The organism is Amycolatopsis sp. A133, assembly GCF_031082405.1.
Taxonomy (GTDB): Bacteria; Actinomycetota; Actinomycetes; order Mycobacteriales; family Pseudonocardiaceae; genus Amycolatopsis.
In genome coordinates, this window is sequence record NZ_JAVHJU010000075.1 from 54829 (window position 1) to 102357 (window position 47529).

The window sequence follows — 47529 nt, forward strand, 5'->3', positions numbered from 1 at the left end:
CCTGCCGGGCGTAGTGGTCGACGGGCCCCCGCCGGATGATCTTCGGCCAGACCCGGTACAGCTTGACCAGTGCGTTCTGGACGAGGTCCTCGGCCAGGTGCCAGTCGCCGCACAGCAGGTACGCCGTCCGTCGCAGCACCAGTGCCCGCGCCCGGGCGAACTCCCGGAAGTCCGCGTCTTCCGCCGTCCGCATCGCGCCTCCTCGTCCGTCTTCCGGTGTACCTCACGGACGAAGGGGCGCGGCGCGTTGCACGGGATCAGGAATTCAGGTCGATCCGCTTGAAGGTGGCGTAGCGGTCGGGGGTGTAGGCCAGCTCGCCCGCCTTGCCGGAGATCACGCGGTCGTTCGTCCCGGCGGCGAAGAGCTTGTAGTAGCCGGACGCGCAGGCCGGGAGCACGCCTTCGCGGTTTTCGTAGGTGGTGCCGGTGGCCGCGCCGCTGCGGACGTTGTCCACGACGGTCTTCGCGGCCGCCGACAGCTGCGAGTAGCCGATCTTCGCCAGGCCCGACAGGTCGCCGCACGCGTGCGTCGTGCCGCCGCCGACGTCGATGACCTTGAAGGTGGCGTAGTGGTCGCCGGTGTAGAAGTACTCGCCGGCGCTGCCGGTCACGATGCGGCGCGTGCCGCGGGTGCTCGAGCCGGGCGTCGGCACCGTGTACTCGTGGTAGTAGCCCGACGCGCAGGCCGGGAGGATGCCTTCCCGGTTGTCGAAGACGACGCCGTCGTTCTTCGGGTAGGGGAACGGCCCGTTCGTCCGGATCAGGTTGTACGTCGTCGTCGCTTCGGCCGGCAGCGCCGGGAGCGTCGTGTGCGAAAAGCCCGACAGGTTCCCGCAGGCGTTCTGCGCGACGACGGCCGGGGAAGCCGCGGAAGCGGTGGTGACCCCGGCGGTCAACGTGGCCAGGAGCGCGAAGAGGACCGCGACCAGGCGTGATCGGTAGTTGGTCATTTTCGGACCGTAACCCGATCGGATGATCCTCAGGAGACGGCGACGTGAACTTCCGCACCACGGCGCCGAAGTCCCGACGAACGGACGGGGCCGGACGGCGGGAAGCGGACACCCCGGCTCCCTTGTGGAGGGTCAGCCCCCGAGCTTGGGGAACTTCTCCGAGAGCCGCTCGTAGACGATCGGCGGGACGAGGTGCTCGATGTCGCCCCCGAGCGCCGCGACCTCCTTGACCAGTGAGCTGGACACGAAGCCGTACGCGGGGTTGTTCGCCATCAGCAGCGTCTCGACGCCGGTGAGCTCGCGGTTCATCTGCGCCATCTGCAGCTCGTAGTCGAAGTCGCTGACCGAGCGCAGGCCCTTGGCGACCGCCGCGATGTCGTGCTCGCGGCAGTAGTCGACCAGCAGGCCCTCCCACGAATCGACCCGGATGTTCGGCAGCTTCGCGGTGATCTCGCGCAGCATGTCGAGCCGTTCGGAGACCTCGAAGAGGCCCTTCTTCGACCGGTTCACCCCCACCGCGACGACGACCTCGTCGAACAGCCGGCTCGCCCGTTCGATGATGTCGAGGTGCCCGTTGGTGGCCGGATCGTAGGAACCGGGACAGACCGCTCGCCGCATGTCGCGGACGCTACCGTGCCGGACCCGGTCTCCGCCGCGTGGTTCACGCCACAGCTGTGTACTCCGCCCAGAAGACGGCCGTGTCGCCGTACTTCTTGGCGCGCGTCGCCTCGAAGCCCGGCGGCCAGCCCGGCTCGCCGTCGCGGGCGGCGCGCTCGAGCACCACCAGGGCCGAGGTCCCCAGCCAGCCGCCGGCCGCCAGCGCCGCCAGCACGGACCCGAGCGCCGCCGCGTCCACGGCGTACGGCGGGTCGGCGAGCACGAGGTCGAACGCGGCGGGTGCGGGCGCCGCGACGACCGCCTCGACCTGCCCGGCCCGGACCGTGCCGCCCAGGCCCAGCGCCGCGACATTGCCCCGCAGGACCTCCACGGCCCGCCGGTCGGACTCGACGAACAGCGCGTCCGCCGCGCCGCGGGAGAGGGCTTCGAGGCCGAGCGCGCCGGACCCGGCGTAGAGGTCCAGGACGTGGGCGCCGTCCAGCTCGCCTGCCGTCTCGAGGGCGTTGAACAGGGCTTCCCGCACGCGTTCCGACGTCGGCCGGGTGCCCTTCGGCGGCACCTTCAGCCGCCGCCCGCCCGCCGTCCCGGCCACGATCCTGGTCACCCCCCGATTGTGGGGGGACGGCGCGCGGCGCGGATGACCGGGACACGGGTGTCCCCGCCCGGGCCACCGCGTAGAGTCGTTCTTCGCCCTCGGAGGCGATCCCAAAGCTGTCAAGGAGCCATGCGTGTCCGAACCTCGGGTCAGACGGGCCGAGATCGCCATCGAACAAGCCCACGTCGATCGCGTGTACACCCGTCTGGACGAACTGAAGGCCCAGGCCGAGGCGATGCGCACGAAGGGCTACGAGATCGGCCGGGGAGCGCAGCGCGAGGCGATCTTCGAGCAGGCGTCGATGCTGTTCGAGCGCGACATGATGGTCCACCACGCCAATCAGACGCTGCAGACGCTCGACGCCGAGTACGAGGGCCTCGTCTTCGGCCGGCTCGACCACCTCGACACCGAGCGCGTGTACGTCGGCAGGCTCGGCATCCGCGACGCCGAGTTCGACAACCTCGTCACCGACTGGCGCGCGCCGGCCGCGGCGGCCTTCTACCAGGCCACGGCCGAGGAACCGATGGACGTCGTGCGGCGGCGCGTGATCCGCTGCTCGGGCCAGAACGTCCTCGACGTCGACGACGACGTCCTGATGGCCGACGCCGTGCCCGAGGACATGCAGATCGTCGGCGAAGGCGCGCTGATGGCCGCGCTGGGCCGCTCGCGCGGCGAGAAGATGCGCGACATCGTCGCGACCATCCAGAAGGAGCAGGACGAGGTCATCCGGGCGCCGTGGCGCGGCGTCACCGAGATCACCGGCGGGCCGGGCACCGGCAAGACCGCGGTCGCCCTGCACCGCGCCGCCTACCTGCTGTACCGCTACCGGCGTCAGCTCGGCGGGGCCGGCGTGCTGGTGATCGGGCCGTCGGGCGTGTTCACCAGCTACATCTCGCGGGTCCTCCCCTCCATGGGTGAAACGAACGTCGAACTGCGCGCGCTCGGCGAGGTCCTCGACGGCCTGGAGGCGACGCGGCAGGACGCGGCGCCGCTGGCGGCGGTCAAGGGTTCGCTGCGGATGCGGAAGGTGCTGCTGCGGGCGCTGCGCGACACGCCGCCCGAGGCGCCGGAGGAGATGCGGATCGTCTACCGCGGCGAAGTCCTCAAGCTGAACGCGCGCGAACTCGAGAAGGTCCGCCGCAAGGCCCACACGCAGGGCGCGCCGCCGAACCGGTCGCGGATCCGGGCGGCGGAGATGCTGCTGGACGCGCTGGCGGCGAAGGCTGAGGAGCACGCGAAGGACGACGGCAGGCAGCTCGACCGGGCCGAGCTGATCACCGACCTGGGCGAGCGGATCGACTTCCACCGCTTCCTCGTCGTCTGGTGGCCGGTGCTGTACCCCGCGCAGATCCTCAAGTGGCTCGGCGAGGAGAAGCGGCTGGCTTCGGCGGCCAAGGGCGTCCTGAACCGGCACGAGATCTCGATGCTGGCCGCGGACTTCGCCGACCGGTCGCGGGGCTGGTCGATCGCGGACATGGCGCTGCTGGACGAGCTGCGCGTCCTGGTCGGGCCGGAGCCGAAGCGCAAGCGGCGCCAGGTGATCGAGGTCGAGCCGCAGCGCTCGGGCGGGGCGCCGACGCGCCCGGAGCACTACGACGAGTACTCGCACGTGGTCGTCGACGAGTCGCAGGACCTTTCGCCGATGCAGTGGCGGATGGTGGGGCGGCGCGGGAAGTACGCGAGCTGGACGGTGGTCGGCGACCCGGTGCAGAGCTCGTGGCCGGACCCGGCGGAGGCGGCTTCGGCGCGGGACCAGGCGTTCGGCGTCAAGACGGCCCGGCGCCGGTTCACGCTGCGCACCAACTACCGGAACTCGGCGGAGATCTTCGACCTGGCGGCGAAGGTCGTGGCCGGGCACGCGGAGTCCGGCGAGCTGCCGGTGGCGGTCCGCCGCACCGGGGTGGAGCCGGAGGTCCGCCCGGTCGAGGCGGCCGGCCTGGCTCCGGCGACGCAGGCAGCGGTGAAGGAACTGCTCGGCGCGGTCGAGGGCACGGTCGGCGTCATCACGGCGATGGACCGGGTGCCGGAGGTCGCGGGCTGGCTGGCGGCCCAGGCGGACGAGCGGCTGAAGGTCGTCGGCAGCCTGGATTCGAAGGGCCTGGAGTACGACGCGGTGGTGCTGGTGGAGCCGATCGAGCTGATCACCGAGTCGACGACGGGCCGCCGGGTGCTGTACGTGGCGCTGACGCGGGCGACGCAGCAGCTGATCGTGCTGGCCTCGAACCCGGACTGGATCCCGGCCGCCTGACCCGACGTCCCATGCGCCCCGATCGGGGCGCTTGAGGCCGTGCCCGGGAAACGCTGAAGGGCCCCTTCGAGGGGCGGGAGGCGGGGTTCCCGTGCCCTTGAAGGAGCCCTTCAGACCCCCGGTGAAATAAACGTCGTGGGACGAGTTCGTCCGAGGGCATGTCTAGCCGATCCGGGTTGTTCGGTGTCCGCGCGCGGCCACCGAACAACAACGCCGAACAACAACGCCGAACAACCCGTCAGGGGCAGGGCGGGCGGTAGTCCAGGTCGGGGAGGCTGTCCGCCCACTCCGCCTCGGTGATCCGGGGCGAGACCGCCGCGCAGATCCGTTCGGCCGCCCGGTCGGGGTCGGCCTCCCAGAACCGGACCGTGCCGTCCGCGCCCGCGCCCGCCAGCGTGTGGCCGTCCGGGGCGAACTGGGCGGCGTAGACGCGGTCGCGCTGCTCGGGCAGCACCGCCCACGGCGCCGCCGTCCTCACGTCCCACAGCCGGATCGTGCGGTCGTAGCTGCCGGACGCCAGCCTCCGGCCGTCGCCGCTGAACGACACCGACATGACGACGTCCGTGTGGCCGTCCAGGACCGCCGGGGGCGGCACGTGCGCCGGGTCCGCCACGTCCCAGAGGCGCACCGTGCGGTCCGCGCTCCCCGTGGCGATGTGCTTGCCGTCGGCGCTGTAGGCGATCGAAAACACCGTGTCGGTGTGTCCCGCCAGTGTTGCCAGCGGCCGCGGGGCCCGGGGCGCCGAGACGTCCCAGAGCCGCGCGGTGTGGTCCCAGCCGGCGGTCGCGAGCGTCCGGCCGTCGGGGCTGAAGGCGATGGTGTGGACGTCGTCGGCGTGGCCCTCCAGCTTCGCGATCTCGACCGGCCGGGTGCGGTCGGCGAGGTCCCAGAGCCGGGCCGTGTGGCCGTCGCCCGCCGTGGCCAGCAGCCGGCCGTCCGGGCTGAACCGGACCGCGTCGACGTCGTCGTGGAGCCGGTTGAACACCATGGGCGGGCCGGGCCGGGCCGGGTCGGTGATGTCCCGCAGCGTCATCGTGTGGTCCCAGCTGCCGGTGGCCAGTGTCCGGCCGTCCGGGCTGACGGCGACACCGCAGACCGCGTCGCCGAATCCGCCGATCGTGGCGAGCGGCCGGGGCGCGCGCGGGTCGGTGCGGTCGTGCAGCCGCACGGCCTCGTCGTAGCCGCCGGTGGCCAGCAGCCTGCCCTCCCGGCCGAAGGTGACGTCGCACGCCTGGGCGGTGTGCGCGGGGATCGCGGGGCCGGGCAGGTCCCAGAGCCGGACGGACTGGTCGTCGCTGGCCGTGGCCAGGGTGCGGCCGTCGCGGGTGAAGACCGCGGAGACGACCGCGCCGATGTGCCCGGGCAGCGACGGCAGCTCGCGCGGCTGCCGCGGATCGGCGACGTCCCACAGCCGGGCCGTGCGGTCGAAGCCGGTGGTGGCGAGCGTGTGCCCGTCGGCGGTGAACGCCACCGAGCGCACGGTCGCCTTGTGCGTGGTGAGCGAAGCCAGCGGCGCCGGGTGGGCCGGGTCGGTGACGTCCCACAGCCGCGCGGTCTGGTCCTGGCTCGCCGTGGCGAGGGTGCGCCCGCCGGGGCCGAACGCGACCGCGTGCACGACGTCGGTGTGCCCGGTCACGACGCCGAGCTCCCGCCGCGAAGCGACGTCCCAGACGCGCGCGGTCGTGTCGGCCGACGCGGAGGCGAGCAGCCGGCCGTCGCCGTCGAAGGCGAGGTTGTTGATGTAGGAGGTGTGCCCGGTCAGCTCCCCCGCCGGCCGCGGGCGGGCGGGGTCGGTCGTGTCGTACAGCCGGATCGTGCCCCGGGCGTCGGCGGTCGCCAGCAGCGGCCCGGCCGGGCTGAACGCGACGGCGTAGGACTTGCCCGCGTGCTGCTCGATCGTCGCGCCGGGACCCGGGCGGGCCGGGTCGGCGACGTCCCAGACGCGGACGGTGCCGTCGAAACCCGCGGTGGCGACGGTCCGGCCGTCGGCCGCGAAGGCGATGTTGTTGACGTTGCCGGTGTGCCCGGTGAGCACGCCCAGCGGCACCGGGTGGTGCGGGTCGTGGATGTCCCACAGCCGCGCGGTGCCGTCCCAGCTGGCCGTGGCGATGACCCGCCCGTCGGGGCGGAGGGCGACGGTGTTGACCCGGCCGGTGTGCCCGGTGAGCCGCGTCGAATACGGCGTCCCGAACATGCCGAGCAGGCCGCTGCGCTCTTCGACGCCGGGATCGAGGCGGTACGCGGCCAGCGCGAGCTGCGCGGCCAGCGCCGGGTTGGTGGCGCGCATGGCCAGCGCCTGGCCGGCGACCTTCTGGGCGAGCGCGTTGTTGCGCTGCTCGGTGGCCGTGCTCTCGGCGCGCACGGCGTAGGCGGTGGCGGCCACCGCGACGACCAGCAGCACCGCGAGCAGGGCCACCAGCTGCCGCAGGCGCCGGGTGCGACGGCGGTCGCGTTCCTCTTCGGCGTGCTCGACGGCGAGGCTCGCGTCGAGGAACCGCCGTTCCCGCCGGGACAACGCCGAGTCCTGGCGCGCGGCCCACTCCCGGGCGATGGCCAGCCGGGTGCCGCGGTAGAGCCAGCCGGGGTCCTCGTCGACGGACTCCCAGGCGTCGGTCGCTTCGGTGAGCTGCCGGTGGACGCGCAGGCCTTCGCGGTCTTCGGTGAGCCACTCGCGCAGCCGGGGCCAGCCGCGGATGAGGGCTTCGTGGGCGATTTCGATGCCGGTGTCGTCGAGGGTGACCAGCCGGGCCGCGGCCAGCTCGGCGAGAACTACGGCGGCGTCGGTGTCGTCCTCGTCGTCGGTGTCGAGTTCGGCGCGGCCGATGCGGCGCTTGGTGTCTTCGGTGCCTTCGCCGAGCGCGGTCATGCGGAGGAAGATCTGCCGCGCCAGCCGCTGCTGACGCGGGGACAGCTTCGCGAAGGTGCCTTCGGACGTCTGCGCGATGGCCCGTTCGATGCCGCCGGTCGACTCGTAGGCGGCGAGGGTCAGCGTGGTGCCGCGGCGCCGCCGCCACGTCTCCAGCAGCGCGTGCGACAGCAGCGGCAGCACGCCGGGCTGGCCGGTTGCGTCCGCGACGAGCCGGGACACCAGCGCGTTCTCGACGCGGTACCCGGTGTCGACGGCGGGCCGCGAGATCGCCTGCCGGAGCTCCTCGGTCGTCATCGGGCCGACCAGGACCTGGGCGTCCTGCATGGCCTCGGCGAGCTCCGCGTGCCGTGCGCAGTGGGTGTAGAAGTCGGTGCGGATGCCGAGGACCACCCGGGTGCGGCTGCCCGGTTCGGTGGTCGCGGTGACGAGCGCGTCGAGGAACCGCGCCTGTTCCTGGTCGTCCTGGCAGAGGGTGAAGACCTCCTCGAACTGGTCGACGACCAGCACGAGGTCCTCGTCCCCGCCGTCGGCCAGCTGGCGGGCGGCGAGCCCGAGGTTGCGGGGGTTCGCGGCGAAGTCGTCGAGCAGGGCACCGGGCGCGACGCCGAGTGCGGCGGCGAACTTGACCGCGCACTCCTGCAGCGGGCGGGCGCCGGGGGTGAGCAGCACGACCGGGCCCTTCACCGAGGGCAGCAGGCCCGCCCGCAGCAGCGACGACTTCCCCGATCCGGACGCGCCGAGGACCGCGAGAAATCGTTGTCTTCCCAGCCGTTCGACGAGCTTTTCGACAAGCCGTTCGCGCCCGAAGAATCGTCCCGCGTCGGCGGGGGTGAAAGCGGCCAGCCCGACGTACGGCGGAATTTCCCCTGGTTCCGGCTCAGGCGGTGAATCGGCACCGCCCGAGCGGGACTCTTCGGCGACGGCGTGCCAGCGTTCCGCCCATTCCCCCGGCACCCCGCCGCAGGCGCGGACGTAGGCCAGAGTGACCGCCAAGCTGGGGAGTTTCCGCCCGCCGGCGGCTTCCGAGAGCGTCCCGGCCGAGTAGTGCGCGCGCCGGCCGAGCTCGCGGTAGGTGGGATTCCCGGCACTCTCGCGCAATCGCCGGAGATCGGCGGCGAATTCGGTCAGCAGATCGTCCCCGGGATCCAAGGGTCGTTCCGGACGCGGCACCCGTCCTCCTGTTTCTCTTTTTTCCGGTAAGCCCACCGTAGCCGGAGCGAGGGCCACTCAGGGGCGGTTCCGCACACGCGGCGTGAAGATCGTCACCGCCGGACGGGAAGCAATGGCGGCACCGGGGCGTTGACCCCGGTTGTGAGCTCACTGCCTGACGTGCCGCTGTCCGTGCTCGACCTGTCCCCCGTCTCGGAGGGGAACACCGTCGGCGAGACGCTGCGCAACACACTGGACCTCGCCCGCGCCGCGGAACGGCTGGGCTACCACCGCTACTGGCTCGCCGAGCACCACAACATGCCCGGCATCGCCAGCTCGGCGACCGTCGTGCTGATCGGGCACGTCGCCGACGCGACCGAGCGGATCCGCGTCGGCTCGGGCGGGATCATGCTGCCCAACCACGCGCCGCTGGTCGTCGCCGAGCAGTTCGGCACCCTGGAGGCGTTCCACCCGGGCCGGATCGACCTCGGCATCGGCCGCGCGCCCGGCACCGACCAGCGGACGGCGCTGGCGCTGCGCGGCCCCGGCGGGCTGTCCGCGGAGAACTTCCCGGAGCACCTGCAGGAACTGATCGGCTACTTCACCCACTCGGAGGCCCGCGGGGTCAACGCCGTGGTGGCCGAGGGCAACCAGCCGCCGGTGTGGCTGCTCGGGTCGAGCGGCTTCAGCGCCCAGCTCGCCGGGCGGCTCGGGCTGCCGTTCTCCTTCGCGCACCACTTCGCCGCCGAGAACACCATCCCGGCCGTGCAGCTGTACCGGGAGAACTTCCGGCCGGGGGTCCTCGACTCCCCGTACGTGATGCTCGGCGTGTCCGTGGTCGCCGCCGAAACCGACGAGCGCGCCCGGTTCCTGGCCGGCCCCAGCGGGCTGACGTTCCTCAGCCTCCGCCGCGGCCGCCCGATCGCCCTGCCGACGCCGGAAGAGGCCGCGGAGTACCCGTACACCGAGATGGACCGGGCGTTCCTGGCCGAGCGCTTCGGCTCCAGCATCGTCGGCTCGCCCGAGACCGTCCAAAAGGGACTGGAACAGCTCCTGGCCGACACCGGCGCCGACGAGCTGATGATCACCACGATGGTCCACGGCCACGCCGACCGCGTCCGCTCCTACGAGCTGCTCGCCGGCCTCAAGTCCTGACGCCGGCCGGAACGGACGGGGCACCCCGTCCGTTCCGGGTGGGGGCCGAATGCGCACCGGCGTGCAGCCGGAGCCCGGTGACGCCGCCCGGGACGGCGATTTCTTTTCCTCTGCTGACAACAAGATCGGGGCCATTTGTCAGCACTGGACAAGAAATGCGCGGTTACCAGCCCGTGACCCCGTGATCCTGCTCAAGTTCTTGTCTCCCAGCAAGGCCGTCGTTAGCGTACCGACCAGTAGGAAACGGCACGGTGCCCCCGAGACCGTGAATGGCCGATAATTGTTAACCCGTTCGGACCATTTCCCTTTAGTCATCTCGGGTGTACTCGGCGTGCCGCCGAAACCGCTGGAGGCACACGAATGGCCGAACGGACGACGACGGCGTCGTTCCCCGGAGCCGGCGCGCTGCGGCAGACCGGACGGCTCTACGGGCTCGGCCTCGACGTCGTCCGGCTGACGTTCCGCCGCCCGTTCCAGGTGCGCGAGCTGATCCAGCAGTTCTGGTTCATCGCGAGCGTGTCGATCCTGCCCACGGCACTGGTGTCGATCCCGTTCGGCGCAGTGATCGCGCTGCACATCGGCTCCCTGACCACGCAGATCGGCGCGCAGTCCTTCACCGGCGCGGCCAGCGTGCTCGCGATCATCCAGCAGGCCAGCCCGATCGTCACGGCGCTGCTCATCGCCGGTGCCGGCGGCAGCGCGATGTGCGCCGACCTCGGTTCCCGCACCATCCGCGAAGAGATCGACGCGATGGAGGTGCTCGGCGTCTCGCCGGTCCAGCGGCTCATCGTGCCGCGGGTGCTCGCCGCGATGGGCGTCGCGGTCTTCCTCAACGGCATGGTCAGCGTCGTCGGCGTGCTCGGCGGCTACTTCTTCAACGTGATCATGCAGCACGGCACCCCGGGTGCCTACCTGGCCAGCTTCTCGGCTCTGGCCCAGCTGCCGGACCTGTGGATCAGCGAGATCAAGGCCCTCATCTTCGGCTTCGTCGCCGGGGTCGTCGCCTCCTACCGCGGGCTCAACCCCAAGGGCGGCCCGAAGGGCGTCGGCGACGCGGTCAACCAGTCCGTGGTCATCACGTTCCTGCTGCTGTTCGTGCTGAACCTGATCCTCACCACCGTCTACCTGCAACTCGTGCCGCCGAAGGGGAGCTGAAGTGACGACCACGGACCTCCCGAGAACCGCGCGGGTACGCGAGGCCGTCGACCGCCGGTTCGGCTTCCTCGACACCCTCGGCGACCAGATCCTCTTCTTCATCCGCGCGATCGCCTGGACCCCGCGCGCGCTGCACCGCTACCTGCGCGAGGTCGTCCGCCTGCTGGCCGAGGTCAGCTTCGGCAGCGGCGCGCTGGCCGTCATCGGCGGCACGATCGGCGTGATGGTCGGGATGACCGTCGCCACCGGCACGGTCGTCGGCCTCCAGGGTTACTCGGCGCTGAACCAGGTCGGGACGTCGGCGTTCGCCGGGTTCGTCTCCGCCTACTTCAACACCCGCGAGATCGCGCCGCTGGTGAGCGGGCTCGCCCTGTCCGCCACGGTCGGCTGCGGCTTCACCGCGCAGCTCGGCGCGATGCGGATCTCCGAGGAAATCGACGCCCTCGAGGTCATGGGCATCCCCAGCGTCCCGTACCTGGTGACGACCCGGGTGATCGCCGGCTTCCTCGCCGTCATCCCGCTCTACGCGATCGGGCTGCTGTCGAGCTACCTCGCCTCGCGGCAGGTCACCGTGTGGTTCTTCGGCCAGTCCGCGGGCACCTACGACCACTACTTCCTGCTGTTCCTCCCACCCGGCGACGTCCTGTGGTCGTTCGGGAAGGTCCTGGTGTTCAGCATCGTGGTGGTCCTCGCCCACTGCTACTACGGCTTCCGCGCGAGCGGCGGCCCGGCCGGCGTCGGCGTCGCGGTGGGCCGCGCGGTGCGCACCGCGATCGTCGCGATCAGCGTGCTCGACTTCTTCCTGTCCCTGGCGATCTGGGGCGCGACGACGACCGTGCAGGTGGCCGGATGAGAAGGGAAACCCGCCGGAAGGCCGGGGTCCGGACCGCGGGGGTGCTGTTCCTCGTGGTGATGGGCGTGCTGGTGACGCTTTCGATCAAGGTGTACGACAAGGACTTCGTCAGCACGGTGCCGGTGACGCTCAAGGCGAGCCGGATCGGCAACCAGCTCCAAGCCGGCGGCCAGGTCAAGGCCCGTGGCGTGCTCGTCGGGGAGATCCGGGGCGTCCGGGGGACGCCACAGGGCGCCGAGATAGCGCTTGCTCTGGAACCGGACAAGGTGGACATGCTGCCGCGCAACGTTTCCGCGCTGCTCGTCCCGAAGACGCTCTTCGGCGAGCGTTACGTCCAGCTGTCCATCCCGGACGGTGCACGGGCCCCGCACCTGGCCGCGGGCGACGTCATCGAGCAGGACCGCTCGGCGAACGCGGTTGAGCTGGAACGGGTTTTCGGCAACCTCCTGCCGGTGCTGCAGGCGGTCCAGCCGCAGAAGCTGGCGACGACGCTGACCGCGGTCTCGACGGCACTGCAGGGCCGCGGCGAGCAGATCGGCCGGACCCTCGCCACCGCAGCGGACTACCTGACCGGCTTCAACCCGCAGCTGCCGCAGTTCACCAAGGACGTCCAGGACCTCGCGTCGGTCTCCCGGCTGTACGGTGACATCGCCCCCGACCTGCTGGACGCGCTCACCGACTCGGCCGTCACGCTGAACACCGTGCACGACAAGGCACCCGAACTCGCCACGGTCTACCAGCAGGTGCGCAGCTCGGCGGGCGAGGTCCAGCAGTTCCTGAACCGCAACAAGAACAACCTCATCGCCCTGGCGGCCGACAGCCGTTCGGCGCTGGAGGTCGCCGCGGAGTACTCCCCCAGCTTCCCCTGCACCCTCAAGGCGATGGACGCGCTGCGCAAGCCGGTCGACGAGGCACTCGGCAAGGGCACGAACTCCCCCGGCATGCACGCCGCCGTCACCGTCACCCAGTCACGCGGCAAGTACGTGCCCGGCAAGGACGATCCGAAGTACACGGCGACCGGCGGCCCGCGCTGCTACCCCAGCGGCGTCGCCCCGACGACCGGCACCGCCGCGGTCCCGCCCGGCGCACCCCAGCACCCGCTGCTGACCGGCACGCAGGACGACCTCGGCGTCGCTAACTCCCCGCAGGAACGGGAACTCCTGGCCACGGTGCTCGCGCCGCAGCTGGGCGTGCCGACCGGGGAGGTCGCGGACTGGAGCAGCGTGCTCGTCGGCCCGCTCTACCGCGGCACGGAGGTGACGCTGAAGTGAGGAAAATCGCCGCCCCGCTGTTCAAGAGCCTGATCTTCGTCCTGGTCACCACGGCCGCAACCGTGCTGCTGGCGGTCTCCATCGACAACACCGGCGTCGGCCGCACCGACCTCTACGGCGCCACCTTCACCGACGCGACATCGCTGAACGTCGGCGACGACGTGCGGATCTCCGGGGTCCGCGTCGGACAGGTCGAGGAACTCGAGATCGCCGACCACAGCCTGGCCCACGTCCGGTTCTCCCTCGACGCCGGACGGCAGCTGCCCGCCGACGTCGGCGCGGTCATCAAGTACCGCAACATGGTCGGGCAACGCTACATCGCGCTGGAACGCGGCGCCGGCGGCAGTGGCACGCTGCCGGTGGGAGGCGAGATCCCGCTGAACCGCACCACGCCGGCCCTGGACCTGACCGACCTGTTCAACGGCTTCAAGCCGCTGTTCCAGGCGCTCTCGCCCACCGACGTCAACCAGCTCTCCGGCGAGATCGTGCAGGTGCTGCAGGGCGAGGGCGGCACCGTCGAGGAGCTGCTCGCGCACACCGGCTCGCTGACCTCCACGCTCGCGAGCCGCGACCAGCTGATCGGCGAGGTGATCACCAACCTCAACCACGTGCTCGGCACGGTGAACAGCAAGGGAACCGCACTGACGACGTTGATTTCGACGCTGCGAGAGCTCGTTTCCGGCCTGGCCGCAGACCGCGTCGTGATCGGCGACGCCATCGGCGGCATCGGCGACCTCTCCACGGCCACCGCGGGTCTGCTCGGCGACGCGCGGACCCCACTGAAGGACACCATCACCGGCCTCGACGGCGTCACGAAGAACCTCGCGGACGAGAACACCCTCCCCGGCCTGGAGCAGACGCTGAGCACGTTGCCGGAGAAGCTGAACAGCCTCGGCCGGATCAGCTCCTACGGCTCGTGGATGAACTTCTACGTCTGCAGTTCCGTTCTCCAGACCCTGCCGCCGCGCGGAACACCCGCGACCGCGAAGAGGTGCGGCTCGTGAAGTCCTTCAAGGAACGCAATCCTCTCGCGCTCGGCGCCGCCGGGAGCGTCGTCCTCGCCGCGCTGCTGACCGTGACGTTCAACTACGACAACCTGCCGGTCGTCGGCGGCGGCTCCACCTACCGCGCCGAGTTCTCGGAAGCGGCCGGGCTGCAGCCCGACGACGAGGTCCGCGTCGCCGGCATCAAGGTCGGCGAGGTCCGCGACGTCGAACTGGCCGACGACCACGTGCTCGTCACCTTCCGCGTGAAGAACGCCTGGGTCGGCGACCGGACGTCGGTGGAGATCCGGCTCAAGACGCTGCTGGGCCGCAAGTTCCTCGCGCTCAAGCCGACCGGCGACGGCGTGCAGGACCCCGGTCAGGCGATCCCGCGCACCCGGACGGTCACCCCGTACGACGTCACCGAGGCGTTCAACGGCCTCGCGACCACCGCGGGTTCGATCGACACCCAGCAGCTCGCCGACAGCTTCACCGCGATCAGCGACACGTTCCGCAACGCCCCGGCCCACGTGCGCACCACGCTCGACGGACTGTCCGCGTTGTCGAAGACCGTCTCCTCCCGCGACGACCAGCTCGCCGGCCTGCTGGCCAACGCCAAAAAGCTCACGACGACGCTGGCGGACTCGAACCAGGACTTCGAGCAGCTGCTCTCCGACGGCAACCTGCTGCTGGGCGAGCTCGACCGGCGCCGTCAGGCCATCCACGACCTGCTGACCGGCGCGCAGGCGCTGGCCGCCCAGCTCTCCGGCCTGGTGGCGGACAACGCCGGGGCGCTCAAGCCGGCGCTGAGCCAGCTGAACACCGTGACCGACCTGCTGACCCGGCAGAACGACAACCTGGCGGAGAGCCTGGCCGCCGCCGGGCCGTACTTCCGGCTCGCCAACAACGCGCTGGGCAACGGCCGGTGGCTCGACTCCTACCTCTGCGGCCTCCTGCCCGAAAACCGTGATCCGTGTGTGCCGCCGAAGCGGACGGGAGCTCCGAAGTGAACGCCACCCGCACCTACCGGTTCCTCGCCGCCGCGGTCGTCACGGCGCTCGTCGTCGTGACCGCGCTGTGGTGGATCTTCTCCGGCACCGGCCTCGACCGCGCCACCGTGCTCTTCTCCCGCGCGGTCGGCGTCTACAGCGGCTCCGACGTCCGGTTGCTCGGCGTCCGGATCGGCCAGGTCGAATCGGTGACCCCGCGCGGCGAGCAGGTCGAGGTGACGCTGACCTACGACGGATCCGCGCCGATCGCGGCCGACACCGACGTGGTCGTCATCGCCCCCAGCGTCGTCGCCGACCGGTACGTCCAGTTCTCCAAGCCGGCGCGCGGCGGACCGCGGCTGGTGAACCACGCGACCATCGGCGTGGACCGCACTGCGACCCCGGTCGAGCTGGACGAGCTGTACGCCAGCCTCGACTCGCTCACCAAGGCGCTGGGCCCCGACGGGGCGAACAAGAACGGCGCCCTGTCGGACCTGCTCACCACCGGCGCGAAGAACCTGCGGGGCAACGGAACCGCGTTCAACGACTCCGTCAAGCAGCTCGCGGAGCTGGCCAGGACGCTGTCCGGGAACTCCGGCGACCTGTTCGCCACCGTCCGGGAGCTGCAGCAGTTCACCAGCATGCTGGCCACCAACGACGACCAGGTGCGGCAGGTCAACCAGCAGCTGGCGACGGTGTCCGGCACGCTGTCGGCCAACCGCGACGAGCTGGCCTCGGCCCTGCGCTCGCTGGGGAGCGCGCTCGGCGACATCCAGGCGTTCATCAAGGACAACCGGGCGCTCATCAAGTCCAATGTGGACAAGCTGGCGGTGACCACGCAGACGCTCGTCGACCAGCGCGCGTCGCTGGCCGAACTGCTCGAAACCGCGCCGCTGGCCGCGACCAACCTCATCCAGACGGTCGACCCCGCCACCGGCGCGCTGCAGACCCGCACCGACCTCATCGACTACCTGCCGCTGCCGGTGACCGGGGACGTCTACACGAACGAGGCGGGCGGGCGATGAGAAGCGTGACATCCGGGGCTTCGCCCCGGGCCGGGGGCTCCGCCACCCGGAACCCCCGAAATCGGCGGCGGCGCGTCACGGCCCTGGCGGCCGGCTGCTGCCTGGTGCTGACCGCCTGCTCCGGCGAGTTCAAGGGCGTCTACGACCTGCCGTTGCCCGGCGGCGCCGACGTCGGCGACCACCCGTACCACGTCACCGTCCAGTTCGCCGACGTCCTCGACCTGGTGCCGCAGGCCGCGGTGAAGGTCGGCGACGTCCCGGTCGGCCGGGTCCAGACCATCCGCCTCGGCGCGGACGGCTGGACCGCCGAAGCCGTCGTCGAAGTCAACGGCGACGTCGTACTGCCCGCCGACGCCGTCGCGCGGCTGCGCCAGTCCAGCCTGCTCGGCGAGAAGTTCGTCGAGCTCGCCGCGCCCGAAGGGGACGCCCGGCAGACCGCGCGACTGGCCGACAACGCCGTGATCCCGGTGTCGCGCACCAACCGCAACCCGGAGGTCGAGGAGGTTTTCGGCGCGCTTTCGCTGCTGCTCAACGGCGGCGGCATCGGGCAGCTGCAGACGATCAACCGCGAACTCGGCAAGGTGATGACCGGCAACGAGACGCAGATCCGCTCGTTCCTGTCCGGGGTGAAGACGCTGGCCACCGACCTCGACGCCCATCGCCAGGACATCATCACCGCCCTCGACGGCGTCAACCGGCTGGCGACCACGCTCGCCGACCGCGACAAGCAGGTGTCCGGAGCGCTCACCGACCTGACGCCGGGCCTGCGCACGCTGACCGACCAGCGCACCCAGCTCGTGACGATGCTCCAGTCGCTCGACGACCTCTCCGGCGTCGCCACCGACGTCATCCGGAAGAGCAAGGACGACCTGGTCGCCGACCTGCAAGCGCTCGCGCCGATCCTGCAGCGGCTCGCCGACGCCGGCGCGTCGCTGCCGAAGGCCCTCGAAATCCTGCCGTCCTTCCCCTACACCGACGCGGTGCTCCCGGCGATCAAGGGCGACTACCTCAACGTCTACCTGTCGGTCATCCCCGCGCCGGGCGTGCAGCTGCCGAACTACGGCGAAGGCATCCCGCCCGTCTGCGAGCCGGGCGCGACGGGCAACAACCCGCCCTGCCTGCCGACACTGCCGCCGCTTCCGCTCCCGGCCGCCGGCCAGGTCACGACGCCGGGAGGGCGCTGATGCTGACCACCAGGGTTCGGGTCCAGGTCATCGCGTTCGTGGTGATCTCGCTGGTCACGGTCGCGTTCGTCGGCGCCAACTACGCCGGGATCGGCCGGCTCTTCGGCACCGGCGGGTACACCGTCAAGCTGGAGCTCGCCGAAGGCGGCGGCATCTTCACCAACGGCGAGGTCACCTACCGCGGTGTTGCGGTCGGGCGGATCGGGGAACTGCGGCTGACGCCGTCCGGGATGGAAGCGGACCTGGTCATCGACCGCTCGGCCCCGCCCATCCCGGCGAACGCGCAGGCCGTGGTGGCCAACCGGTCCGCGGTCGGCGAGCAGTACGTCGACCTCCAGCCCCGCACGTCGGACGGCCCGTTCCTGGACGGCGGCTCGGTCATCCCGCGGGAGAAGACGACGCTGCCGATGCCGGTGCAGCACCTGCTCGGCGACCTCGACGCGCTGACCGCGTCCGTGCCCACCGGCGACCTGCGCACGGTCGTCGACGAGCTCGACGACGCGCTGCGCGGCACCGGGCCGGACCTGCAGGTGCTGCTGGACACCGCTACGTCGTTCACGAAGGACGCGTCGGCCAATCTGCCGCAGACGGCGAAGCTGATCGACGACGGCTCGACCGTGCTGCGCACCCAGCTCGACTCCTCCGCCGAGTGGCGCTCGTTCGCCGGCAACGCCAAGCTGTTCGCCGCGCAGCTGTCCGATTCGGACGGTGACCTGCGGCGGCTGATCGCGACCGCGCCGCCGGCCGCGAGTGAGCTGGGCGCCCTGCTGCGGGAGACCGACCCGGGGCTGCCGATCCTGCTGGCCAACCTGCTCACCACGGCACAGGTGGTCCAAGCCCGCACCGGCGACCTGGAGCAGCTGCTGGTGGCGACGCCGAAGATGGTCGCGGCGACGTCGACGGCCTTCGCCGGGGGTGACGGCAACCTCGCCATGGCGCTGACGTTCTACGACCCCGTTCCCTGCCGCGCCGGGTACGAGAGCACGCAGTACCGGCCCAGCACGGACACCTCGCCGCTGCCGTTCAACACCAGCGCGTCGTGCACGCTCGAAAAGGGCGACGCGACGTCGGTCCGCGGCTCGCAGAACGTGCCGCACCGGCCGGTCCCGGCCCCCGCGGTGCCCGGCTCCGGTGCTCCGCTGCCCGCGTCGCCCGGCCTGGCGGTGTCCCCGACCATCGAGGAGATGCTGTGGCTGGGAAAGTGAAGTGGCCGCTGCGGGCCGCCGTGCTCGCGGTGGTCGTCACCGCCGCCTTCGCGGGCTGGTCCGGGTTCTCCTGGTACCGCGCCGCGCACAGCGACGAGCTGACCTACGGCACCGCGCGCGACGAGGCGCTGGCTAGCGGCCGGGAGCTGGTCGCGCGGCTGTGCACCCTGGACTACCACCGGCTGAACCAGGGGCTCGCGCAGTGGCTCGACGCGTCGACCGGCCCGCTGCACGACCGGCTGGCCCACACCGACGAGGCCACGAAGAAGACCCTCACCCAGGACGCGACGGTGTCGACCGGCAAGGTGCTGGACGCGGCCCTGAGTGAGCTGGACGAGCACGCCGGCACCGCGAAGCTGCTGGCCTCGGTGGAGATCACCGCTCAGAAGGACGGCGTCGCACCGGCGACCAAGCGCAACCGGTTCGCCGCGGGCCTGGTGCGGACCGAAGGCGGCTGGAAGCTCAGCGCGCTCGACGAGCTGCCGGTGGGGGCCCGATGAGCACCGCCGACGCACTGGCCGCCACCGAAGAAGAGCCCGAAGTGACCGCTCCCGATTCCGATCCCGCCGACGAGACGGCCGGTACCGAAACCGGCACCGAGACCGCCTCGGAGGACGTCGCGCCGTCGCGACGCCGCCCGGCGCTGCTGCCGCTGCTGATCGCGGTGTCGGTGCTGCTGGCCGCGGCGGGCGTGGTGTTCACCGTGGCGGCGCGGTCGGCGGCCGACGACCCGGCCACCGCCAACCGCGCCCTCACCGACGTCGGGGCCACCGCCGACGTGACCTCGGCGGTGACACTGGCGCTGAACCGGATCTTCTCCTACTCCTACGACAAGACCGACGTCACCGGGCAGGCCGCGCAGGACGTGCTGCGCGGTGACGCCCGCACCACCTACGACCGGCTGTTCGCCCAGGTGAAGGAAAAAGCACCGGCCCAGAAACTGGTGCTGACGACGCGGGTGACGTCTTCCGCGGTTCAGGAGATTCGCGACGGCCACGCCCGGCTCCTCGTGTTCCTCGATCAGTTCGCCACCCGCGCCGACAACAATTCCAGCAGTTCCGCGGCTGCCCAGCTTTCGGTGACCGCGGAACGCGAGGGCAATACCTGGAAGATTACCGGCCTCACCCCCCGCTGACCCAGTTTTTCCACCGCTGCACAATTCGAAGGAGAGTTGGCATGCCCACTTTGTTGCGCACTCGGAAGAACGGCCGGAAATGGGCGCGCACGGCCGCGGTCGTGGCGACCGCGGGCATCGCGATGAGCGTTGCCGCCGTACCCGCCTCGGCCGACGTGATCGAGATCCCGGTCGGCTACACCGTCACCGGCAGCACCGTGGTCAAGAAGACCGGCAGTGCGATGACCCTCGGCCCGGGCAACCTCGACGGCGCCCTGATCATCGATGACCAGACCGGCTCGGTGGGCTTGCGGGCGAACCTGTCGCTGCCGCCGTCGCAGGCGAACATCTCCCTGGTGTCGGGCCTGTTCAAGATCAAGGCGAAGGTCAAGATCACCCCGACCGGCCCCGCCACCGGCACCCTCGCCGACGGCACGCTGACCACGCACGCCCAGGCGAACATGGAGATCTACGACATCTGGGCCGGCCTGCTGGTCCCGGTGATCCCGCTGCCGACGGTGCCGGGCAGCTGCAAGGCGAGCAAGCCGCTCGACCTGGACCTGAGCGCGAAGGACGTCGACATCTTCGCCCCGAAGTTCACCGTGACCGGCACCTACACCATCCCGGACTTCAAGAACTGCTTCATCGCCGACCTGGCGCTGGGCGCCCTGGTCTCCGGGCCGGGCAACACGATCTCGCTGGACCTGGCGGCCAAGACCGAAGGCTGATCCGCCGGAACGCGGAAAGAGGGGCTTCCCGGCCGGGAAGCCCCTCTTTCCGCGTTCCGGTCAGCAGGGTGCGGACGGATCCGTCTTCAGCACGACGCTGAACCGGTCGCCGGCCGAGGCGGCCAGCAGCGGACCGCAGATGCCGTTGCTCAGCGGGTCGCTCTCCAGCTGGTCGTTGGAACCCCAGCCGACGATGTCGCCGTTGCTCTTGAGCGCAAGGTTGAACGTCCAGCCCGCGTCGATGGCGACGACGTCGGACTGGACGGTGTCCGGAACCTCGGCCTGATGGTTGTCGTTGCGGCCCCAGGCGATCACCCGGCCGTCCTTGAGCGCCAGGCTGTGCTGGTGACCGGCGGAGACGGCCGTGACACCCGATTGTGCGTCGGCCGGGACATCCGACTGACCGAAGTTGTCGCTGCCCCACGCGATGACCCCCCCGTTCTTCAGGGCGAGACTGTGGTCACCACCGGCAGATACGGCGGTGACGCCGGACGTCGCCGCCGCCGGGACGTCCGTGCGCAGGCCCCAGCTGACGACGCGGCCGCCCGCCTTGAGCGCGAGGCTGTGCATGGCGCTGGTGGAGATGGCGACGACGCCGGATTTCGCCTCGCCGGGCACGTCCGTCTGGCCGTACCAGTCGTTTCCCCAGGCCAGCACGCCACCGTTCTTGAGCGCGAGCTCGTGGGCCCAGCCGGCGGCGATCGCGCTGACGCCGGACGCCGCCGCCACCGGCACCTCCGTCTGGCCGAAGTTGTTGTCACCCCACACCAGGACCTGGCCGTCCTTGAGCGCCATCGCGTCCATACTGCCCATGGACACCGCGGTCACGCCGTCGAGAGCGTCCGGCGACGGCCCCGAGATGTAGTTCGAGTAACCCCACTCCAGGACACCGCCGGTGCCCTCGGCCGAAGCGGACGCGGACGGCACGAGCGGGGCTGCGACCAGTGCCGCGGCCGCCAGCACAGCGGACCGGCGGGACGCGCTTTGGAAACGGAAGACTTCGGCCACGGTATCTTCTTTCGCTGAATCGATTCGCGCGGGTTACGGTGCAGGCGCGCACCCAGATACTAACCCGGACAATCGCCGAACGACACCCGTCGAGTTCTTTGTCAAGCACCCACCAAGAGTCCTCTGCGAATACTCCGCTGTTGACAAAAATCGTGGCCGGGAGGACCACTGCCGGTTCCGGTACGTCACACGCTTGTTGCGCAACCGACTGGCGAGTAACCTTATTTCTCACAGCCACCTCGCGAGGGTCAGGGCTGAGCCAGGGAAATCCCCGGGGGTATTCGCGGTACCGATCGGTCCGCGAGGCGCGTGGGCAGCGCCGGCCAAGACGTCAACTGGATGATCAAAGGAGATTGACAGTCATGACCCGACTCAAGAGCTTGTCCCTGAAGGCCGTCACCACCGCAGCCATCGTCAGCACGCTCGGCATGCTGACCGCGGGCGTCGCGTCGGCCGACACGACCTACAACGCCGCGGCCCTCCACCGCTGCACGTTCCCCGGCATCCCGCAGCAGGACGTGGCGATCACCGCGTTCCTGACCGGCCCGGACTCGATCCCGGTCAACGGCACCGCCGTGCCGACCAACGTCGGCGGCACCGCGACGATCTCCGCCGCGGTCCACTCGCTGCTGACCGCCGTCGGCTACGACGGCATCCGCGGCAAGGCGACCGTGCCGGTCACCGCGGCCCGCGGCTCGGTGTCCGGACCGGCGACCAACCTGAACATCCCGGAGACGATCTACCCGGCGGGCGGGCCGATCACGGTGAACATCAGCCAGGACGCGAGCTCGACGGTGCCGACCTACACCGCTCCGGCAACCAGCGGTACGGACACCCTCTCGCTCGGCTCGCCGATCACCGCCGCGCTGCAGTTCCACAAGGCGTCCAACAACACCTGGGCGAACTGGAACATGAGCTGCACCCTGAAGACCACCAGCCCGGCGCAGAACAAGGCGTTCTCGCCCGACTTCGTCATCACCCCCTGATCACCGGGTGAAGCACTACCGTAGGGATGGCCGGGGCCCCGGCCATCCCTACGGTTCGTTCCCCAGCAGCACGGACAGGAGCACGGCATGGCCCGACGGCTGACCCGGCGGACGGCGACCCGCGGCGCGATCGCACTGGCGTGCGCGGTGTCGGTCACCACCGGCGCGTTCACCGGCACCGGTTCGGCCGCGCCGGCCGAACCGGACGGCGCCGGGGCGTCCGGACGGCACGAACTGACCAAGACACTGGCCACGACGTGCCCGTTCGCCGCCCCGGTCGGGCCGCTCGAGCTCGCCGTGAAGACGACTGCGTCGCTGCCCGCCTCGATGACCGTGGGGCAGCCGGCGACCATCGACGGCCTGGTCGTGACGTTCTCCCTGCCACGGGCCGCCGCGCAGCAGCTGCTCGGCACCGGCAGCACCCTCGAAGGCGGACTGACCTTCCAGCTGCTGCTGGAGCAGGGAAAGGTCAAGGACACCCGCACCGTCCCGATGACCATCGCGGCCACCGGGTTGCCCGCCGAAGGCGATCTCTCGCTGGTGGCCACCGGAAAGCTCCCGGCGTTCTCCCCGTCCACCGCCGGCGTGCTGCGGATCCGGGTGACGGCACCGAAGCTCGCGCTCGGCCTCACCGGTGCGCCCCCGGACCAGCCCGCCGAGCAGGTGACCTGCGCCGCCGACGGCGGCCAAGACCTCTCCTTCGGCTCGGTGGCGGTACTGGCGGCCGCCCCTACCGCGGCGGGCAAGCCGGCACCGGAGAAGAAGGCCGTACCCGGTCCGCGCCCGGCCGGCCCGCAGAAGCACTCCCTGCTCGACGAAGAACCGCCGCCGGACGACACCACCACGATGGTGCTGCCGCTGCAGCCGAACCAGGTCGACAACACGAGCACGATCGCCAAGACCGGCGCAACGATCCGCAGCAAGCCGGCCGCACTGGCGAACGGGGTCTGGCTGAACATCACGGATTCGGGGGGCTTCCCCGTCCGGAGCGAGATCACCGGTGAGCTGGCCTTCGCCCCGGTGACGGTGTCCTACCTGGGCTACGGCTTCTTGCCGATCAGTGCGACCGTGGAGTTCCTTCCGGTCGACTACCGGGACAGTACGATGATTCACTCGTTCGGGACGCTGTTCGACGGGTTGCTGCGCAACCACCTCGAAGTGGTCTCGCGGCTGAGCGACGTCAAGGTGAACGGCGTCCCCCTGGACGCCGGCCCGGACTGCGTGTCGGAGACGCCGATGCCGATCGACATGATGGGCGAGTACGACCCGTTCGGCGGTGGCTTCATCCGCACCGATCCGAACAACCCCGACCCGAAGTTCCGGGGCTTCACCCTCCCCCCGTTCAAGAACTGCGGAGCGGCCGAGAAGCTCAGCTCGCTGTTCACCGGCCAGAACTCCGGTCCTGGCAACCAGGCCTCGGCGCGGCTCACGATCATCCCGCTGTGCGCGGAAGCCGACCACCGCAACTGCCCGCCGGTCACGCCGATCCCCCCGGAAGTCTTCCGCAAGAGCCGCTGAGCCGTCCGGGCTTGGGTCACTCGACCGGAGCGGCCACCCAAGCCCCGACGGCACTCATCAGGCTCCGGGCGAACGGGTCCGGGAGCCGGTTGCACCCCTGCTCGAACTCCGCGGAAGCCTTTCGCCCGGCCGCCACGGCGACGCGAAGGGCGTGCGCCGGAAGTGCCCCGGCCGTCAGGCCCGGCACGGCGAGCAGCTCGGGCAGGGCCGAGATCCGGCCGTCGAGCAGGTCGGGGAGGGTGGCGTCGAGCCGCGTCCGCTCGCCCCGCAGGGCCAAGACGTCCTCGACACGGAGGAACAGCCTGCCCAGGACCGCCCCGCAGGTCCGGAACGCCTCGGCGTCCGCGCCGCCGAGGGCCGCGCCGATGCGCAGCGGGAACTCGAACAGTGACGCGAAGACCGCTTCCGCGCCCACCCCGGTCGTCACGACGGCGGCCCGCAGCTCGGGCGTCACACTGGAGTCGTACAGCGCCCGGGGCAGGTTCCTGCGCCAGTACACCACGCAGGTGTGGGCGGCCGACTCCAGCGGCCAGCACCCGTACGACACCCCGAACGGCTACGCGGCCGACGCCTCCTGGCAGGTCGACGCCCCGTGAGGCCCGCCGTCGCCGGGGCCCGTGCGGGCCCCGGCTACGGCGACGTCCACTGTGGACGCGAACCGCCCGACCGCGGTGACGGCAGCAGGTCGCTCACCGGGTACCGCAACGGCAACGGCGCCGCACCGGCCCGCAACGCCAGTTCCATCTCGAAGCGCGCCGCCGGGTCCTTCAGGCTGTCCCCGAAAGTCGCCTGCAGCTGGCGCATGCGGTAGCGGACCGTCTGCGGGTGGACGCCGAGGCGCTCCGCGATCTCCACCACGTTGCCCTGGCTGTCCAGCCACGCCCGCAGCGTCTCCAGGAGCCGCTCCTGCTGCTTGCCCGTCATGTCGGCCAGCGGGGCGAACAGGCGGTGCCGCAGCGTGCCGACCAGGCCGGTGTCGGAGTTGACCAGCAGCGTCGCCAGGTGTTCCTCGGCGCGCAGCACCGGGCGCGGCGCCAGCACGCCGCGCTCGGCCAGCTGCAGCGCGTTGCGGGCCCACCGCAGGGAATCGGCGACCGAGGCGAGCGGGACGCACGGGCCGATCGACAGCCGGCAGTCCGGCAGCGCCACCTGCAGCGCCGCCAGCCGGGGGCCGCTCAGCTCGCCGGGGATCACCAGTTTCGGGTCGGGGGTGTCCAGTTCGGCGAGGACGTCCGCGTCCAGCCCGGCGTGCCGGCGGGCCGGGGCGACACCGCCGGCCGGGCAGACCGCCACCGGCGTCGCGTCGGACGGCACCGGCCAGCCGATCAGCTGCGCCAGCTCGGCGATCGCCTTGGGCGACGCGGGCGGCGTCTCCAGGATCAGGTGGAGCAGCTTGCGGCGCCAGGTGTCGAGCGCTCCCGCCGTGCGGGCCTTCGCCTCGAGGTAGCCGTCGAGGGCGACGGACGCGAGCTCGTCCATGAACGCCAGCATCGCGTCGGCCAGCTGCGACATCACCGCCGAGGAAAGGCCGCTGCGCCGCCCGACGCGCATGATCCGCCGCCACGACACCCGCGCGCCGACCCGGTAGGCCGATTGCAGGGTGTCGAGGCTGCGGCCCTCGCGCATTTCGTTCTGCCCCAGGCGGTGGTGCACCTCGTGGGACTGTTCCTTCGACACGGTGGGATCGGCGATCTGCGCGACGAACAGCGTGATCGCGTACTCGACGCCGGCCCGGATGGACTTGCCGTAGGGCCCGTCGAGGGGCCGGGCGTAGGCGGGGATGGTCGCGCGGATCTCGTCGACGATTTCGGCCGCGAGGCTGGCCAGCTCGGGCCGCAGGATGTCGGCGAGCTTGCGTGGCAGGGCGGCGGGTGGCGGCGCAGCGTGATCGAATCCGCGCTCCACCGACATCGCAGCTCCTTCGCTCCGCCCCGGGACTCCGGTCGCGGGCACCCCGCGACCGGGCACCCCGCGCTTGTTGCGGGGTGACAACCGACACATCGAAAAACTAACGCCAAACGTGTCACTCCCGTGAAGGAAAACCGATTTCTTGTCATCGCGGTGACAAGTTCACCGGGTCCGGCTGCGATCGGCTGACAAGTGCCCCGCCGAGTGCACAAGAACGTGCGTACGAACGGACGAGCGGCTCGCGCTGCGGTAACGCCGGGCTCTTGTATCGTGTGGTTGATACAAGACGAGGAGGAGCCGCATGCCGTGGGACAACGTGCTCGGGGTCGCGCTGATCATGGGACTGTTCGGCCTGGCGATCCTGATCGTGCTCTGGCCGGGGCCGAAGCACGGTAAGCGCTTGCTGGAGCGGTGGGGCGTGCCGGACCCGGACGCCGCGGAGGTGGCGCTCGCCGTCCGGTACCTCAAGCGGCGCCGGCTCTGGTACCCGTGGCTCTTCCTCGCGATCCCGCCGCTGCTCGACGACACGACGACGGGCTCGATCCTCGCCACGCTGCTGCTGGGCGGCCTGATCGCCGAGCTGCTGGCGCAGCGCCCGGCCCGCGGCCCGCGCCGGGAGGCCGTGCTGGCGCCGCGGACGCTGCTGGGGATCGTCCCGGTGTGGGTGCTGGTGCTCGGCGGGCTGGCGGCCGCGGCGTCGCTGCTGCACCTGGGGCTGACGGCGCAGTGGAAGCTGCTGGCGGTGGCCGCGGGCACGGCGCTGGTGAGCGCGGCCATCACGCTGCTGGCGGTCCGCCGCCCGGCGGTCGGCGACCCGCGCGCCGACCTGGCGCTGCGCTGCCGCAGCGCGCGCGTGGCGGTCGGCCTGGGCATCGGCGCGTGCACGGCGGTCGGCTGGCCGGCGGGGAACTTCGTGTCGTTCCTGGCGGTCGTGGCGGGGCTGGCGGCGTTCCTGGCGGTGACGGCCCCACCGAAGCGGCTGCCGGCCGCGGCGTGAAGATCGTCGTCGACACGGAGAACGGCCTCGCCCCTTGGCGGCAGGTGCACGACCAGGTGATCCGGGCGGTCACGACGGGCGCGCTGCCGGAGGGAACCCGGCTGCCCCCGATCCGCCAGCTGGCCCGCGACCTGGGCCTGGCCTCGGGAACGGTGGCGCGGGCGTACCGCGAGCTGGAGGCGGCGGGCTGGGTGGCCACGGCCCGCGCCCGCGGCACGGTGGTGACGGTGCCATCGGGCCGTCCGGACCCCGGAGCGCTGCTGGCCGCGGCGGCCGCGGAGTTCGCGGCCCAGGCCCGCGACCTCGGCACGGACCTCGAGGCCGCGCTCGACGCGGTCCGCGCGGCCTACCGCTCGTGAGTGGTAAAGAGGGTTAGAACCCTACTTACCACTCACGAGCAGCCGGCCTACCGCGGCGACCACCGGCTCCAGGACCTCGACCTCGCGCGGCGTCCCCACGCACTCCGTGATCCCCGCGCCCACGACCTCGAACCGGGCCAACGCGTCCAGTTCCGCCACCAGCCGCGGGATCGTCCAGCCGCCCGGCTCCGGGTAGTTCAGCCCCGCGAACTCCGCCGGATCCAGCACGTCGAGGTCCACGTGCACGTACAGCTTCTCCACACCCGCCAGTGCGTCCACGGACGTCACCACCAGCCCCCGCGAAACCACCGCCCGCTCCTCCGGGTCGAACACCCGTGTTCCGGCGAGGGCCACGTTCCCGGGTGTCAACGCCGGGTCCGCCGCGAACTCCGGATCGCCTTCGCCGAACAGCGAGCGCAGCACCATCCCGTGGAACGCGCCCGATGGGGAGGTCGCCGCCGTGTTCAGGTCCGGGTGGGCGTCGAACCACGCGACGCCCAGCCCGGGGCCGTGGCGGAAGCGGGCCACGCCGATCGGCACCAGCTCGACGCCGCAGTCTCCGCCGATCGTCAGTACCGGGCCGCCCGGGGCCTCCAGGGCCGCCAGCTGGGCCGCGCGGTTCGGGCCCGTCAGCTCCGCGCGCGACGCTATCCCGCGGTCCACCCCGGACACCGAACGCGTCTGCCGGACGTGGTGGACGGGCCGGCCGAGCACGTGCCCGGCCAGCTCCGCCAGCGCCACACAGCCGTCCGGCAGCTCCGCCGCGCGCGGCCCGGCCGCGCCCTGCCGTTGCGGTACCGCGTTGATCAGCATCCGCCGAGGGTATCGCGGGTCGTGAGTGGTAAGGCGGGTTCTAGCCCGCCTTACCACTCACGACGGGCTATTCGAGGACCAGCAGCAGGTCTCCGCCCTCGACCTGCTGGACCGAAGTGATCGCCCGCCTGCCCACCTTGCCGCCGGCCGACGCCGTGATCGACGCCTCCATCTTCATCGCCTCGATCGTCGCGACCGTCGCCCCGGCTTCGACCGTGTCGCCCTCGGCCACCTGCAGCGTCACCACGCCCGCGAACGGCGCCGCGATCTGCTTCGGGTTGCCCTTCTCGGCCTTTTCCGTCGCCGGGATGTCCGAAGCGATCGAGCGGTCGCGGATCTGGATCGGCCGCAGCTGGCCGTTCAGCGTCGACATCACCGTGCGCACGCCGCGCTCGTCGGCCTCGCCGATCGCCTCCAGCTCGATGAGCAGCCGCACGCCCGGCTCGAGGTCGACCGGGTACTCCTCGCCCGGCCGCAGCCCGTAGAAGAAGTCCTTGCTGGGCAGCACGGAGGTGTCGCCGTAGGCCTCGCGGTGCGCCTCGAACTCCTTCGTCGGCCCCGGGAACAGCAGCCGGTTGAGCGTCCGGCGCGGTCGCTCGGCCAGCGCCGCGCGGTCCTCTTCGGACAGTTCGACGACCGGCTTCGCGGCGGCCCGGCCTTCGAGGGCCTTGGTGCGGAACGGCTCCGGCCAGCCGCCCGGCGGGTCGCCGAGCTCGCCGCGCAGGAAGCCGATCACCGAGTCGGGGATGTCGAACTTGTTCGGCTCCGCCTCGAAGTCCGCCGGGGACACCCCCGCGCCGACCAGGTGCAGCGCGAGGTCGCCGACGACCTTGGACGACGGCGTCACCTTCACCAGGTGGCCGAGGATCTTGTCCGCCGCGGCGTACATCGCCTCGATGTCCTCGAACCGGTCGCCCAGGCCCAGCGCGATGGCCTGCGTGCGCAGGTTCGACAGCTGCCCGCCGGGGATCTCGTGGTGGTAGACCCGCCCGGTCGGCGACGCCAGCCCGGCCTCGAACGGCGCGTAGATCTTGCGCACGCTCTCCCAGTACGGCTCCAGGTCGCCGATCGCCTGCAGGTCGAGACCGGTGGTGCGGGCGGAGTGGTCGGTGGCCGCCACGATCGAGGACAGCGACGGCTGCGACGTCGTGCCCGCCATCGACGACACCGCGCCGTCCACGGCGTCCGCGCCCGCGTTGATCGCCGCGAGGTAGGTGGCCAGCTGACCCCCCGCGGTGTCGTGGGTGTGGATGTGCACCGGCAGGTCGAACTCCTTGCGCAGCGCGGTGACGAGCTTGGTCGCCGCGGGCGCGCGCAGCAGCCCGGCCATGTCCTTGATCGCCAGCACGTGCGCGCCGGCGCCGACGATCTGCTCGGCCAGCTTGAGGTAGTAGTCGAGCGTGTAGAGCTTCTCGCCCGGGTCCGACAGGTCCGAGGTGTAGCAGAGCGCCACCTCGGCGACGGCGGAGCCGGTCTCGCGCACGGCTTCGATGGCCGGGCGCATCTGCTCCACGTCGTTGAGCGCGTCGAAGATCCGGAAGATGTCGATGCCGGTCTTCGTGGCCTCTTGGACGAAAGCGGTCGTCACCTCGGTCGGGTACGGCGTGTACCCGACGGTGTTGCGGCCGCGCAGCAGCATCTGGAGGCAGATGTTCGGCACGGCTTCGCGCAGCGCGGCGAGGCGCTCCCACGGGTCCTCGGCGAGGAACCGCAGCGCGACGTCGTAGGTCGCGCCGCCCCAGCACTCCAGCGACAGCAGCTGCGGCAGGGTGGTCGCGACGACCGGCGCCGCGGCCAGCAGGTCCTTCGACCGGACACGCGTGGCGAGCAGCGACTGGTGCGCGTCGCGGAACGTCGTGTCGGTGACGCCGATGTGCGGCGACTTCCGCAGCCATTCCGCGAACCCGGCCGGGCCCAGCTCGACGAGCTTCTGCTTCGAGCCCGGCGCCGGCTGGGCGTCCTTCGGCAGCTTCGGCAGCTTCAGGGTGGCGTCCGGCGTCTTCGGGCGCTCGCCGTGCGGCTTGTTGACCGTCTGGTCGGCGAGGTAGGTCAGCAGCTTCGTGCCGCGGTCGGCCGAGGTCCGCGCGGTCAGCAGGTGCGGGCGCTCCTCGATGAACGACGTCGTGACGCGCCCGGCGCGGAAGTCGGGGTCGTCGAGCACGGCCTGCAGGAACGGGATGTTCGTGGCGACGCCGCGGATCCGGAACTCGGCGACGGCGCGGCGCGCGCGGCCGACGGCGGTCTTGAAGTCGCGGCCGCGGCAGGTCAGCTTGACCAGCAGCGAGTCGAAGTGGGCGCTGATCTCGGTGCCGGAGAAGGCGGTGCCGCCGTCGAGCCGGATGCCGGAGCCGCCCGGCGAGCGGTAGGCGGAGATCATGCCGGTGTCCGGGCGGAAGCCGTTGGCCGGGTCCTCGGTGGTGATGCGGCACTGCAGCGCGGCGCCGCGCAGGTAGATCTTGTCCTGGCTCAAGCCGAGGTCGTCGAGGGTCTCGCCGGAGGCGATCCGCAGCTGCGACTGCACGAGGTCGACGTCGGTGACCTCTTCGGTGACCGTGTGCTCGACCTGGATGCGCGGGTTCATCTCGATGAAGACGTGGTTGCCCTGCTTGTCGAGCAGGAACTCGACGGTGCCGGCGTTGCGGTAGCCGATCTGCCGGGCGAACTTGACGGCGTCGGCGCAGATCCGCATCCGCAGCTCCGGGTCGAGGTTCGGCGCCGGGGCGAGCTCGACGACCTTCTGGTGGCGCCGCTGCACCGAGCAGTCGCGCTCGTAGAGGTGGATGATGTTCCCCGCGCCGTCGGCGAGGATCTGCACCTCGATGTGCCGCGGCTCGACGACGGCCTTCTCGAGGAAGACGGTCGGGTCGCCGAAGGCGGACTCGGCCTCGCGCGCGGCGGCCTCGATGGACTCGCGCAGCAGGGCGGGGTCCTCGACGCGGCGCATCCCGCGCCCGCCACCGCCGGCGACGGCCTTGACGAAGACGGGGAAGCCGAGGTCTTCGGCCGCGGCGACCAGCGCGTCGACGTCGCTGGAGGGTTCGGACGACCCGAGCACCGGCACGCCGGCCTCGCGCGCGGCCTTGACCGCCCGGGCCTTGTTACCGGTGAGTTCGAGGATGTCGGCGCTCGGCCCGACGAAGGTGATCCCCGCTTCTTCGCACGCCCGCGCGAGATCGGGGTTTTCCGACAGGAAGCCGTAACCGGGGTAGACGGCGTCGGCCCCCGCCTTCTTCGCCGCGGCGACGATCTCGTCGACCGAGAGGTAGGCGCGCACGGGGTGACCGGGTTCGCCGATCTCGTACGCCTCGTCGGCCTTCAGGCGGTGCAGCGAGTTGCGGTCTTCGTGCGGAAACACGGCAACCGTCCCCGCACCGAGTTCGTAGCCGGCGCGGAATGCCCGGATCGCGATCTCCCCGCGGTTGGCCACCAGAACCTTGCGGAACATGCCCGGTCCTTCCCTCTTGGATCGGTAAGTCACCGCACGTTACCCGGTTCTTCCCGCTCTGCGGGAGTTCAGTCCCGGGTGATGGACATCATGCGCCGCCGAAGGTTGCCGGGCGAGGTGCTTGGGCAGCTTTTCAGGATCCGGGCGGCGCGTAAAGCAGCCGGTTGGCGGTGCCGGCCGGAACCCCTTGGAGCGCATCCGGCGTCGCCGCGCGGACCAGGGCTTCGTCCACTTGGGCCGGGGTGTCGCCGGGGTGCTGGGCGCGGTGGAGCGCCGCCACGCCGGCCGCGAACGCCGCCGCCATCGACGTGCCCGACTCCGGGCCCGCGCCCGTGCCGCCCGCGACCGGGGCCGGGATGTCGGCGCCCGGGGCGTACAGGTCGACGGCCTGGCCGGAGTTCGACGTCCGGTCCGGCCGGTCCTGGGTGTCGGAGGCCGCGACGGTCAGGGCCTCGGGCACCCGGCCCGGCGAGAAGCCGCTCGCGTCGGCGGTCTCGCTGCCGGCGGGGACGGCGATCGGCACGACCGTGGCCAGCCGCCTCACCGCGGCGTCGAGCTGGTCGCTCGGTGCCCCGCCGATGCCGAGGACGGCGACCGCCGGCTGCTGGGCGTTCTGCGCGACCCAGTCGATCCCGGCGATGATCCGGTCGATGGCGCCGCCGCCACCGGAGTCGAGCACCCGCACCGGCACGATCTGGGCCCCCTTCGCGACGCCGTGGTCCTTGCCCGCGGCGATGCCGGCGAGGCGGGTGCCGTGGCCGTTGGTGTCGGTGGTGTCGGTGCCGCCGTTCAGGAAGTCCCGCCCGGGCGCGACCCGGCCCTGGAAGTCGGGGTGCTTCGCGTCGACGCCGCTGTCGATCACGTAGATCGTGACGCCCGAGGCGTCGCTCGCGTAGTGGTAGGCGTGGTCGAGGCCGGTGCGCTGGTCGATCCGGTCCAGCCCCCAGCTGGGCGGATCCGGCTGCACCCCGCCGCTCGAGACCTGCCCGGCGAGCACGGCCACGGCCGCGAGAAGCATCCTCATGATCGTCGTGGTACCCCTGCGGTACCCGGACGACAACTCAGGCCTGTCGCCCATTCGGCTGATTCCGGGCCTGGACGGCCAGCACGACGGTGTCGGCCGCCAGCAGCACGAGGGCCGCCACGGCGATCGTCTGCCCGGTCAGCGACAGGGACGATTCCTCCCAGCAGGCGGTGAACGTCGGCGCCAGCACGCCCAGCAGGCCGGCGGTCCCCGTGGCCAGCACGGCGCAGCCGGCCGGGGGCGGGCGAAGCACCATGGCGACGACGGGCACGCACACGGCCAGCAGGGCGCCGAGCAGGAAGTAGACCGTCGCCCGGCCACCGTCCTCGGAGTCGTACGCGGTCAGCGCCCCGAGCTGGACGACCCAGCCGCCCGCGGCGGTCACCCCGAGCACGATCGCGGCCCACGCCGGCCGGCCGCGCACCCGCCCGGCACCCAGCGCGCTCCCGGGATTGCGGCCCAGCGCGGCCAGCGCGCACGCTCCCGCGACCACCCAGGCGAGGTGCGCGAGCAGCGCGAAGGTGAAGCCGGCTTTGAGCTCGGTGTCCCCGCGCTGGGAGAGGGCGATCGCCTCACCGAGGAAGCGCAGCAGCCCGAACACGGCGGCGAGACCGGCGCCGAACAGCAGCGCGGGCCCGGTCCGCGCCCTCGTGCGCGGGGCCAGCGTCAGGACCCCGCCGAGCAGGGCGCACGCGGCGACGACCAGGACGGCGGTCTCCATGCCGGGCCGGTACTGGCTCAGGGAGTAGTCGTAGCGGTAGTTCAGCGGCAGCCCGGCCACGGCGAGGACCACGCCCGTGACCGCGAGGATCCCGGCGAACCCGCCGACGGGATCGACGGCACCGGGTTGGTCGCCGGCGCCGGGCTCCGACGCACCCAATGTGGCGTTCGGTGCGTCCAACGCACCCAATGCGGCGTTCGGTGCGTCCAACGCACCCAACGCCACATTGGGGCGCTTCACCGGCTCCGGCTCGGCTTCCCCGGCCACCTCCGGCTCAGGCCCGGCGGCGGGCGCCTCCGACGCAGGCCCGGCCGCCGCATCCGGCTCCGGCGCGGGCTCCGGCACGGGCTCGAGCGTCGGCTCGAACGCGGTGTCCTCCACGACCGGCTCCGGCAGGGCCTCGATCTCCACCCCGATCACGGCGTCCCCGGTCGGCCCGCTCACCACGACCTTCCCGCGCCGCATCCCCGCTTCGCCGGCCGAAACCGACAGCTCCGCCCCGCCCGCGACCGGTGCCACCGCGATCCACGAGTGCGAGGCCTCGAACCGCACCTCCCGCGCCACCGGTGGCCCCAGCACCCGGACCGTCGCCGGCGCCACCGCACCCGCCGGGGCCGACAACCGCACCGACGGCACCTCGACCCGCACGACCGCGGTCGCCAGCGCGTCCGAGGCCGCCGCCGCGACGTGCTCGATGTCCGTCGACGCCATCGCCCGAAGCGCCTCGAACGCTCCCATCGCGACCGGCAGGTTGGCGCTCGACAGACGGCGGCGGAGCTCCGCCACCGCGCCCAGGCGGGTGAACGGGTTCTCCGCCCCGATCGCCGCCGCCAGATCGGGTGGGACCGGGGAGGGCTTGATGCGGCGCCGTCGGCTCTTCGCCAGGTACAGCTCGCCCTGCATCTCGATGTCGCGGCTCGGTGTCTGCTTCGGGTTGCGCTCGCGGACCCGGTCGAACAAGTACTCGTACAGCTCGCCGAGCGCGATCCAGCCGTCCTCGTCGCGGTCGGCCTCGCCCGTGCGCAGGCCCTCCACCAGCGCCGACGTGAACACCGACGGCCGGGCCGGCTCGTCCGAGGCCAGGCGCGCGCCTTCGAAGGCGTACTCGATGGAGTTCGACGCCGTGATGACCGCCCGGCCGCGGCCGCCGCGGAAGCTGTCGAGCACGTTCGCGTCGCCCGAGGCCCGGACCGCCACGCCCTGCCCGAACGCCCCGCCGTAGCAGCAGTCCAGCAACAGGACGATGCTGCGCGAACGGCTCTGCCGGATGCACTGCTGCACGAACTGCGCGGGCACCGCCGTCGACCGCAGCCGGTCGGGCCGGGTGTTGCGGGCGGCGAAGTACAGGCTGCCCGCATCGTCCTTCAGGCCGTGGCACGAAAAGTGCATCAGGAGGACGTCGTCGGGTTTGCCCTCGAGACAGAGGTCTTCGATCTCCGCCTGCACCACGTGCGCGGTCTCGTTCCGCACGACGGACACCTCGAAGTCGCTGATCGCCCGGTCGCCGAGCACCCCGGCCAGGGCGTCGGCGTCCGCCGCGGGCGAGCCCAGCCGCTGCAGCCCCGCGTTGTCGTACTCGCCGTTGGCGACGATCAACGCCCGCCTCCGCCCGGCCATACCGGTAGGAAACGCCCGTCACCCCGCTGCGGCAATCAGCCGAACGGGCACACCTACCCGGCGTCGCCCGCAAAAATCGTTTCCTGCCCCTTCAGGCAGACGACGGCGTCCCACGCGGCCGCGACGTCCACCGCCGGCGTCATGTGCGCGTGCCGGATGCCCGAGGCCGCGGGATGCGCGACCACGCACGGCGCCCGGTCCGCGAGCACCGCCTCGACGCTGCCCTCCGCGGGTTCGCCCAAGGCCTGCTCGAACATCCGGAAGCCCAACGGGAACGCCGGGTCCGGCGCCAGGCCGGTCGTCGTCCCCGAGACGGCGGTGAGCGCGAGCGCGAAGTACTTGTCCCCCAGCTCCGCGGCCAGGTGCGTGCCCGCCGACGGCGCCGTCATGCCCGGCATCGGCGAGAACGGCACGCGCTGGAGGTGTCCGTTGTGGAGCATCAGCACGATCTTCTCGCCCGGGAACCGCCGCCGCAGCAGCCGGACGGTGGCCGCCATGTACGTGTCCCGCGACGAACTCTGCGGCTCGGGCGCGCGGCCCGCCATCAGCGCGTCGAGCTCCCGCAGGTACAGGTCGACGCGCAGAGCACCCTCCGCGTGGTGCGCGGCGAGGTCACCATGACCGAGGGACTCCACATGTCCTTTCAGGACGGTCAACGCGGCCGTCGCGGCATCCCGCGCTTCGGCGCTCATGGCCGCGTACCGGCCGGGCGCGACCGCGCTGCTCACCGACGCGTACGGCTCGCACGCGGAAAGCGCGTTGTCCACAAGGGACACATTGGCCGGGTCCACGCGCAGGACCTCCTCCCGCAGCGCTTGCAGCGCGGGTACCGGCGAGCCCGCCGAGCTCGGCACGTCGAGACCGAAGAACCGGACACCGCGGCCGCGCAGCCAGGTCAGCATCTCGTGCACCTCGGCCGAGTCGCCGAGGCCGAACGTGAAGCCGTCCCGCGCGATGTCGGCGACCTCGCCCGGGCCGCCCCGCAGCCACGCGTCGACCAGGTGCCCCTCCGGGAAGCCCCCTTCGAAACCGAGCACGGTGAACCCGCGCTCGGTGACGAGGTGGCGCAGGAGGCGGTCGCGCAGCACGCCGAACTCGCGGATGTGATGGTTGTTCTCGCCGATGGCGACGACTTCGGCGTCGCCGATCAGGTCGGCGATCGAGGTGACGGCGACGGAGTCGATCTCTGGCATACTGGGCACACTAACGCAACAGGAGTAGCAGTTGGCAACCGAGATTTCCGGGACGAAGCGCCCGGGCGGCCGCACCGAGCGGACCCGCCTCGCCGCGCTCGAAGCCACCCTCGAGCTGCTCGGCGAACGCGGGTACGCGGAGCTGACCGTCGAGGCGGTCGCCGAACGCTCCGGCGTGCACAAGACGACGCTCTACCGCCGCTGGGAGTCGGCCGAAGGCCTGGTCGCGGCGGCCCTCCTGATGGGCGCCGAGCAGGAGTGGGCCGTGCCGGACACCGGTTCCCTCGAAGGCGACCTGCGCGCGATCAACCTGGAACTGGTGCGCTACTTCACCACCCCGGGCGAGCGCGAGCTGCCCACGGCGTCGATCTCGGCGGCGTTCCTCTCGCCCCGCGCGGCCGACGCCCTGCGCGAGTTCTACGTCGACCGCCACGCCCGTTCGGCGGCCGCCGTGGCCCGGGCGATCGAGCGCGGCGAAGTCCCGCCCGGCACCGATCCCGTGGAGCCGGTGCGCGTGGCCTGCGGCCCGGTCTTCTACCGCCTGTTCGTCTCCCGGGAGGGCGTGACGCCGAGGGACGCCGGAGTCGCCGCGGCCGCGGCCGCCGCGGCCGCCAAAGCCGGGGTGTTCACGGCAACGGACGCCGGAACCGCACCCCCTCCGGCGTGACGCGCCCTCAGCTCTTCTCCAGGTACTCCGCCCGCTCGACGTCGACGACGTCGGCGACCATCTGGGCCAGGCCGCGGTACTTCGTCAGCTCCGGGTCCTGCGTGACGAGCTCCTGCGCCAGGGCCCGGGACGCGGCGATGACGTCTTCGTCCCGCAGCAGCGACAGCAGCTTGAGGGTGGACCGCTTCCCGGACTGCGCGGCGCCGAGGATGTCACCTTCCCGGCGCAGTTCGAGGTCCAGCCGCGACAGCTCGAAGCCGTCGGTGGTCGACTCGACCGCGGCCAGCCGTTCGCGCGTCGCCGTGCCGTCGAGGGTCTCGGTGACCAGCAGGCACAGCCCCGGCACGCTGCCCCGGCCGACACGGCCACGCAGCTGGTGCAGCTGGCTGACGCCGAAGCGGTCGGCGTCCATGATCACCATCGCGGTCGCGTTCGGCACGTTCACGCCGACCTCGATGACGGTGGTGGCCACCAGGACGTCGAGGTTCCCCGCCGAGAAGGCCCGCATCACGGCGTCCTTGTCGTCGGGCGGCATCCGGCCGTGCAGCACGCCGATCTTCAGGCCCTGCAGCGGGCCGTGCTCCAGCTCGGGGGCGACCTCGAGGACCGCGAGCGGCGGCCGCTTGTCGCTCTTGTCCGACGGCGGCTCGTCACCGATCCGCGGGCAGACGACGTACGCCTGGTGCCCCTTGCCGACCTCCTCGCGGACGCGCTGCCAGATCCGCTCGAACCAGGCCGGTTTCTCGGCGACCGGCACGACCGTGGTGGCGATCGGCGACCGCCCCACCGGCATCTCGCGCAGCGCGGACACCTCGAGGTCGCCGTACACGGTCATCGCGACCGTGCGCGGGATCGGCGTCGCGGTCATGACGAGGACGTGCGGGCTGGTGTCGCCGGCGCCGCGGGTGCGCAGCGCGTCCCGCTGCTCGACGCCGAACCGGTGCTGCTCGTCGACGACGGCGAGGCCGAGGTCGGCGAACTCGACGTGGTCCTGGATCAGCGCGTGCGTGCCGACGACGATGCCCGCTTCGCCGCTGACGATCTCCAGCAGGGACTTCTTGCGCTCCTTCGCGCCCATCGACCCGGTGAGCAGGGTGACGCGGGTGGCGTTCTCCGCCGCGCCCAGCTCGCCCGCCTGGCCGAGGTCGCCGAGCATCTCCCGCAGCGACCGCGCGTGCTGCGCGGCGAGGACCTCGGTCGGCGCCAGCATCGCGGCCTGCCGCCCGTTGTCGACGACCTGCAGCATCGCCCGCAGCGCGACGACCGTCTTGCCCGAGCCGACCTCGCCCTGCAGCAGCCGGTTCATCGGGTGCTCCGACGCCAGGTCCGCGGCGATCTCGTCGCCGATCCCGCGCTGACCGGCGGTGAGGTCGAAGGGCAGCCGCTTGTCGAAAGCGTCCATGAGCCCGCCGCTGACGTGCGGGTTCGCCTTCGCCGGGCGGGAGATCGCCGAATGGCGCCGCTGCGCGAAGATCAGCTGGACGGCCATGGCCTCGTCCCACTTCAGCCGCTTCTTCGACGCCTCCAGGTGCGCCCAGTTCTCCGGGCGGTGGATGCCGCGCAGCGCGTTGTCGAGGTCCGCCAACCGGTGCAGCCGCCGCAGCTCGGCGGGCATCGGGTCGTCGTCGACCTCGAGGACGTCGAGGACCTGGCGCACGCACTTGGCGATCGACCACGTCGGCATGCCCTGCGCCGCCGGGTAGACCGGGATGATCGCGGCGAGGAAGTTGTCCATCGCCTCGGCTTCGTTCTCGGCGTCGAACAGCTCGTACTCGGGGTTGGTCAGCTGCAGGGTGTCGCGGAAGGCGGAAACCTTGCCGGCGAACAGGCCGGTCTTGCCGGGCACCAGGTCCTTCTCGCGCCAGGCCTGGTTGAAGAAAGCGCAGGTGAGCCGGCGTTTCCCGTCGGTGATCACCATGTCGAGGATGGTCCCGTTGCGGGCCTTCATCCGCCGCTTGCTCACCTTTTCGATGCGCGCCAGCACGGTGGCGTGCTCGCCCAGCTCGAGGCCGTGGATGTCGGTGAGCTCGCCGCGCTCGGCGTAGCGGCGCGGGTAGTGGCGCAGCAGGTCGCTGACCGTCTCGATGTCCAACGCCGTGGCGAGCGCCTTCGCCGTCTTGGCGCCCAGCAGCAACGGCAGCTTGTCGCGCAGTCCGGCCATCCGCTATTCGACTCCCATCAGCAGCACGGCGTCCGCTTGGCCGCTGGCGTAGCTGGTCAGCTCCACCTCCGGGTGCTCCACCCGCAGCTGCTCCGCGAGCTCCCCGGCGATCCCGGGCGGGGCGGCGGCCCCGCTCAGCACCGTCACCAGTTCCCCGCCGAGCGCCAGCATCCGGTTGAGCACGTTCATCGCGGCCGCGACCAGGTTCGTCTCGGACGCGGGCGCGGGCTCGATCAGCACCACTTCGCCGTCGACCAGGCCGACCACGTCACCGGACTGGGCCCGGCCCACCCAGGTTAGCGACTCCTCCTGCGCGATCCGCAGTTCGCCACGCCTGGTCGCGGCGGCCGCTTCGGCCATCGCGACGACGTCGTCGTTGGTGCGGCGCCCGGCGTCGTGCACGGCGAGGGCGGCCAGCACCTGCACCGGCGACGCGCACGGGATGACCACGACGTCCCGGCCGGCGGCCATCGCGTGCCCGGCCGCGGTGTCGGCCGCGGCGGTCAGCGCGACGCTGCCCGGCAGCACGGTCACCTGCTGCCCGGCGGCCTCGTTGAGCAGGCCGATCACGTCCTCGACGCTCGGCGTCCCGCCCTCGGGCACGGCCAGCACCGGGATGCTTTCGGCGCGCAGCAGCTCGGCCAGCGCCCCGCCGTGGACGACGGCGACGACCGTGCGGTCGATCCCGCCACCGGGTTCGATCGGCGTCGGCGTGAGCAGCGGCTCCACGCGGATCCGGCGGGGACGGCCGAGCGCGAGCCCGGCCTCGATGGCGGCGCCGATGTCGGCGCAGTGGACGTGCACGGCGTGGCTGCCCGAGCCGTCGCCGGCCACCGTGACGCTGTCGCCGAGGCCGCTCAGCTCCTTGCGCAGGGTCGGCAGGCTCTGCTCGTCGACGCCGTCGAGGAGGTACATGACCTCCCAGGCGTAGGCCTCGGGGATTTCGGTGTGGGCCTCGAGGGCGTGCTCCTGCTCGAGCGGGGCCCCGGTGAGCACGCCGACCAGCGCGTCGAGCACGGCGACGAGCCCGCGCGCCCCGGCGTCGACGACCCCCGCCTTGGCCAGCGCGGGCAGCTGCTCGGGCGTCTTCTCGAGGGCGTGCGCGGCCTCTTCGGCGGCTGCTGCGGCCACTTCGGCGAGCGTTCGCGTGTCACCGCGGACGGCGAGGGCGACGGCGTGCAGGACGGTCAGGATGGTCCCGGCGACCGGGCGGCTGACGGCGCCGGTGGCGGCCTCGTCGGCGTGCCCCAGCGCCCGGGCCAGCCACGGGCCGTCCAGCTCGCCTTCGGCCGAGTCGGCCAGCCCGCGCACGACCTGGGAGAGGATCACCCCGGAGTTGCCCTTGGCGGAGGCGACCGCTCCCCGGGCGAGGACCTTCAGCGCTTCGGCCGCGTCTTCCGGGCTCGTTCCCGCCAGTTCCGCGGCGGCGCCGGTCATCGTGAAGAGCATGTTGGAGCCGGTGTCGGAGTCGGCGACGGGGTAGACGTTGATCTCGTCGATGGCCGGCCGCAGGCTCGCCAGGCTGCGCACACAGCCCGCCGCCCAGGCCGACACCGCCGCCGCGTCCAGCACCCGCACCCGTAACCTCCCGACCGGTCATCCGGCAGCGTATCGACCCGGTGCGGAAGGCCGGGAACGCAGTAGTTACTATGGTCGAGTTGCCCAGCACATCTGGGCTCATTCTTTGACCCAGATCCAAAGGAGTTCGACGTGGCTGCCGTGTGCGACGTCTGTGGCAAGGGACCCGGCTTCGGCAAGTCGGTCTCGCACTCCCACCGCCGTACCAACCGCCGGTGGAACCCGAACATCCAGACCGTCCACGCCAAGGTGGGTGTGTCCCAGCGCAAGCGCTTGAACGTGTGCACCTCGTGCATCAAGGCGGGCAAGGTCGTTCGCGGCTGAGGCGAGAAGTTTGGAATGGCGGGTGCTCTTCGGAGCACCCGCCATTTTCATGTGGTCACCTCAAGCGCCCCAATGTGGCGTTCGGTGCGTCCAACGCACCGAACGCCACATTGGGTGCGTTGGACGCAACCAACGCCACATTGGGGCGTTGGGGACCTACTTGAGGAAGCCGGTCAGCAGGTCGCGCAGGGTTTCCGGGAACTGCAGCACCCCGTGGTCCTGCCCCTCCAGAGTCTCGTGACGGGCTCCCGGCACCGCCTCGGCCGCCGCGCGGGCACCTGACCGGAGTGCCTCGTCGCTGGCGCCGCCGCCGATCACCAAGGCCGGGACCTCGATGCGGGCCAGGTGCTCCACCCGCGGGCGGGCGCCGGGACCGCAGATCGCCAGGTCGTACGGCAGCGTGTGCGCCAGCGCCGTGAACCAGCCCCACACCGGGGCCTGCTTCATCCCCTCGATCATCTCCGCCGGCGTGCCCGCGACCTGCAGGAACGTCGCCACCGCGCCGTCGCGGTCCCCCGCCGCGAGCTGGGCGCGCACCTCGTCCAGCACGTCGGCCCGCGGGTGCTCGCCGGTCGCGTAAGGGGGCTCGTACGCCACCACGCGCTCGATCGGGAGACCCCCGGCCGCCGCCTCCAGGGCCAGGACCGCGCCCGACGAGTGGCCGAACACCGACGCCGTTCCGCCCACCTGCGCGATCAGCGCCGCGATGTCTTCGATCTCACGCGCGACGGCGTACTCGGCCGAGTCGCCGCTGTCACCGCGCCCACGGCGGTCGTAGGCGATCGTCGTGAAGTCGCCGGCCAGCGCCTCCGCCAGGCCCGCGACGGTCGTCCGGTCGTTGAACGCGCCGCCGATCAGGATCACCGGCGCGCCGGAGCCGCGCTGCTCGAAGTGGATGGTCGTGCCGTCGGCCGAAGTGACGTTCATGCTTCCTCCCGGGATTCAGTCCGTGGTCGGAGCCGTGACGCCGATCCGGACACGGACCTCAGGGGAGTTTCCAGTCGACCGGCTGCGCGCCCTGGTCGACGAGCAGCTGGTTGGCGCGGCTGAACGGGCGCGACCCGAAGAAGCCGTTGTGCGCCGAAAGCGGGCTCGGGTGCGCCGACTCGATGCACGGGACGTCACCCAGCATCGGGCGCAGGTTGCGCGCGTTGCGGCCCCACAGGATCGCCACCATCGGCTCCGACCGGGCCGCGAGGGCCTTGATCGCCTGCTCGGTGACCTCTTCCCAGCCCTTGCCCTGGTGCGAGTTTGACTTCCCCGGCTGCACGGTCAGCGCCCTGTTGAGCAGCAGCACGCCCTGCTCGGCCCACGGCGTCAGGTCGCCGTTGGAGGGCAGCGGGTGGCCGAGGTCCTCGGTGTACTCCTTGTAGATGTTGACCAGGCTCTTCGGGATCGGCCGGACGTCCGGCGCCACCGAAAAGCTCAGGCCCACCGCGTGCCCCGGCGTCGGGTACGGGTCCTGCCCGACGATCAGCACCCGCACGTCGTGGAACGGCTGCTGGAACGCCCGCAGCACGTGTTCACCCGCCGGCAGGTAGGTGCGGCCGGCGGCGATCTCCGCGCGGAGGAACTCCCCCATCGCGGCGACCTGCGGCGCCACCGGTTCGAGGGCTTTCGCCCAGCCTGCCTCGACGATGTCCTGCAGCGGTCGTGCGGTCACGGCCCGCGAGCTTACCGGGCGTGGCCGGCGTCACCCGAGCGGGTCGAGCCGCCGCAGCTCGGTCCGGAACCGCTGCGCCCGCCGGACGTACGAATCGACGACGAGCGCGATGTTCTCCGCGCTGAAGGACTTGTTCTCGCGCGTCTTCCCCGGCACGCCCAACGCGATTTCGCCGGTCTTGACGAGGGAACCGTACGACAGCACCGCACCCGCGCCGACCATGCCGCCGTCCTCGATCACCGAGCCGTTCAGCACCACCGAACCGGACGCGATCAGGCAGCCCGTGCCGATCGTCGCGCCCTCGACGTGCACCGCGTGGCCGATCGCCGACGACGGCCCGAGGATCGTCGGGTGCTGCTTCGTGCAGTGCAGGACGCAGCCGTCCTGGACGTTCGACCGCTCGCCGATCTCGATGTAGCCGTGGTCGCCGCGCAGCACCGTCTGCGGCCACACCGACGCGTGCGCGCCGATCCGGACGTCGCCGATCACGGTCGCGTCCGGGTGGACGTAGGCGTCGGGGTGGATCGTCGGCTCGAGCGAACCGAGTGCGTAGATCGGCATGCCGCCTCCGGGTGACTGCGGTTTCACTTCCCGTGCGATTGGATCACGTCATCGCCGCGACGCCGAAAACCCGTCCGAGAAGCACCGCGCTCGTGCTCCTCCTCGTCGTGCTGACCTGGCTGCTCAGCGTGCCCGTCGCCTCGCCCGCGCTCGCGAACGGCCTGGCGGGCACCCCGCCGATGGGCTGGAACAGCTGGAACCAGGTCCGCTGCTACGACCTGACCGAAGACGTCGTGCGCAAAGCCGCCGACGCGCTCGCCGACACCGGCCTGCGTGACGCGGGTTACGAGTACGTCGTCGTCGACGACTGCTGGCAGGCCCCGGCCCGCGCCGCCGACGGCTCGCTGCAGCCGGACCCGGCGCGGTTCCCGCACGGGATCGCCGAGCTCGCCGACTACGTGCACTCGCGCGGCCTGCTGTTCGGCATCTACGCCGTGCCCGGCAGCCGGACCTGCGCGATGGCGAACGACGGCTACCCGGCGGCCGGCATCGGCTCGCTCGGGCACGAACGCCAGGACGCCGAGGCGTTCGACCGCTGGGGCGTCGACTACCTCAAGTACGACTGGTGCAACGCCGACACCGTCGACGGCCTCGACCGGAAAGCCGCGTTCGAGAAGATGCGCGACGAGCTCGCGCGGCTGCCCCGCCCGATCGTCTACGCGATCTCCGAGTACGGCGTCTCGAGCCCGTGGACCTGGGCGCGGCCGGTGGCGAACCTGTGGCGCACCACCTACGACCTGGTCCCGACCTGGGACTCGGTGCTGGCGACGATCGACCGGCAGGCCGCGGTCGCCGTCCACAGCGGGTCCCCCGGCGGCTGGAACGACCCGGACATGCTGCAGGTCGGCAACGGCACGCTCACCGCCGACGAGGCCCGCGCGCACTTCAGCGTCTGGGCCGTGCTGAACGCGCCGCTGTTCGCCGGCACCGATCCGGCGAAGCTGAGCGGCACCGACCTCGCGACGCTCGCCAACCCGGAGGCGATCGCCGTCGACCAGGACTTCGCCGGTGGCCAAGGGCGGCGGCTCGACGCGGGCCCCGGCTACCAGGTGTGGGGAAAACCGTTGTCCGGCGGCGGTTTCGCGGTGGTGCTGCTCAACACCGGCAGCACCACCGCGACCGTCTCCGCTTCGGTTCCCGGCTCCTGGACCGTCCGGGACCTGTGGGCCCACCAGGACGTGGGCACCGGCCTCTCGGCGCTCCTGCGCCCGCACCAGGCGGCCCTGCTGAAGCTCACACCGAGATGAGGTCCTTGCCGTAACAGCGGCTTTCCGGCTCGTTCCGGTAGACGCCGAACTTCGGGATCTCGGCGTACCCCGACGACGTGTAGAGCGCGATCGCCTCCGGCTGCTTGGTGCCGGTTTCCAGGACCGCGCGCTTCCGCCCGCACAGCGCCGCGGTGCGCTCCAGCTCGGACAGGATCATCCGCGCGAACCCGCGGCCACGGGCCGAATCGGCGACGTACATCCGCTTGAATTCGGCGTCGCCCGGCCGGAAGTCCGGCTCGGGGCCGTCGTGGGCGCGCCACGCCCCGCAGGCGACGGCTTCGTCGCCCTGGTAACCGACGAGGAACACGCCCTGCGGCGGGTCGAAGTCCGCCGGGGTCATCGGGGTGCTGTCTTCGCTGCCGTAACGCTCGACGTACACCTGCTGCACCGCGGCCATGAGCTTGGCCGCGTCGGGATGGTCGTAGGGGACCGGAACGATTCTCACGCTTCCGGAGCCTAGATCAGCGCCAGTGCGTCCACCCGCCTTCTCGGGAGAACGGCTTGCCGTCGACGGTGATCCCCGAGTCGGCCATCGTGACGACGCCGATGGTGCGCCAGCCGTCGGGAAGCTCGGTGAACGGCGGGAAGGTGGCCGCCAGTGCGTGGTCTTCCCCGCCGGTGAGCACCCAGTCGAGGGGGTCCGCGCCCAGCGCGGCGCCGACCTCGGAGAGCCGGGCGGGGACGTCGAGGTCGGCGGTGCGGACGTCGATGCCGACCCCGGAGGCCTCGCCGATGTGGGCGAGGTCGGCGAGCAGGCCGTCGGAGACGTCGATCATCGCCGTGGCCCCGGCCAGCGCGGCGCGCGGACCGGCCTCGTAGGGCGGCTCCGGGCAGCGCTGGGCGTTGACGACGCCGACCGGGGACCGGAAGCCGCGGCCGAGGACGGCCAGGCCGGCGGCCGCCCAGCCGAGGCGGCCGTTGACGGCGACGAGGTCGCCGGGCCGGGCTCCCGAGCGCGTCACCGGTTCGCGGTCGCCGAGGTCGCCCAGCGCCGTGACGCTGATCACGAGCTGGTCGGCGCGGACCATGTCGCCGCCGGAAACGCCGACACCCGCGCGTTCGGCTTCGGCCCACATGCCGTCGGCCAGCCCCGTGACGACTTCGCGCGGGGTGTCGGACGGGCAGGCCAGGCCGACCAGGACGGTGGTCGGAGTGGCGCCCATGGCGGCGATGTCGGCCAGGTTGACCGCGACGGCCTTGCGCCCGACGTGCTCGGGCGAGGACCAGTCCAGCCGGAAGTGGACGCCCTGGACGAGCACGTCGGTGCTGGCGACCACGCGGCCGTCCGGGGCCGCGACGACGGCGGCGTCGTCACCCGGGCCGAGCAGCGTGCCCGGCGGCTGACGCCGTCCTTCGGTGACGGCGCGGATGAGCGCGAACTCCCCGGTCTCGGCGACCGTTCCGTCGTTCGGTGACACCGGTCACCTCTGCTTTCTCTACCGGGACAAAGATCGATCACCGATAGTCGGATGCCCTATGTTTTTCCGTGAGCTGGCGATACGTTGCTGATGACGTTCCTACCTTGAGCGACAAGATCCCGACGAAAGGGCGCGCCGTGGTCCACGCATACATCCTCATCCAGACCGAGGTCGGCAAGGCGGCCGCGGTGGCTGCCGAGATCTCCAGCATCCCGGGTGTGACCAGCTCGGAGGATGTCACCGGACCGTACGACGTCATCGTCCGCGCGGCCGCCGACAACGTCGACCAGCTGGGCCAGCTCGTGGTCGCGAAGGTGCAGAACGTCGAGGGCATCACGCGGACGCTGACCTGCCCGGTCGTCCACCTCTGACCAGTGGTGTAGTTAGGGAGTGCCCGACTCCGACACCGGAGCGCCGCCCAGAGTGGTGCTCGTCACCGCGGCCGCGCTCGCCGTGGCCTTGGCGGTAGCCGTCGCCGTGTTCGCCCTCACCCGGCCGTCCCCTTCGGATTCCGCGGGGCCGCTGCCTCTGGTCCCCGTGCCGGCGCCCGCGGCGGGTTCGCCGGGCTGCACAACGCTGCTGGGCGCGGTTCCGACGGAGCTGACGTCGAACGGGACGGCGCTGAAGGTGCGCGCGTTGGCGTCCCCGGCGCCGCCCGCGACGGTGGCTTGGGGTTCCGGTGATCCGGTGGTGCTGCGGTGCGGCCTCGACCGTCCGCCGGAGCTGACGCCGACGGCGCAGCTGCGGCTGGTGAACAAGGTGCAATGGCTGCAGGTGCCGGGCGAGGGCGCGTCGACGTGGTACGTGGTGGACCGCGAGGTCTACGCGGCGCTGACGGTGCCGGACAGCGCCGGGACCGGGCCGCTGCAGGCCGTTTCGGACACGGTGGCCGCGAAGCTGGCTCCGCGGCCGCTGCGTTTCGGTTAGCGGAGGCCGGTTCCGCGGGCGATCGCCGTCTCGACGAGGGTGGTCAGCAGCGTCGCGTAGTCCATGCCGGTGACCTCCCACATCTTCGGGTAGGCGGACTTCGTCGTGAAGCCGGGCATGGTGTTGACCTCGTTGATGACCAGCTCGTTGTTCCCGGTGACGAAGAAGTCGACGCGGGCCAGGCCCTGGCAGTCCAGCGCCCGGAACGCTTCCACGGCCATCGCGCGGAGCTTTTCGGTGAGGGCGTCGTCGAGCTTGGCCGGGATGTCGAGCTCGGCGTCGTCGCCCAGGTACTTGGTTTCGAAGTCGTACCAGGCGTTTTCGTCTTCGGACAGTACCCGGATCTCGGCCGGGAGCGAGGCTTCGACGCGACCGTCCGGGAACTCGAGGACCCCGCACTCGACTTCCCGCCCGGCAACGGCGGCCTCGACGAGGACCTTGGGATCGGTGGCCCGGGCGAGTTCGATGGCGGCGTCCAGCTCGTCCCAGTCCGCGACACGCGTGATGCCGACGGAGGAGCCGGCCCGGGAAGGCTTGACGAACACCGGCAGCCCGAGCTTGGCCTTGTCGCCGTCGTCCAAAGTGGACTGATCACGGCGGAGGGCGGCGTAGGTCCCGACCGGAAGCCCCTCGGCGGCGAGGAGTTTCTTGGCGGTTTCCTTGTCCATGGCGGCGGCGCTGGCCAGCACCCCCGGCCCGACGTAGGGGATGCCGGCGAGTTCGAGCAGGCCCTGGATGGTGCCGTCCTCGCCGAAGGCGCCGTGCAGGACGGGGAAGACGACATCAACGCGGGACAGCATTTCGCTTTCCCGCCCGGGTTCCACGGCGACGAGGCCCTGGGAGGAGGGATCCCCGGCGAGGACGAGCCCCTTGCCGTCCTCGACGGAGGGAAGTTCGCGGCCGCGGATGGCGAGCTGGGCGGAGTCACCGGAGCCGAGCACCCAGCGCCCTTCGCGGGTGATCCCGACGGGAACGGCCTCGAACCGTTCGGGATCGAGGTGCCCCAGGACGCTCCCGGCGGACAGGCACGAGATGGTGTGCTCGCTGCTGCGCCCACCGAACACGACGGCCACCCGGATCTTCTCGCTCATGGTGAGCCACCGTACCCGGTGACCTCGCCGAACAGCCGAGCCCGGTGGGGCGGCGGACGCCGAACGCAACCGGTGATGGGGCCGGCACGTCTGGTGAGTCGAGGGGGTTGGTGGGCCCGGCCCACACTGCCCGGCCCACACTGCCCGGCCCACACTGCCCGGCCCACACTGCCCGGCCCACACTGCCCGGC

Annotated in this window: 43 protein-coding genes (1 of these 43 only partly in view); 22 read left to right on the forward strand and 21 right to left on the reverse strand. The window is 71.8% G+C overall.

Annotated features, from left to right (window positions below):
- The 4 genes from Q5425_RS43570 to rsmD all read right to left on the reverse strand — a co-directional run.
- Window positions 1-193, reverse strand: partial view of a SigE family RNA polymerase sigma factor gene (locus Q5425_RS43570; protein ID WP_308678312.1) — the start only. It extends 308 nt beyond the left edge of the window; 193 of the gene's 501 nt are visible here — the first part of the coding sequence; its start codon is at window positions 191-193; its stop codon lies off the left edge, out of view.
- 64 nt (window positions 194-257) lie between these two features.
- On the reverse strand, window positions 258-950 hold the full coding sequence (locus Q5425_RS43575) for a ribonuclease domain-containing protein (RefSeq protein WP_308678313.1): 693 nt from the start codon (window positions 948-950) through the stop codon (window positions 258-260).
- Window positions 951-1082: 132 nt separating this feature from the next.
- The gene (coaD, locus tag Q5425_RS43580; protein ID WP_308678314.1) at window positions 1083-1568 is read right to left on the reverse strand and encodes a pantetheine-phosphate adenylyltransferase; all 486 of its coding nucleotides are present in this window, start codon (window positions 1566-1568) and stop codon (window positions 1083-1085) included.
- A gap of 43 nt (window positions 1569-1611) precedes the next feature.
- Window positions 1612-2172: a 16S rRNA (guanine(966)-N(2))-methyltransferase RsmD gene (rsmD, locus tag Q5425_RS43585; protein ID WP_308678315.1), complete on the reverse strand. Its 561-nt coding sequence runs from the start codon at window positions 2170-2172 to the stop codon at window positions 1612-1614.
- A 124-nt stretch (window positions 2173-2296) separates the two neighbouring features.
- Between rsmD and Q5425_RS43590 the strand changes: the two genes are divergently transcribed.
- Entirely contained in the window at window positions 2297-4411 is a 2115-nt protein-coding gene (locus Q5425_RS43590; RefSeq protein WP_308678316.1) for an ATP-binding domain-containing protein, read from the forward strand.
- A 238-nt stretch (window positions 4412-4649) separates the two neighbouring features.
- Here Q5425_RS43590 and Q5425_RS43595 read toward each other — a convergent pair whose 3' ends face one another.
- A complete protein-coding gene (locus tag Q5425_RS43595; protein ID WP_308678317.1) occupies window positions 4650-8429 on the reverse strand; it encodes a hypothetical protein in 3780 nt (1259 codons plus the stop codon).
- 162 nt (window positions 8430-8591) lie between these two features.
- On the opposite strand from Q5425_RS43595, the gene Q5425_RS43600 reads away from it, so the two are divergent.
- The 12 genes from Q5425_RS43600 to Q5425_RS43655 all read left to right on the forward strand — a co-directional run bounded on the left by Q5425_RS43600 (window position 8592) and on the right by Q5425_RS43655 (window position 20091).
- The gene (locus Q5425_RS43600; RefSeq protein WP_308678318.1) at window positions 8592-9584 is read left to right on the forward strand and encodes an LLM class flavin-dependent oxidoreductase; all 993 of its coding nucleotides are present in this window, start codon (window positions 8592-8594) and stop codon (window positions 9582-9584) included.
- Window positions 9585-9944: 360 nt separating this feature from the next.
- A complete protein-coding gene (locus Q5425_RS43605) occupies window positions 9945-10739 on the forward strand; it encodes an ABC transporter permease (RefSeq protein WP_308678319.1) in 795 nt (264 codons plus the stop codon).
- 1 nt (window position 10740) lies between these two features.
- The gene (locus Q5425_RS43610) at window positions 10741-11592 is read left to right on the forward strand and encodes an ABC transporter permease (protein WP_308678320.1); all 852 of its coding nucleotides are present in this window, start codon (window positions 10741-10743) and stop codon (window positions 11590-11592) included.
- Complete coding sequence (locus Q5425_RS43615; protein ID WP_308678321.1) at window positions 11589-12863, forward strand: MCE family protein; 1275 nt, start codon at window positions 11589-11591, stop codon at window positions 12861-12863. The genes Q5425_RS43610 and Q5425_RS43615 overlap by 4 nt, the downstream gene beginning before the upstream one ends.
- A complete protein-coding gene (locus Q5425_RS43620) occupies window positions 12860-13867 on the forward strand; it encodes an MCE family protein (RefSeq protein ID WP_308678322.1) in 1008 nt (335 codons plus the stop codon). Before Q5425_RS43615 ends, Q5425_RS43620 begins: the two co-directional genes overlap by 4 nt.
- Window positions 13864-14856 carry an MCE family protein gene (locus tag Q5425_RS43625; protein WP_308678323.1) on the forward strand — a complete coding sequence of 331 codons (993 nt, stop codon included), beginning with the start codon at window positions 13864-13866 and terminating at the stop codon, window positions 14854-14856. Before Q5425_RS43620 ends, Q5425_RS43625 begins: the two co-directional genes overlap by 4 nt.
- Window positions 14853-15860 carry an MCE family protein gene (locus Q5425_RS43630; RefSeq protein WP_308678324.1) on the forward strand — a complete coding sequence of 336 codons (1008 nt, stop codon included), beginning with the start codon at window positions 14853-14855 and terminating at the stop codon, window positions 15858-15860. Before Q5425_RS43625 ends, Q5425_RS43630 begins: the two co-directional genes overlap by 4 nt.
- On the forward strand, window positions 15857-17044 hold the full coding sequence (locus Q5425_RS43635; RefSeq protein WP_308678325.1) for an MCE family protein: 1188 nt from the start codon (window positions 15857-15859) through the stop codon (window positions 17042-17044). Before Q5425_RS43630 ends, Q5425_RS43635 begins: the two co-directional genes overlap by 4 nt.
- Entirely contained in the window at window positions 17044-18249 is a 1206-nt protein-coding gene (locus Q5425_RS43640; protein WP_308678326.1) for an MlaD family protein, read from the forward strand. Before Q5425_RS43635 ends, Q5425_RS43640 begins: the two co-directional genes overlap by 1 nt.
- On the forward strand, window positions 18234-18749 hold the full coding sequence (locus tag Q5425_RS43645; protein ID WP_396135372.1) for a hypothetical protein: 516 nt from the start codon (window positions 18234-18236) through the stop codon (window positions 18747-18749). Before Q5425_RS43640 ends, Q5425_RS43645 begins: the two co-directional genes overlap by 16 nt.
- A complete protein-coding gene (locus Q5425_RS43650; protein WP_308678327.1) occupies window positions 18746-19384 on the forward strand; it encodes a hypothetical protein in 639 nt (212 codons plus the stop codon). Before Q5425_RS43645 ends, Q5425_RS43650 begins: the two co-directional genes overlap by 4 nt.
- A gap of 41 nt (window positions 19385-19425) precedes the next feature.
- Window positions 19426-20091, forward strand: coding sequence for a hypothetical protein (locus Q5425_RS43655; protein ID WP_396135373.1), 666 nt, complete (start codon window positions 19426-19428; stop codon window positions 20089-20091).
- A gap of 60 nt (window positions 20092-20151) precedes the next feature.
- On the opposite strand, the gene Q5425_RS43660 is transcribed toward Q5425_RS43655, so the two are convergent.
- The gene (locus Q5425_RS43660; RefSeq protein WP_308678328.1) at window positions 20152-21099 is read right to left on the reverse strand and encodes a hypothetical protein; all 948 of its coding nucleotides are present in this window, start codon (window positions 21097-21099) and stop codon (window positions 20152-20154) included.
- Between the two features lie 362 nt (window positions 21100-21461).
- Between Q5425_RS43660 and Q5425_RS43665 the strand changes: the two genes are divergently transcribed.
- On the forward strand, window positions 21462-22085 hold the full coding sequence (locus tag Q5425_RS43665) for a DUF6801 domain-containing protein (protein ID WP_308678329.1): 624 nt from the start codon (window positions 21462-21464) through the stop codon (window positions 22083-22085).
- An 87-nt stretch (window positions 22086-22172) separates the two neighbouring features.
- Window positions 22173-23603 (forward strand): DUF6801 domain-containing protein, encoded by a 1431-nt coding sequence (locus tag Q5425_RS43670; RefSeq protein WP_308678330.1) that lies wholly within the window; start codon window positions 22173-22175, stop codon window positions 23601-23603.
- A 16-nt stretch (window positions 23604-23619) separates the two neighbouring features.
- On the opposite strand, the gene Q5425_RS43675 is transcribed toward Q5425_RS43670, so the two are convergent.
- Together Q5425_RS43675 and Q5425_RS43685 are read right to left on the reverse strand one after the other, a co-directional pair.
- Window positions 23620-24102, reverse strand: a complete 483-nt coding sequence (locus tag Q5425_RS43675) for a hypothetical protein (RefSeq protein WP_308678358.1) — start codon at window positions 24100-24102, stop codon at window positions 23620-23622.
- Window positions 24103-24233: 131 nt separating this feature from the next.
- Window positions 24234-25514: a helix-turn-helix domain-containing protein gene (locus Q5425_RS43685; RefSeq protein ID WP_308678331.1), complete on the reverse strand. Its 1281-nt coding sequence runs from the start codon at window positions 25512-25514 to the stop codon at window positions 24234-24236.
- Between the two features lie 298 nt (window positions 25515-25812).
- Here Q5425_RS43685 and Q5425_RS43690 point away from each other — a divergent pair, with 298 nt between their 5' ends.
- Window positions 25813-26508: a hypothetical protein gene (locus Q5425_RS43690; protein ID WP_308678332.1), complete on the forward strand. Its 696-nt coding sequence runs from the start codon at window positions 25813-25815 to the stop codon at window positions 26506-26508.
- A complete protein-coding gene (locus Q5425_RS43695; protein ID WP_308678333.1) occupies window positions 26505-26867 on the forward strand; it encodes a GntR family transcriptional regulator in 363 nt (120 codons plus the stop codon). Before Q5425_RS43690 ends, Q5425_RS43695 begins: the two co-directional genes overlap by 4 nt.
- A gap of 21 nt (window positions 26868-26888) precedes the next feature.
- Here the strand turns inward: Q5425_RS43695 and Q5425_RS43700 are convergent, their stop codons facing one another.
- From Q5425_RS43700 to Q5425_RS43720, 5 genes are all read right to left on the reverse strand, one after another.
- Window positions 26889-27680: an arginase family protein gene (locus Q5425_RS43700; protein ID WP_308678334.1), complete on the reverse strand. Its 792-nt coding sequence runs from the start codon at window positions 27678-27680 to the stop codon at window positions 26889-26891.
- A gap of 67 nt (window positions 27681-27747) precedes the next feature.
- On the reverse strand, window positions 27748-31125 hold the full coding sequence (locus tag Q5425_RS43705; protein ID WP_308678335.1) for a pyruvate carboxylase: 3378 nt from the start codon (window positions 31123-31125) through the stop codon (window positions 27748-27750).
- A gap of 133 nt (window positions 31126-31258) precedes the next feature.
- The gene (locus Q5425_RS43710; RefSeq protein ID WP_308678357.1) at window positions 31259-32143 is read right to left on the reverse strand and encodes a S8 family peptidase; all 885 of its coding nucleotides are present in this window, start codon (window positions 32141-32143) and stop codon (window positions 31259-31261) included.
- A gap of 43 nt (window positions 32144-32186) precedes the next feature.
- Window positions 32187-34487, reverse strand: coding sequence for a caspase, EACC1-associated type (locus tag Q5425_RS43715; protein WP_308678336.1), 2301 nt, complete (start codon window positions 34485-34487; stop codon window positions 32187-32189).
- Between the two features lie 53 nt (window positions 34488-34540).
- The gene (locus Q5425_RS43720) at window positions 34541-35680 is read right to left on the reverse strand and encodes an erythromycin esterase family protein (RefSeq protein ID WP_308678337.1); all 1140 of its coding nucleotides are present in this window, start codon (window positions 35678-35680) and stop codon (window positions 34541-34543) included.
- A gap of 31 nt (window positions 35681-35711) precedes the next feature.
- On the opposite strand from Q5425_RS43720, the gene Q5425_RS43725 reads away from it, so the two are divergent.
- Window positions 35712-36347, forward strand: a complete 636-nt coding sequence (locus tag Q5425_RS43725) for a TetR/AcrR family transcriptional regulator (protein WP_308678338.1) — start codon at window positions 35712-35714, stop codon at window positions 36345-36347.
- Window positions 36348-36354: 7 nt separating this feature from the next.
- Here the strand turns inward: Q5425_RS43725 and recG are convergent, their stop codons facing one another.
- Window positions 36355-38508 (reverse strand): ATP-dependent DNA helicase RecG, encoded by a 2154-nt coding sequence (gene recG / locus Q5425_RS43730; RefSeq protein ID WP_308678339.1) that lies wholly within the window; start codon window positions 38506-38508, stop codon window positions 36355-36357.
- Between the two features lie 3 nt (window positions 38509-38511).
- Entirely contained in the window at window positions 38512-40086 is a 1575-nt protein-coding gene (locus tag Q5425_RS43735) for a DAK2 domain-containing protein (protein ID WP_308678340.1), read from the reverse strand.
- 132 nt (window positions 40087-40218) lie between these two features.
- Between Q5425_RS43735 and rpmB the strand changes: the two genes are divergently transcribed.
- The gene (rpmB, locus tag Q5425_RS43740; protein ID WP_003091970.1) at window positions 40219-40410 is read left to right on the forward strand and encodes a 50S ribosomal protein L28; all 192 of its coding nucleotides are present in this window, start codon (window positions 40219-40221) and stop codon (window positions 40408-40410) included.
- Window positions 40411-40566: 156 nt separating this feature from the next.
- On the opposite strand, the gene Q5425_RS43745 is transcribed toward rpmB, so the two are convergent.
- The 3 genes from Q5425_RS43745 to Q5425_RS43755 are packed head-to-tail and all read right to left on the reverse strand — an operon-like array spanning window position 40567 to window position 42634.
- Window positions 40567-41337, reverse strand: coding sequence for an alpha/beta hydrolase (locus tag Q5425_RS43745; protein ID WP_308678342.1), 771 nt, complete (start codon window positions 41335-41337; stop codon window positions 40567-40569).
- A gap of 58 nt (window positions 41338-41395) precedes the next feature.
- Window positions 41396-42073: a uracil-DNA glycosylase gene (locus Q5425_RS43750; protein ID WP_308678343.1), complete on the reverse strand. Its 678-nt coding sequence runs from the start codon at window positions 42071-42073 to the stop codon at window positions 41396-41398.
- A gap of 30 nt (window positions 42074-42103) precedes the next feature.
- Window positions 42104-42634, reverse strand: a complete 531-nt coding sequence (locus Q5425_RS43755) for a gamma carbonic anhydrase family protein (RefSeq protein ID WP_308678344.1) — start codon at window positions 42632-42634, stop codon at window positions 42104-42106.
- 92 nt (window positions 42635-42726) lie between these two features.
- Here Q5425_RS43755 and Q5425_RS43760 point away from each other — a divergent pair, with 92 nt between their 5' ends.
- Complete coding sequence (locus Q5425_RS43760) at window positions 42727-43881, forward strand: glycoside hydrolase family 27 protein (protein WP_308678345.1); 1155 nt, start codon at window positions 42727-42729, stop codon at window positions 43879-43881.
- Here Q5425_RS43760 and Q5425_RS43765 read toward each other — a convergent pair.
- Window positions 43868-44347 carry a GNAT family N-acetyltransferase gene (locus Q5425_RS43765; RefSeq protein ID WP_308678346.1) on the reverse strand — a complete coding sequence of 160 codons (480 nt, stop codon included), beginning with the start codon at window positions 44345-44347 and terminating at the stop codon, window positions 43868-43870. The two genes, Q5425_RS43760 and Q5425_RS43765, sit on opposite strands and share 14 nt — an antisense overlap.
- 16 nt (window positions 44348-44363) lie before the next feature.
- The gene (locus tag Q5425_RS43770; RefSeq protein WP_308678347.1) at window positions 44364-45320 is read right to left on the reverse strand and encodes a thiamine-phosphate kinase; all 957 of its coding nucleotides are present in this window, start codon (window positions 45318-45320) and stop codon (window positions 44364-44366) included.
- Between the two features lie 137 nt (window positions 45321-45457).
- Between Q5425_RS43770 and Q5425_RS43775 the strand changes: the two genes are divergently transcribed.
- Together Q5425_RS43775 and Q5425_RS43780 are read left to right on the forward strand one after the other, a co-directional pair.
- Entirely contained in the window at window positions 45458-45691 is a 234-nt protein-coding gene (locus Q5425_RS43775) for an Lrp/AsnC family transcriptional regulator (RefSeq protein WP_003091994.1), read from the forward strand.
- Window positions 45692-45710: 19 nt separating this feature from the next.
- Window positions 45711-46247, forward strand: coding sequence for a DUF3515 domain-containing protein (locus Q5425_RS43780; RefSeq protein WP_308678348.1), 537 nt, complete (start codon window positions 45711-45713; stop codon window positions 46245-46247).
- Here Q5425_RS43780 and Q5425_RS43785 read toward each other — a convergent pair.
- On the reverse strand, window positions 46244-47338 hold the full coding sequence (locus Q5425_RS43785; protein WP_308678349.1) for a D-alanine--D-alanine ligase family protein: 1095 nt from the start codon (window positions 47336-47338) through the stop codon (window positions 46244-46246). The genes Q5425_RS43780 and Q5425_RS43785 overlap by 4 nt on opposite strands.
- Window positions 47339-47529 lie beyond the last annotated feature (191 nt).

Coding starts and splice junctions, on each gene's coding strand:
- Q5425_RS43575 (WP_308678313.1), bottom strand. CDS start 950: ATGACCAACTACCGATCACGCCTGGTCGCGGTCCTCTTCGCGCTCCTG.
- coaD (WP_308678314.1), bottom strand. CDS start 1,568: ATGCGGCGAGCGGTCTGTCCCGGTTCCTACGATCCGGCCACCAACGGG.
- Q5425_RS43605 (WP_308678319.1), top strand. CDS start 9,945: ATGGCCGAACGGACGACGACGGCGTCGTTCCCCGGAGCCGGCGCGCTG.
- Q5425_RS43615 (WP_308678321.1), top strand. CDS start 11,589: ATGAGAAGGGAAACCCGCCGGAAGGCCGGGGTCCGGACCGCGGGGGTG.
- Q5425_RS43635 (WP_308678325.1), top strand. CDS start 15,857: ATGAGAAGCGTGACATCCGGGGCTTCGCCCCGGGCCGGGGGCTCCGCC.
- Q5425_RS43640 (WP_308678326.1), top strand. CDS start 17,044: ATGCTGACCACCAGGGTTCGGGTCCAGGTCATCGCGTTCGTGGTGATC.
- Q5425_RS43650 (WP_308678327.1), top strand. CDS start 18,746: ATGAGCACCGCCGACGCACTGGCCGCCACCGAAGAAGAGCCCGAAGTG.
- Q5425_RS43655 (WP_396135373.1), top strand. CDS start 19,426: ATGCCCACTTTGTTGCGCACTCGGAAGAACGGCCGGAAATGGGCGCGC.
- Q5425_RS43665 (WP_308678329.1), top strand. CDS start 21,462: ATGACCCGACTCAAGAGCTTGTCCCTGAAGGCCGTCACCACCGCAGCC.
- Q5425_RS43670 (WP_308678330.1), top strand. CDS start 22,173: ATGGCCCGACGGCTGACCCGGCGGACGGCGACCCGCGGCGCGATCGCA.
- Q5425_RS43685 (WP_308678331.1), bottom strand. CDS start 25,514: ATGTCGGTGGAGCGCGGATTCGATCACGCTGCGCCGCCACCCGCCGCC.
- Q5425_RS43690 (WP_308678332.1), top strand. CDS start 25,813: ATGCCGTGGGACAACGTGCTCGGGGTCGCGCTGATCATGGGACTGTTC.
- Q5425_RS43700 (WP_308678334.1), bottom strand. CDS start 27,680: ATGCTGATCAACGCGGTACCGCAACGGCAGGGCGCGGCCGGGCCGCGC.
- Q5425_RS43705 (WP_308678335.1), bottom strand. CDS start 31,125: ATGTTCCGCAAGGTTCTGGTGGCCAACCGCGGGGAGATCGCGATCCGG.
- Q5425_RS43710 (WP_308678357.1), bottom strand. CDS start 32,143: ATGCTTCTCGCGGCCGTGGCCGTGCTCGCCGGGCAGGTCTCGAGCGGC.
- Q5425_RS43715 (WP_308678336.1), bottom strand. CDS start 34,487: ATGGCCGGGCGGAGGCGGGCGTTGATCGTCGCCAACGGCGAGTACGAC.
- Q5425_RS43720 (WP_308678337.1), bottom strand. CDS start 35,680: ATGCCAGAGATCGACTCCGTCGCCGTCACCTCGATCGCCGACCTGATC.
- recG (WP_308678339.1), bottom strand. CDS start 38,508: ATGGCCGGACTGCGCGACAAGCTGCCGTTGCTGCTGGGCGCCAAGACG.
- Q5425_RS43745 (WP_308678342.1), bottom strand. CDS start 41,337: ATGAACGTCACTTCGGCCGACGGCACGACCATCCACTTCGAGCAGCGC.
- Q5425_RS43755 (WP_308678344.1), bottom strand. CDS start 42,634: ATGCCGATCTACGCACTCGGTTCGCTCGAGCCGACGATCCACCCCGAC.
- Q5425_RS43785 (WP_308678349.1), bottom strand. CDS start 47,338: ATGAGCGAGAAGATCCGGGTGGCCGTCGTGTTCGGTGGGCGCAGCAGC.